Here is a 57,671-nt window from a genome sequence, read left to right on the forward strand (position 1 = left end):
TCGAAGTCGGTTGGCAATCACTTATAACATATTAATTCATCTTTTTTGCTGTTTTTTAGAGTTATAGCCCTTTCGGCAGACCCATATCTATGCGCTGGAGTTATTTTATATGTTCTTTTCTTTGTTTTTGCAGGAAAATGCTGTTTCAAGGCTGTGGATTCTGTGTAAAAGGTAGAATAAGGAAAAGGAAAAACCCGGAAATGATTACGGCAATAATCATCCCGGGCTCGTATAAGTTACAATTAGTTGTTAGAGGCTGAAATATGCGGGGTATGCTTCAAGGGTGGTTAAGGCTCAATCGTAAGCGACAGCTTGGTAGGCTGTTGTGCTCATTACCCGTTTGGCGCCAACATAGCGGTTGGCCCAGTAGGACTGGCTCATCGAACTGATGGTAACACCGCGTGAACTGGAGGACTGTGCGAATTTCCCGTTTCCGACATAAATTCCGACATGGGAGACTCCATTACCCAGGGTATTGAAGAACACGAGATCGCCGGAACGCAGTTTGCTCTTGGATACAGCTGTTCCCACTTTGTACTGTGCTTTGGAGGTACGCGGCAGAGTAAGCCCGACATTCTTGAACACATATTTGGTAAATCCGGAACAATCGAAGCCGTTGGTGGTCGTGCCCCCGGTTTTATATGACGTTCCAATGGTTTTGGAAATCACAGTATCCATCTTGGAATCTGCGAAGGCACTGCCTGCTCCGAGTGTGAATACCATTACAAGACCCAGTGCTGCTGCGGTGCATTTTTTCTTGAAGTTCTGAAAATTGTGACTAATCAAAAGATGTACTCCTTCCAGGGCCTGCGAGGTTAGCTTAAGGATTCGGTAGAAGGTTCCCCTATGACCCCTCTAAAGCGAGATCAATTCACCCAAAATATGGTTCCCCCACTTCCCGGTGCAGGGAATTCGGCGTGTTATGCACCAGAACAGTGACTTATCGGCATCGATTAAATTGCAATAGTTACGGAAGATTTTGCTTGAAAGATTACAAGTTTGTTACTACTAGTACAGCCATCATTGTATCAGAGGATTTATTCTTTTGCAAATGCTTTTGTCCCTCACCCCAAGTAAAAAAGAGTCCTGCTCCCTGATGAGGGGCCGTGACTCTTTTTAGTATGCCATCTTGGCAGCTAATTATTGTGGAAATGATTTACTGGACCAGAGGTGGTACTGGGCAGCTATTCCCCACATATTGAACAGTGTGGAGGGCAGCGGAGCTGCCTGGCGGAGCATAAGGGCCGGCAGCCCCGGATACAGCAGCGCAGAAGCACCGCAGAGGAGGAGCACAGCCAGACTGCCCGCTCCCAGAATGACGGATATCCCGATGGAAGGCAGCAGCACCTTAAGGCAGGTCAGCAGCGAGGAGAACATGCCGGTACCGGCGGTATAGCCGAATTGCATATAGAGCAGAAGCTTGCGGACAAGGAAGAGATAGAGCAGCCAGCCCAGCACATAAGGCACGAGCTTCAGCAGGAGCTGGACATCGAGAACGCCGCTGAGCAGATGACGGTACATACGCGGCAGCAGCCAATAGAGCGGGAGGAGGGTCAGCATCCATTCGGCGAGGCTGAACACCAGCACGGGCAGCCCATATTTTCTCATTCCGGGAAAAAAGAACAGTCCCCGCGCGCCGTCGCGCTCCTGATGAAGCTCATGCAGCAGCCCCGCACGGATAAAGGGGGTCAGCAGCAGCCGGAGCACTGTCAGTGCCAGCAGCAGCCACAGCCAGTGCTGGACGGCCGGATCGGTGCGCAGGGCGGTCTGCCCCTCGATATAGTACAGCAGCCTGCCTATACCGCTGCCCCCGGCATTCGCATCCGGGTAGCGCAGCAGGACAGGGACCACCGCGCTTTTAACGAATTTGTACAGGAAATATCCCCAGAACAGCCGGTAGATAAACAGCAGAATCAATATATAGAACTGCTCTTTCATGCTGATCCAACCGCGGGCAATTGAACTTTTCACCATTCCTTCACCTCACCAGACAAGAGTTCCGAGCAGGGTTTCAAGCAGTGTTGTCGTGCTAAGCGTCCAGCGGGAGAGTGTGCGCGGCTCAAGCTCCGCCATTCTGAAATTATTAAGATGTCTGCTCTCCAGCAGAATGGAATGCCCCGGATCGATCTCTGCAGAGACCAGCGGCGCTTTATACGCTAACTCAAAGGAGGTAGCCTGACCCTCGCCATTCCAGTATTGCTGCACGGTGTATCCGTCCGAGAAGGTGAACTTAACGGGGACATCGGGATACAGACTGCCCTTGTTGCTTACATCGACCACCGCGTTATACCGGAGCCCTCCGCCGTCGCTGTTGTCCCGCTGGACCGAAAGCCTGATATCGTCAACTGCGAAGTCGGGTGCGCCTCCGCTATAGACATACCGCTCAAAATAAGTCTGCCAGGATTGCTTGGTCACTTTCTCCACAACCCTCTGGAAGTCGGCGGTGGTCGGATGCTGGAAGCGGTATTTGCGGACATAGGCGGCGAGGATGGCGTCCATATTCTTGGTCCCGGCTATGCGCTCGATATCCTTCAGCACCAGCTTGCCCCGGATGTACACATTGCGGGTGTAAGCATCATCGCCGGTGTATTTCCAGGTCTCCAGCTTCAGCGGCTGTGAGGAGGAGACCAGGCTGGACTGCAGCGGGAGGCTTGCGGCAACGCCGTATTCCTGTTCCATCAGCCGGTCTTCGGCATAAGAGGTGAAGCTCTCATCAAGCCAGGCCTCTTCGAATTCATTACTGGCCACCAGGCCGTAGAAGTACTGGTGCCCGATCTCGTGGATGATCGTGCGCTCAAGAGAAGTGCCCGGTGAGGTGCCCGTGGCGCCGAAGGCGGTAATCAGTGTGGGATATTCCATTCCTCCGGCCCCATTGCCTGACTCCGGCGGGACAACAATGGATAAGGTGGAATACGGATAAGGCCCGTACCATTTGCTGAATGCCGTCAGGGCAGCCTCGGCCGCCTGGAAATAGCGTTCCTGAAGATGCTTGTGCAGCGGGTCCAGATAGAGCTTGATCTTCACCCCGGGCACCTGCGGCGCGGAGAAGGCCTTCTCGGCAACCACGAAATCCGGGGATGCAGCCCAGGCGAAGTCGTGGACATCATCTGCATAGAACTGATAGATCTTGCGGCCCTTGACAACCTTGGCGTCCCTCACCGGAAACCCGGTTGCGGCAACCTTATACTCGGGCGGGACTGTAATCGATACATTGTAAATCCCGAAATCACTGTAGAATTCGGAGGTGCCGTGATATTGATGCAGGTTCCAGCCTTCTTCCTTGAGTCCCCGTCTGCCGGCAGGCTCATAGACGCTAATCTTCGGAAACCACTGGCCGGCCATCACGAAGTCGTCAGCGGTTCCCATCCGGGCAAAAATTTTCGGCAGCTTGACCTCGAATTTAAGCCTTACAGTGATGCTCTCCCCGCCGTTCACCGGCTGCGGCAGATGGACCTTGAGCAGGGTTCTGTCATTGATATTGCCGTCGTCCGGCTGCACATATTGGGTGCGCTGCATCAGCGAGACGCCTTCGGAGGTCCGTAAATCTGTCAGGGTGATGCTGCCGTATCCGCCTGCAGGCATGGAGTCTCCGCGAAGCGTACCTCCGGATTCCTTCATGAAGGTGGTGCCGGCGGATGCGAAGGCATTGGGATACAGATGAAAGTAGAGCTCCTGGACCGGCTTTGCGCCCGGATGGGTCCAGGTCAGCGTCTCTGAGGCGACCAGGCTCTCCGTATCGGGCAGGAGCTGGACATCCATGTGATATTCGACCACGCGCTGGCTTAAAGCCTCTGTATCCGATGTGTAGGTCATCTCCGGAAGATTGGACTGCACGGGCTGCTGCCGGGGGATAATGGCGGGGGACTTGGCCTCTTTTGGCACAGAGGCAGTCCATACGGCAGGGCTATGCCCTGACAGAAACCATATTCCGCCTCCAAGCAAGGTGAGGACAGCCAGGGCTGCGAAGATGAGGGTATACCTTAATGAATGTGGCTTCATACTATGATTCCTCCCGTGACAAGCATCTACGGGATGTATATGTTTGCAATCGCCGCATTATTAGCTAAAATTAAATAATTAGTGAATGGAAAGGATGTGCACATGTGGATAACGTACAACCGGAAGGCAAAAAACAGATTGCCTTAAATATTGTGAACGCCAGAGCCAAGCATAAAGGCTTCGGTGCAGGCTCTATTGATCTGAACAATGTATCGCCTGTCATTATTGATCAGGGTATCGCCGTTATCGATATCGGTGCCATGCATGCCAAGAGCAAAGTGGAGAAGGGCATCAAATTCTCCATGAACCGTGAGGATGTTCCGGCAGGAAGACAGGTATGGGTCGTATGGGTAGCCGTTGACCGCACCCCGGAGGGACAGTTCTACGGCGGAATTACCGCCTGTGAGATGTGGATTGATACAGAAGCACGCCGCGGCTGGAAGATTCTCGCGGATCATGTCAATAAGCTGGATGCGGCCTTGAAGCGGAAGCTGATTCTGGAGGGACTTGGAAGTACGGAGCGGGCTGCGCTGAAATCGCTGCTGATGTCCCATAATGAAGAGTGGTGGGCCGCCTCGCCCGAGGAGCTGAAGGCCGCGCTGTCGGAGTAGATGTTGAACAAAAATTAAGGCTTGGCCCCGCTGGGGCCAAGCCTTATCTGATGTCTGAGCAGGGATGAATGAATAATATTACTGCGGGGCTGATCTGCCGGGAACGTTCAGCTTGCGCTTGAGCTGGCTGACTCTCGCTTGGCTGATGCCGAGTACCTCGGCAAGCTCCTTCTGGTTGGCATAAGGATGATCTTCAATTGCTTTCATAAGACGCAGACTCATTTCCTCAGTCTTGCTTCTCCGTCCCGCGCGGGCAGGCTCGGGATGCTGTGCTGCTGGACTTGGGGAGGCATGGATGGGTTCAGATCCGCGTTCGGGGTCACTAAGCTCCTTCAGACAGGTATTGCAAATGAACTGATCCTTATAGTAGGTCACATGATCAAGACTTCTGCAAAAAGTGCATTCTGTGGAAGTGTACTTTCGGAGGACGATAATATCCTCATCCAGTATAAAAAATTCGATAGGATCCCCAATGTCAATATTACGTGTCATGCGGATCTCTACGGGAACCACAATTCTTCCGAGACTGTCTAAGCTTCGGATCATGCCTGTATCTTTCATCCCATGTCCCTCATTTACATCTTTATATTTTTTGTAGATATCTATGATTATAGCAGTAATTGTAAGTTTAGAGAACGGGGTAAGCGTATTCAAATAGGGGGATTTATTGTCATTTTATAGGAAGTTTTATCATTTTATGGCGGTTGAGGATGCAGAGGTCAGAATGACACGAAAAACCTCTCCGCCTGGGAAGTCCCAAGGGAGAGGCTGATTAGGGTTCTCTTATTAATACCCAAATTACCGCAGCCGAAACAGCGGTAGGAGCCTTCAGGCCAGCCTGTGGGACTGTGCCTGCGGATCTATAACCGAGACATAAGGATTGCCCCGTAGATAGAAGCGCCAAGGGCGTCCGGCGTACTCTCCCGCATAGGGAATATTAATGCGCGGGGCCTGGACAATATCCAGGGACCCGGGGTCTTCCCCTTGCTCGATGCTCAGCGGGCCTTCCGGCAGATCGAACCTGGAATGGTTCAGGCTCTTGTCAATCCGCAGCGCCCGGCACAGCTTGCCCGGCCCGCCGGAGAGGTCTGACGGCTTCCTGACGGCAACTCCCCTGTAGGCCGCCATAAGCTCGGCGTCCCTCTCTGTAAGAGGCTCCACCGCCCGGATCAGGACGGCATGCGGCTCGCCCTCTGCGGCAGTTACGACATTCAGGCAATGGTACATGCCGTAAATGAGGTATACATACACTGCGCCTCCGGCGCTGAACATGACCTCCGTACGGGCGGTCCGGCGGTTGCCATAGGCATGGCTGCCTTGATCCTCGGCACCGCCGTAGCTCTCTGTCTCCACAATGCGGCAGCGGAGCTCCCCGTCTTCCGTGCGGCGGACCAGATGCTGGCCAAGAAGGCGCGGCGCGGCTTCAACTGCCGGGAGCTTGTAGAGCTCGGGCAGCAACAGCGGCGCTTCCGGCTCAAGGCCGGCGGAGTGATTCGGCTTCATGAATGGATGACACACCTTCCAGCGGCGGAGTAAGGCTTGCATAGCCTCTGCCGGTCTCCCCATCGTAACGCAGGCAGCGGGAAGCGGCAATCCCCGGTTAGTTCATCCACCAGCGCTTGATATTATTCCACAGCGAATGTTCTTCCTTAACCGGATCGGCAGGTTCGGCAGGACCGGATGGATGGCTGCCGGGGGAAGCACCGGGTTCACCGGAGTTATGCTGGTCGCAATATTCAGTAGGCTCCGTGCCGCTGATGAAGGTCTCCAGCTTTTTCTCCGGACAGTCTGCTGTAGCCAGCTTGCCGGACAGCGGATCGACATATACGCTGACTACGCCATCGGGAATGGGAAAAATCTTCGGCGGCACATTCTCCAGCGCTTGTTCCGTGAATCCGGCGAAGATCGGTGCTGCCCGCCTGCCGTCGGCGGTCGCAATATCGCGGCCTTTGTCGTATCCGACCCATACGGCGGTTGAGAGCTCAGGCGTGAAGCCGACCATCCACCCGTCGGTATCTGTAGTCCCGGTCTTGCCGGCAACCGGACGCTTAATCATCGAGGCTACACGGTTCCCGGTTCCTCCGCTCTCGAAGACCCCCTCCATCAGCCTTGTCAGCACATAGGCCGCTGCCGGTTCAACCACTTGCCGGCCCTGAGGCTGCGGAGCTTCATATAGAAGGTGCCCGCCGGCATCCGTGATCTTCAGGACCGCAGTGACCGGCTGCTTCACTCCGCCATTCGCAATTACTGCGAAGGCTGAAGCCATCTCCAGCGGGCTGACAGGCGAGGTTCCGAGCGCCAGAGAAGGAACGCTCTGCAGCGGGCTGTCAATGCCCATGGCGACCGCCATGGCGGCGACCTTATCTGCCCCGATCTTCATAATGGTGTTAACGGCATAGATATTGTCGGACGCAGCAATGGCCTGCCGCATGTTGATCTCTCCCAGATACTTGTCACCGAAATTACGGGGCTGGTACGTCTTGCGGTTATTGTCATAATGGAACAGTGTCGGCTGGCTGTTGAAGATGGACAAGCCGGTCATTTCTTTGGTAGACAGCGCCGCCAAATACATAATCGGCTTGAAGGAAGAGCCGGGCTGGCGTGTTTTTACCAGGGCGTGGTTGAAGGCGCTGGCACGGTAATTGGTACCCCCGACCATAGCCTTCACATAGCCGGTGCGGGGATCAACGGACACCAGAGCCGTCTCCAGCTCGCTGCTGTGGTCCATGCCTTGATCGACTGCCGCTTCCGCAGCCTGCTGCATATCCGGGTCAAGTGTCGTGTAGACATTCAGGCCGCCCCGGTCCAGCTCTTCACTGCTGATATGAAGGCTGTCTATTACAAGACTGCGCACATAATCGCGGAAAAAAGGTGCAGCCACAGTGGTATCCTTTTGACCTTGCGGGTTCAGCTTCAGCTTCTCCTTAGCGGCTTCCTGTGCCTGCGACTCCTTAATATCCCCCATATCGACCATGGCGGCCAGGATGATGCCCTGACGCTTCAAGGCGCTGTCCAGATGATTATAAGGAGAATAATAGGTGGGTCCCTTAGGCACTCCGGCCAGCAGGGCACTCTCCGCCAGATCCAGATCCGCGGCCGCTTTGCCGAAATACATCCGGGCCGCAGCCTCGATTCCATAAGCCCCGTGCCCATAGTAGATTTCATTTAAATACATGTTCAGAATCTCATCCTTGGTGTATTTCATCTCCAGCTGCAGGGTGTAGAGCGCTTCCTTGGCCTTGCGGGTCCAGGTCTTCTCATGGGTCAGGTACAGATTGCGCGCAAGCTGCTGGGTTAAGGTGCTGGCCCCTTGCGTACGTCTGCCCGCCTCCACATTGGCGAGTACCGCTCTCCCCATGCCTTTCAGATCAAAGCCGATATGATTATAGAATTTCCGGTCCTCCACAGCCAGCGTAGCCTTAATGAGCAGCGGGGAGATTTGGTTAAGCTCCACAGGCTCGCGGCTGCGTCCGTCTGTAGTGAAGGTAGTCATCACATTGCCCCTGGCGTCAAGCAGCCTGGAGCGGACATCATCCCCGAGCGGGGGGAGTGGTTTCTGATATAGATATCCAAGCAGAGCTCCGGCTGCCAGCAGGAACAGTAGGGCGGAGGCAACCAGCAGCCGAAAGAACAGGCGAAGACGGCGTTTGCGGACTTTGGGTGTGGCAGAATCGCGAGTCATAGTATCAGGCTCCTTCGAAGTCAAGCAGAGACGCAGGACGGCACCTTAAGGGCTGCCGCTGCTTGTACTCCTCATTATGGGAAAGGAAGGGAGCAGATATTCACCATCCGGAGAGAAAGCAGAGCCTTAAAATGGTACCGTCTTTTAAAAGGATGGCCAAGCCGTTTCCACTTGTGAACCGTTATGGTAAAATTTTAGATACTTATGAATGCATGTAGAAATTATCATGCCCGGGAGGACTGCCGCCATGGCTTTTCGCGTATCTGCTGTACAATATCATCTGCACACCATCTCCTCCTTCGAGGAGTTTGCCGCCGAGTGTGAGCACTATATCAGGACGGCCGGAGAGTACGGCACTGAGTTTATCCTTTTCCCCGAGTTCCTTACGACACAGCTGATGTCTATCGGAGGCGAAGACGGGGAAGCGCTCGGCATAGAGGATCTGCCGCAGTTCACAGACCGTTACCGGGAGATGTTCTCCAGGTACGCCAGGAAGTATGCGGTGCATATTATCGGCGGAACCCATGTGCTGCGGCGCAGCGGCAAGCTGTATAATGTAGCCCATCTTTTTTATCCGGACGGAAGGATTGCTGAGCAGGCCAAGCTGCATATTACCCCTGCTGAGGTAGAGGGCTGGAACATGGGGGCGGGTGAGGAGCTTCAGGTATTCCAGACAGACCACGGAACCATTGCCATGCTGACCTGCTATGATATCGAATTTCCGGAGATTGTGCGCATGGCCCGGGCCAAGGGTGCGGATGTCATCTTCTGCCCCTCCTGCACGGATGACCGCCACGGCTTCCACCGGGTACGATATACGAGCCACGCCCGGGCCATCGAGAATCAGGTCTACGTGGTGCTGACCGGCACCGTAGGCTCGCTGCCTACCGTTGATCTGATGCGGGCCAACTTCGGCCAGGCCGCGGTAATTACGCCCAATGACATTCCGTTCCCTCCGCAGGGGCTGCTGGCCGAAGGGGAAATCAACAATGATATGATCATCACCGCCGATCTGGATCTGGAGCTGCTCTACCGCGTCCGGGAACACGGGTCTGTAACGACTTGGCGTGACCGCCGCACCGATCTGTACACCGACTGGACGTAAGGGGGAGATTAGCGGATGTATTATAAGAAGTTCTATGCACTGGACGGCAAGACGCCGGTGCCTGCGGTGATCCGCTCCTATACGGAAGCTGATTTCACAGAGCTGATCACCATCCAGTCCGAGGCGTTCCCGCCGCCTTATCCTGCGGAGCTGTGGTGGAACCGGGAGCAGCTGCGGAATCACGTGACGCTTTTTCCGCAAGGGGCCCTATGTGTAGAGGTGGGCGGGGAGCTGGCGGGGTCCGTTACCGGGTTCCTGATCAATTTCGACCCGGAGGCGCCGGCGCTTCATCATACGTGGTCAGAGGTTACGGCAGACGGATATCTCACATCGCATCAGCCGGACGGGAATACGCTGTATATCGCCGATTTGTGTGTCCGTCCCGGCTACCGCAAGCTGGGTCTGGGCAAAGAGCTGGTCCAGTCGCTATATCATGTGGTCGTGCAGCAGAGACTGGAGCGGCTGCTGGGAGCGGGCCGGATGCCGGGCTATCACCGGGTGGCCGCCCAGATGACAGCGGAAGAGTATCTGGCCGGGGTGGTGGCCGGAAGCTGGTCTGATCCGGTGATTACGTTTCTGCTGCGGTGCGGCCGGTATCCGGTTGGTGTGGTCGCGGGTTATCTGGAGGACGAGGAATCAGGGAATTACGCAGCGCTGATGGAATGGCGGAATCCTTTTTTAACATAAATGAATACAGCCCATCACTTGGAGGAGAGTCCCTTGACTATGGAATATAGAAGAATTACAGATATCACAGACCCTTTGTTCAGAGAGGTGCATCAGCTGCTGTCGGATGTATTTCCGCCCGAGGAAGTGCTGGAATACAGCTTGTGGAAGGAGCCGCTGGCTGACCCGGGCATACGTGTGTTCGCTGCGGTGCATGAAGGGGCTGTTGTAGGCACTACGGAATACCGTTATTATGCCGACTGGAATGTGGCGATGACCGATTTCACCATTATTGGCCGGGAAGGGCTGGGCATTGGCCGTTTTCTGGCGCGGCAGCGCTTGAAGGACCTGGAGAAGCTGGCGGCTGAGAATCATACGGAGCTGCTGGGGATGTTCGCCGAGATCTATGATCCGTATCGTGTAGAGTATGATTTTGGCGGAATTAAGCCGATGGATCCGTACGTCCGCCGTGAAGTTCTGTCGCATTTGGGCTATAAAAGAATTGATATCCCCTATGTCCACCCTTCCTGGCAGGGGGATGGCGAGGCTGTGTCCGGTCTGGATCTCTGCTTCATGCCCGGAGATGAGGAGCTGGAGAGCATCGCGGCGCCGCTCGTGGCTGATTTCCTGACCCGTTATTACGCCGTGCTTGCGGACAAGCCGGAAGCCTGGATGTCGATGATCCGCCAGCTTCGCGGCAGGGAGCATGTGGCGTTATTGCCGCTGTAAGGGCCACGGGAGAGGAAAAATCGGTTGAATTGCCCTCCTGATCTGGATATAGTGTACAATGGGAAAGCGAATATGACCTCTATGATTACAAGTACGAATAAGCGGGGAACGTGTGATGACTGAAGGACCGCAAGGCAAATACGGCGTTTGCGTAACGCTGGAGAGTGTACAGGGTACAGAGCGCAGTGTGGTGCAGGCTGCAGGAGAGGCTATTGCCAAGGGGCAGTCGCTGTACATCATGTATGAAGAGCAGCAGACCGGACCCGAAGGCACAGCCGCCGTGGTACGCAACACGCTGAAGATTTCAGAGGGCAGAATCAAGCTGATCCGCCATGGCGCCGTCCAGTCGGAGCAGTCTTTTGAGCCGGGACAGCCGCTGCCTGGATTCTATCGCTCGCCTTATACACAGTTCAATCTCACCACAGACACGAAGAAGCTGGACATCAAGCGCGAAGGAAGATCGCTTGCCGTTTCATGGGAATATGATCTCTACGTATACGGGGAAATATCAGGACAGTTCGCTATAAGTTTGAATATACAGGAGGAACCACAATCATGACTCAATCTTTAAATCCGCTCCAGCTTGCCCATGAACGGGTGAAGGAGGCCGTTGCCGATGCGGTTGTAGCCGCCGGTCTGGTGTCCCGCGAAGAGCTGCCGGCCATTGTGCTGGAAGTGCCGAAGGACAAGGTCCATGGAGATATGGCTACGAATGCTGCGATGCAGCTGACCAAGATCGCTAAGCGTAACCCCCGGCAGATCGCCGAGGCCATTATCGAGCACCTGGATACCGGCCGCGCTTCTATTGAGAAGGCGGAGATTGCCGGACCGGGCTTCATCAACTTCACTTTGTCCAAAAGCTATCTCTATCCCGTTATTGCACTTGTGGCGGAACAGGGTGACGATTATGGCCGTGTGGATATAGGCCAGGGCAAGCATGTAGAGATGGAATTTGTCAGTGCGAATCCTACCGGCAGCCTTCATCTGGGACATGCCCGCGGAGCTGCCGTCGGTGATGCACTATGCAACGTGCTGGATTATGCCGGGTACAAGGTGACCCGGGAGTACTACATTAACGATGCCGGGAACCAGGTCGCCAATCTGTGCCAATCCATCGAGACCCGTTACCTGCAGGAGCTGGGCCAACCGGCTGAGATGCCGGAGGACGGTTATCATGGAGAGGATATCAAAGGCTTCGCCAAGGAGCTGGTAGCGGAGAAGGGCGATTCCCTGCTCGCCATGACACCGGGGGACCGGGCAGCATTCTTCCGTACCTACGGGCTTGCCAAGGAACTCGACAAAATCAAACGCGATCTCAGCCGGTTCCGGGTGAACTTCGATATCTGGTTCAGCGAAACCTCCCTCTACGAGAACGGGGAAGTGCTGCGTTCGCTGGATGAGCTCCGCGAGCGCGGCGAAGTCTATGAGAAGGAAGGCGCCACCTGGCTTGCGACCACCAAATACGGGGATGATAAAGACCGCGTGCTGATTAAGAATGACGGCACGTACACGTACCTCACGCCTGACATCGCCTATCACAGCGACAAATACGGACGCGGCTACGACACGATGATCAACATCTGGGGAGCCGACCACCACGGCTACATTCCACGGATGAAGGCGGCCATGGCTGCGCTCGGCAATGACCCCGAGAAGCTGGTAGTACTGATCGCCCAGATGGTCAGCCTGTTCCAGGACGGCGAGAAGGTCAAGATGTCCAAGCGTACCGGCAAAGCCGTGACGATGGAAGACCTGATGGAGGAGGTCGGGGTCGACGCGATCCGTTACTTCTTCACGATGCGCAGCATGGATTCGCATCTGGACTTTGACATGGATCTGGCGATTTCGACATCCAATGAGAACCCTGTGTTCTATGTACAATACGCGCATGCGCGGATTTGCAGCATATTCCGCCAAGCGGAGGAGCAGGGGATTGTGCTGCCGGACGCGGACCAGATTGATTACAGCAAGCTGACTGCCGCACATGAATATGATCTGCTCCGCAAAATCGGTGAGCTGCCTGCGGAGATCACCATTGCCGCCGAGGGCTATGCGCCGCACCGCCTGGTTCGCTATGTATACGACCTGGCTTCGCTGTTCCACAGCTACTACAAGGCAGAGCGCGTAATCACTGAGGACTCCGCTCAGACGGTAGCCCGCCTGGCCCTGCTGGGCGCTGCACGGACAACGATTGCCAACGTCCTGCGGCTGGTCGGTGTTACCGCACCGGACCGGATGTAACTCTATTGGCAAAACGCCGCCCCTGTTATATGGGGGCGGCGTTTTTGGCAATTTCTCGCTTGGAACGGCAGGGGAGCGGGCCTTGCCGTCCTAAGATACATTATTCCATTTGTGGTGAAGGAGCCGGTAACGGACGCCGCCATTCGATATACGACCGCCGCTCCTTATGCCTTCGCCGCAGCAGCGGCCTTGCCCGCGCCGCTGCTGCTGCCTGTCTTGCCGCCCGCGCCGCCGCCGCTGGCACTGCCCGCGCTGCCGCTGGCGCGCCGGACCCGGATGCCTGCGCGCAGCAGGCGCACCGCATCAGCCGCGCCGCCGCCCAGGGAGGCGCGGCGCTGGCCCTTGCGCAGCCGCACCGGCGAAGAGGTGCGGCGCAAGAGCAGCTTCAGCTCGCGGGGCGACAGCCCCGGCCGCAGCGCGAGCAGCAGGGCCGCGGCACCGGTGACATGCGAGGTCGCCATGGAGGTGCCGCTCATTTCCTTGTACCCCTCCCGCAGCCAGCAGGAGGGGATGCTCTCGCCCGGACCGTACACATCAATGTACGGTCCGCGGTTGCTGAAGACTGCGATGCGCTGTCTTCTGTCAAGGGCGCCTACGGCAATCGTCTCCGGATAGCGCGCGGGGTAATCCCCGCCGCGCTTGCCGTCGTTGCCGGAGGAAGCGATGATGGCGATCCCGGCCCGGTAGGCCTTGATCACTACATCATGCAGAGCCTTGCTCCGGTTTCTCATCCCGAAGCTCATATTAATGATATCGATTTTGTTCTGCACGCACCAATCGATGCCAAGGACAATATCCGACACATAGGCGGAGCCGTTATGGTCGAAGGCCTTGACCGGATAGAGCAGCGCCCGGGGGGCTACGCCCATCATGTTGCGCGCCCCTCCGGCTGCCGCCAGGGTGCCGGAAATATGCGTGCCGTGGCCGTTGTCATCCAGCGGCATCATGCCGCGGTTCAGCAGGTTAACCCCGGAAGCCAGGGAATGCCTGAGATCGGGATGGCGGAAATCGACGCCCGTATCAATGACGCCGATCTTCACATGAACGCCGGTCGATCTGGACCAGGCCTGCGGAGCGCGGATGGCCTTGATCCCCCAGGGCATCAGGGCGGAACCGCTTTGGTCCGCCAAGGCCGAGTGAACCTGGATCCGGTGGTCTTCTTCTATTCTTAGGGAATCCGCGTAACGGTCCATCAGCCGCTCTGCTCCTGCAGCGGGCACGAAGAAAGCCCGGATAAGCGTCGAGACCTGAACCTGCCGCAGGCCAGGCTTTTTACTCTTCAGAGATTTCCACTGCGACAATGCGCCGGCATACATGCGGGGATCGTTGAAGGTCACAATGTGCCGTGGTGCACTTTTGGAGGCAGCCTTCATTTCTTCAAGCAGCATCTGCCAAAATCCGTAATAATCCATAAGTTACGCCGTCCCTCCTCGGTGCCGTGCTGCCATATTGTATGAAAGGGGGGAGGCGTCCGAATGGGAACTTGCCCTTTTTTAACGAAATAGGCTGCCCATCGTGTCAAAAGCCAAGAGTTTACATAAAATAAACAGAGGGAACCGCAAGGCTCCCTGCAACATCCCGTAAGGAGCCGATCCTTGGCGTGGATACAGTCATGCGCGGAGGGATTTCCCCCTCCGCCTTTTTGGAAAAATAAGAATTTATATGCTTCACATGATAAATGATCCTTCGATTTCTCGCTGAAACGGTACCGTCCTTACAAAGGACGGCACAGCCGTTTCCACTTGCAGGCAGAGGTATCACATTCTACCCCCCATGCGCTTTACATAGATCGCCCTGCCCAGGCGGACAAGCCTTCTTCCAGCAGAAGGGGCGCAGATTCGGTTTCCCGGATCTTGCTGCAATAGACTTGCAATTTACCCGCAAATAGGTTTTACTTAGGTTTGTTAATGGATATGATGAACGAAGCATGATTTAATGTGAACAATGCGTGAGAGGAAGTGTCCTTTAGTGAGTACGCCACTCAATTTAAAGCTGGACCCTGAGAAAGTAAAAGAAATGCCGATGGTAGACTTGGCCTTCCTGGTGCTTAAGGCAGCCAATACACCGTACTACTACCGTGATCTGATGGTTGAGGTTGCCAAGCTGCGCGGGTTGACCGATCAAGAGAGCCAAGACACGATCGCCCAGTTATATACCGAGATTAATATTGACGGCCGTTTTGCCTGTGTCGGCACTAACCTGTGGGGCCTGAAGCGCTGGTATCCGCTGGAACGCTCCGATGACCCTGTCGGCAACACCAAGCGCGTGCGGATTATCAACGATGAAGACGACGATCTGGAAGATGACGACTTTACTGATGAAGAAGAGAATTATGCTGCCGAAGAAGAGGATTTCGATGCGATTGACGAAGATCGCGACGACCTCTATTCCGACGACGACAGCGAAGAGGAAGTTGACGAAGATGTGGTCATTGATGAAGACGACATTGACGAAGACGAATCGGATGATGAAGATTCCGAAGACGGCGAAGACGACGCCGATGAGGAAGAGGAAGATTAATTTTAGAACAGTCCATCCTGCGGGATAATTCGTCCCTTGACAGGGGCAGGACGCTCAGAGTAAACTATTGCATGGGCTTATAATGAAAGTTAATATTGTTTTCTCAAATAAAAAGTGCCCCGGGTCTACGGGTGTCACTTTTTTGTTTTTTTACAAGATAAGAAGGAATAGGCTTCGCTTCATTTGTATGCCAAGAAGCTGCGGTTTTCCGCGATTTTCAGGCCGTTGGCCTGGAATTTTGGCGGGTGGAGGCAACTTTAGGGTTCCCCGGTTGGATGATGGAAAAAAGGGATACGATAAGCTACAAGCGTCCCCTGAATTTCTGGACTTTATTTAGGAGGGTTTTACAGTGACAAAGTATATTTTCGTAACGGGTGGCGTTGTGTCTTCCCTTGGCAAAGGCATTACCGCTGCTTCGCTGGGCAGACTGCTCAAGAACAGAGGTCTCAAGGTAACGATCCAGAAATTCGATCCTTACATTAACGTGGACCCGGGAACAATGAGTCCTTATCAGCACGGAGAGGTATTCGTAACCGATGACGGCGCGGAGACCGACCTCGATCTTGGGCATTACGAGCGGTTCATTGACATTAACCTGTCGAAGAACAGCAACGTAACCACAGGCAAAATCTATTCCTCGGTCATCAGCAAAGAACGCCGCGGGGAATACTTAGGGGGAACCGTGCAGGTTATCCCGCATATTACGAACGAAATCAAGGAACGCGTCTTCCGTGCGGGCCGTGAGACGGGCTCCGACGTAGTTATTACCGAAATCGGCGGCACCGTGGGCGACATCGAGAGCCTGCCGTTCATGGAAGCCATCCGTCAGATCAAGAGCGATATCGGCCGGGAGAATGTCATGTACATTCACGTAACCCTGATTCCTTATATCAAAGCAGCCGGGGAAGTCAAAACAAAGCCGACCCAGCACAGTGTCAAGGAGCTGCGGAGCATTGGGATTCAGCCTAATGTGATCGTATGCCGTACGGAATACCCGCTCACCGACGATATGAAGGCCAAGCTGGCTTTATTCTGTGACATCGATGCGAACGCCGTTGTGGAATGCCGCGATGCCTCGACGCTGTATGAGGTGCCGCTGAACCTGCGCGACGAAGGACTGGATGAGATTGTAGTCAACCACTTGAAGCTGACTACGCCTGCACCGGATATGCGGGAATGGGAGAGCATGCTGGAGCGGATTCAGCAGCTGGAGCGTACCGTTGAGATTGCCATCGTCGGCAAGTATGTGGCGCTTCACGATGCTTACCTGAGTGTGGTGGAATCCCTGTCCCATGCCGGATTTGCCTCCAATGCCGAAGTGAAGCTACGGTGGGTGGATGCAGAGCTGGTGACGGATGAGAACGTGGATGAGCTGCTGGGCGGCATCGGCGGTATTCTTGTTCCGGGCGGCTTCGGCGACCGGGGAATCGAAGGCAAGATCTCGGCCATCCGCTATGCGCGCGAGCAGTCCATTCCGTTCTTCGGCATTTGCCTGGGGATGCAGGTGTCCGTCATCGAGTACGGCCGTTCCATGCTGGGACTGGCAGGAGCGAACAGCTCCGAGATCGATCCTGCGACCCCGCACCCGCTGATTGACCTTCTGCCAGAGCAGAAGGATATCGAAGATATGGGCGGCACAATGCGCCTCGGACTGTATCCTTGCAAGCTTTTGCCGGATTCACTGGCCATGTCCTGTTACGATGATGAGCTGGTCTATGAGCGCCACCGTCACCGGTATGAGTTCAACAATGCTTACCGTGATGAGATGGAGAAGGCAGGTCTGGTCATTTCCGGAACCTCCCCTGACGGACGTCTGGTGGAGATTGTCGAACTGCCGGGTCACCCATGGTTCCTGTCCGTGCAATTCCATCCGGAATTCACCTCCCGTCCGAACCGTCCGCAGCCGCTGTTCCGTGAATTTGTCAAAGCCTCGCTTACACATTCCGAGCAAATGTAACCATAGAATGACTAGGCCAGACAGGCCTGTGGGAGCTCCCGTTACGGGGGCTTCTTTTTTGAAAATATAAGAATTTATATGTTGCACACGATAAATTATCCTTCTATTTCTCGCTGAAACGCTACCGTCCTTAAAAGGACGGCGAAGCCGTTTCCACTTGAAGATGAGAAGCTTTGCACAATAACTCCCGGATTGCAAGGGGAATGTACTCCCGCTTTTGAACTGGAAACCCCCCTTTATATGGCATAGATTTACGCATTTTAGCCAATTAGCAGGATTTTGGCTGCAAAGCACGAATAATAGGTTTCGTATAGACTAAGTTGAAGCGGGGCCGTTAGCTGTTGAGAGGGCGCGGTATGGACAATCTGCCTTAAACTCTGGGAGGGTATCGTATGGAAAAGAAGAAAGTGTTAATCGTCGACGATCAGAATGGAATCCGGATTCTTCTCATGGAAGTATTCAATAGTGAAGGTTATGCCACCTTTCAGGCAGCTAACGGGAAATTGGCGCTGGACATTGTAAGGAACGAATCACCGGATATGGTTCTGCTGGATATGAAAATTCCGGGGATGGACGGACTCGAGATTCTCAAGCACCTGAAGGAGCTTAATCCGGCAATCAAGGTCATTATGATGACCGCCTACGGAGAGCTCGACATGATTAAGGAAGCAACCAAGCTGGGAGCGCTGATGCATTTTACCAAGCCGTTCGATATCGATGAGATGCGTGTTGCCGTCAATATGCACCTGCACAACAAATCAGTAGACCAGTGCAGCTAGTTTAGACAATTATAGTTTGGGGACATCCTGTTATGGATAGGCTAAAATGAGGAAATGATCCGCCGGCAAAGGGTTGGCTGAATATCGTCCCACCGGGACATTTTTTTGTGTATCCTATTTAGTATTTAACACAGGATGTGCTATAATAGGCCTGTATGTGATGTCGGCTTATATAAGCAACCCAATATTTTAGGAGGATTGAAACCATGCCATTAGTATCTATGACAGACATGTTGACCAAAGCACTTGAAGGAAAATATGCAGTTGGCCAGTTCAACATCAATAACCTGGAGTGGACGCAAGCGATTCTCGGTGCAGCAGAAGAAGAGAAGTCACCGGTAATCCTGGGCGTATCCGAAGGCGCAGCTCGTCACATGGGCGGCTTCTACACTGTAGTTAAGATGGTTGAAGGTCTTATTCATGACATGAAAATCACCGTTCCTGTAGCCATCCACCTGGACCATGGTTCCAGCTTTGACAAATGTAAAGAAGCAATCGATGCCGGATTCACTTCCGTTATGATCGACGGCTCCCACCACCCGATCGACGAGAACATTGAAATGACTAAAAAAGTCGTTGACTATGCTCACGCCAAAGGTGTATCTGTAGAAGCAGAAGTTGGTACTGTAGGCGGACAGGAAGATGACGTTATCGGCGGCATCCAATACGCTGACCTGAACGAGTGCGTACGCATCGTCAAAGAAACAGGCATCGACACCCTGGCTCCTGCACTGGGTTCCGTACACGGTCCTTACCTGGGCGAACCAAACCTTGGATTCAAGGAAATGGAAGAAATCCGTGACGCCGTTAACCTTCCGCTTGTACTTCACGGCGGCACTGGTATTCCGGTACATGACATTCAGAAATCCATCTCCCTGGGTACTTCCAAGATCAACGTTAACACTGAGAACCAGATCGCGTTCGCTAAGGTTGTCCGCGAAGTTCTTGCTGCCAAACCGGATGCTTATGACCCGCGTACATTCATCGCACCGGGCCGCGAAGCCATCAAACAGACTGTTATCGGCAAAATCCGCGAATTCGGCTCCAGCAACAAAGCCTAATTATTACCCTGCCGCATAACGTTTTTCCGCACAAGCTATTTCGTTTTCCTCAGAAACGGGTGCCGTCCTTCGGGTAAGGACGGCGCAGCCGTTTCTTCTTCTAATCACCAATCACAAGCAGTCCTTATGTCACCTTAAGCCACAACTGGTATTGCCACAACAAGCTGCAATACACGTAGGGGGAACCAGATAAATTTATGGAAAAATTAATGATTGGCGGCGGACGTCCGCTAGAGGGCGTTGTAACCATCAGCGGAGCTAAGAATAGCGCTATTGCGCTAATTCCTGCGGCAATTTTGGCGGAGTCTGAAGTTGTACTGGATAATTTGCCTGCGCTTAGTGATGTGGCCGTTTATTCTGAAATTCTGGAGGAGCTTGGCGCGAGCGTGTCGTGGACAGGCAGCCAAATGAGAATTGATCCCTCCCGTATCGTATCCATTCCTATGCCTAACGGACCGGTGAAGAAACTCCGGGCTTCTTATTATATGATGGGCGCACTTCTGGGCCGGTTTAAGGAAGCGACCATTGGATTACCCGGCGGCTGTAATTTTGAGCCCCGCCCGATTGACCAGCATATCAAAGGCTTTGAAGCGCTTGGTGCGACCGTTACCAATGACCATGGCTCGATTCACCTGTATGCCAAAGAACTGCGCGGTGCCAAGATCTACCTGGATGTATCCAGCGTCGGTGCCACCATTAACATTATGCTCGCGGCCTCCCGGGCCAAAGGCTCTACAATTATTGAAAATGCGGCTAAAGAGCCTGAGATTATAGATGTTGCTACCCTGCTCAACTCCATGGGCGCTGTTATTAAGGGCGCCGGTACCGAAACGATCCGGATTGAAGGCGTAACCGAAATGCACGGCTGCCGCCATTCGATCATTCCTGACCGTATTCAGGCTGGAACATACATGATTGCCGCTGCGGCTACGCGGGGCAATGTGCTGATTGATAACGTGATTCCCAAGCACCTGGAGGCACTCACCGCCAAGCTGCTGGAAATGGGAGTGGACATAGAAGAATTGGATGAGAGTATCCGGGTGATCGGCAAGGCCAAGTATCAGCACGCGGATGTCAAGGCACTGATCTACCCGGGTTTCGCTACAGATTTGCAATCTCCCATGACCAGCATGCTTACCCAGGCTGAGGGGGTCAGCGTTCTGAGCGACTTCGTGTACAGTAACCGCTTCAAGCATGTTCCTGAATTAGTCCGGATGGGCGCCAAGATTCGCGTGGAGGGACGTTCCGCAATTATCGAAGGCGGCCCGCTGAATGCCGCCAAGGTGAAGGCTGCCGATCTCCGGGCAGGTGCAGCGCTGGTTATCGCCGGTCTTACGGTTGAAGAAGGCATCACTGAAGTAACAGGTGTAGAGTATATTGACCGTGGTTATGACAACCTCGTAAGCAATCTGCGCAATTTGGGAGCCGATGTCTGGCGCGAGAACGAATAATGAGGATACCCGGATCGGCAAGGCAGAAATTGGCCGCTAAGTGCATATCTCCTTCCAATTCGGGTAATCCTATCCTAATAAGCATTTTCATAGACTCATAGTTTAGAACTCATCATACACAAATTGAATAGGTGGTTATAGCACATGGATCTTCAAATTTCCGATCTGGAAGAAATGAAGCTTACCGATCTGTATAAGCTGGCTAAGAAATACCAGATCCCGTATTACGGAACGCTTAAGAAGCGGGAATTAATCTTCGCTATTCTTAGAGCACAGGCAGAGCAGAGCGGTCTGATGTTTATGGAAGGCGTGCTTGAGATTCTGCCGGAAGGCTATGGCTTCCTGCGGCCGATTAACTATTTGCCGAGTGCAGAGGATATTTATATCTCAGCTTCGCAGATCCGCAAGTTCGACCTTAGAAGCGGTGATCTGGTCTCCGGGAAATGCCGGACACCCAAAGAGAATGAACGCTATTTTGGACTCTTGCAGGTCAATGCCGTTAACGGCGAGAACCCGGCAACTGCAGCTGAACGGTTACATTTTCCGGCACTTACGCCGCTTTATCCGCAAGATAAGCTGCCGCTTGAAACATCCCCAACCCATTTGTCCACCCGTATCATGGATTTGCTTGCTCCTGTAGGCCTGGGGCAGCGCGGTTTGATCGTAGCACCTCCCAAAGCAGGCAAGACGCTCCTCCTCAAAGAAATTGCCAACAGTATCTCTACGAATAATCCTGAGATTGCATTATTTGTTCTGCTAATCGATGAACGTCCCGAGGAAGTAACAGATATGCAGCGTTCGGTCAAAGGTGAGGTAGTGGCTTCGACATTTGACGAGCTGCCGGAGAATCATATCAAAGTGGCAGAGCTTGTACTGCAGCGCGCGCTGCGCCTGGTAGAGCACAAGAAGGATGTCGTTATTCTGCTGGACAGTATTACCCGTCTGGCCCGTGCCTACAATCTCGTAGTTCCGCCGTCCGGCCGGACACTAAGCGGGGGGATCGATCCTGCCGCGTTCCACCGGCCTAAGCGCTTCTTCGGTTCTGCACGTAACGTGGAGGAGGGCGGCAGTTTAACTATTCTTGCCACCGCCTTGATTGATACCGGGTCACGGATGGACGATATTATTTATGAGGAATTCAAGGGTACAGGGAATATGGAGCTCCATCTGGACCGCAAGCTGGCAGAACGCCGGATCTTCCCGGCGATCGATATCCGCCGTTCGGGAACACGCCGCGAAGAAGTGCTGCTTAGCAAGGAAGAGCTGGATACCATCTGGTCAATCCGTAAAAATATGAATGAATCCTACGACTTCGTAGAAGGGTTCCTGAAGAAGCTGCGTGACAGCAAGACGAATGCCGAGTTCCTGGCCTCCTTCGATGTTGCCGGGGGCAAAGATTCCTCGTCAGCAAGCAGTACAGCCAGCAAAGGCGGCACCTCGAACAGCGGCTCGTCTGCGCGCCGTACCACGCGGCCCAAGGCACCTTCTGTGCCGACAACCTGAGAATAGATAATAAGAGGAGAATAACATGTATTTGGTATATGCCGACGAACAAGGAAACGTATATGATCATCCCGAGCTGTATGGCCTGGCCCGCAGTGGCGATATGATCGTTGAGATACTGGAGGAAGAGCTGGTTCCGCTGCCTGAGGGGGCCACGCTGGTCGGGCTTCCGAGCACGCGGGCGATTGGGATGAACCCGGAGACCGGTGAGATGCTGCCCCTGCCGGCAGGTTCGCAGGCTGTCGGAGCCTTGCTGCCGCAGGGGTACACCCGTCTGTGCCTTCCCGGTTACGTCAAGACAGACAAGACCTACAAGCTTCCGCTCTTTGGATATTCCGCTGTAGTATGGAAGGACGGCGGTTTCTATGTGGCGGCTGATCTGACAGATGATCCGGAGCAGTGGAACCCGCTTAACTGCGACCGGGACGATGTGAAGACGGGGGTGGGCGAGCTGATTGCCAAGTACCCGGAGAACCGTCTGTATAATCACTTGTCCAACTGCGCGCTGGAATATGAATGCCTGACCTCGTCCAATACCTTCCTTGGCCGCTGGGAAGGCGCTGTTCCGGTCTCGTACTCCTGTAACGCCGGTTGCTTCGGCTGTATCTCTGAACAGCCGGATGACAGCGGATTTGTATCGCCGCAGACACGGATGAACTTCCGCCCTACGGCGAATGAGGTCTCACAAGTAATGCTGGAGCACCTGAAGACGCCGGAATCCATTGTCAGCTTCGGACAGGGCTGTGAAGGCGAGCCTTCTACGCAGGCGAAGCTGATTATTGAATCTATCCGTGAAGTCCGGTCCATTACCGATATGGGCTATATCAATATCAATACCAATGCGGGCTTAAGCGATCATATCCGCGGCATTGTCGATGCCGGTCTTGATTTGATGCGGGTTAGCACCATCAGCGCGCTGGATGACCATTATAACGCCTATTACAAGCCTCGCGGGTATACGCTGGCTAACGTAGAGAAGTCGCTGAAGTACGCTGCCTCACAAGGCGTATATACCTCCATTAACTATTTGATTTTCCCGGGGGTTACAGACCGTGAGGAAGAGATTGAAGCGATGGTGGAGTTCGTCAGACGTACAGATCTTAAGCTAATTCAGATGCGTAATCTCAATATTGACCCGGAGAGCTATCTGGAGCTCATTCCTCCGGCCCGGGGCGAGATCCTGGGCATGAAGACGATGCTTGAGATTTTCCGTGAGGAGCTTCCGGAGGTTGTCATCGGCTCCTTCACGCATGTTCCGCCTGCTGAGCTGGCCCGTGCCAAGCAGCGCAGAGTGAAGCTGTAGGCCCTCGCTTTTAAGAGCGGCTGGCCTATTGCAGAACTCTGGTTTTACGTGCTAGAATGTAGCTTGCGTAATCATATAACTCTAGGCCCGCATGAGGCTTAGGGCGTGAGAGGTGAGATTTATATGCAAACAGCCATTCAACCCAAGTACAATGTAACGAAGGTAACCTGCGCTTGCGGCAACACTTTTGAAGCAGGCTCGACCGTACAGGAGCTTCGCGTCGAAATTTGCTCCAGCTGTCACCCGTTCTTCACCGGTAAGCAGAAGTTCCTGGATGCCGGCGGCCGTGTGGACAGATTCAAGAAGAAATACGGTATCTGATATGTACAGTTGATTTTTGCCTGTGCGTAAGCTATACTTATCTTCGCCGTGCTAGACGGGGAGGTAGCGGTGCCCTGTAACTCGCAATCCGCTGTAGCGAGGTTGAATTCCTGTTAGAGGTGCTGTCGATGTGAGGCCTTGGTTCCTATGGGCTGTGTTGACGGTTGGGTCCTCCGCAATGAGTGCTTGTGAACCTGGTCAGGTCCGGAAGGAAGCAGCCATAAGCGAGTTTGCTCTTGTGCCGGAGGGTGGCCTAGCCCGAGCAGTTTTGTAGGGTTACCGCTTGGATCGCAGCCATCAATAACAGGTGCACGGTTTATAATATGGATGATGATAGCGTCTTTGCCACCAAGCGAAGATGCTTTTTGTTTTTTTAGATATTTCAGATCATAAGATCATATTTCCCGCTATGACCTGTTAGAGGGACGGTGAAGCCGCTTCTGCTTGGTCAAAGACTGGGAATATAGTATAATAAATTAGCGACAAATGCCGGAAAGCGGCAGCCTGAGAGAGGGTAATGCATAGTGGAACATATCGCGCTGTACCGTGCCTGGCGGCCGCAGTCGTTTCAAGATATGGTGGGGCAGCAGCATATTATCCAGACGCTGCAGAATGCGATCCGTGAACAGCGGGTCTCGCATGCCTATCTGTTCAGCGGACCGCGGGGGACCGGTAAGACGAGTGCGGCCAAGGTATTGGCCAAAGCAGTCAATTGCGAACGGGGCCCGGGCCCTGAGCCCTGCAATGAGTGTCCGTCCTGTCTGCGGATTACAGCAGGCAACATCATGGATGTCCAGGAGATCGATGCGGCATCCAACCGGGGCGTTGAAGAGATTCGCGATCTGCGGGATAAGGTGAAATATGCACCTACCGAAGTACGCCGTAAAGTGTATATTATTGATGAAGTGCATATGCTGACAACAGAGGCATTCAATGCCCTGCTGAAGACGCTTGAAGAGCCTCCGCAGCATGTCATGTTTATTCTGGCAACCACCGAGCCGCACAAGCTGCCGGCTACGATCATCTCGCGTTGTCAGCGGTTTGACTTCCGCCGGGTCTCCCTGGAGGAACAGACGGGCCGCCTGACTGAGATTTGCCGGAAGGAAGGTATTACAGCAGATGATGATGCCCTCCAGTACATTGCCCGCCTGTCTGACGGGGGAATGCGGGATGCGCTTAGCATTCTGGATCAGATCTCATCCTTTACAGACGGAAATGTGACCTATCAGCAGGTGCTGGGAATGACCGGGGGAATTCCCTCCGAGCAGTTCGCGCGTCTGGCGAACGCCATTCTTGACAGTGACATGGGGCAACTGCTGGAGCTTGTTGAGCAGATGATGCATGAGGGCAAGAGTGCAGATAAATGCCTGGAGAATCTTCTGTATTATTTCCGTGATTTACTGATGATCAAGATGGTGCCCGGAGCGGATCAGCTAACGGACCGCGTGCTGAACCCGGCCGATTTCCGCGACATGGCAGCAGCCTTTACCCGCGACCGGTTATTCCTGATTGTGGAGACACTGAGCCGCTATCTGGGAGAGATGAAGTATGCTACACATCCGCAGACTATCTTCGAGGTAGCGCTGATGAAGCTGTGCAGCGGTCCGCATGACGCTGCTGCTCCGGCTGTAGGCGATCCGCCGGTGAATGCACCTGCAGCAGCGAATGCTTCTCCGCAGGTACAGTCCGGTGAGCTGGATCAGCTCAGACGGCAGATTGCCGCGCTGGAGAAGAAGCTGGAGCAGGCTATTCAAGCCGGCGGTGTTGCCGGGGGCGGCGGGCGTGAACAGACGCCACAGCGGCAGGCCCCTCCAAGTGCTCCGCGCGTATCTTCGGCCTCTAAGCTTCCACCGCAGCTCGATAAGTTTATTGCAGGTAAGGACAGTCCTGATTTTAGCGCGGTCTATAAGCAGTGGAGTCTTGTCCTCCAGGGTGTGAAGGAAGAGAAAGTCACGGTACACGCGTGGTTTGTGGATGGTGAGCCGGTGGCCGTGATGGAAGATGCCGTGCTGGTTGCCTTCAAGAATACCATTCACCGGGATACCACAGAGAAGCCCGCGAACCGGCAGGTCATTGAGAACGTAATGAATGCCAAGCTGGGTAAGCCGTATCGGCTGGTAACTATGATGATGCGTGACTGGAATGAAGCAGCGACGAAATCTGCGGCTTCGGCCGGAACAGAGGAGCTGCGTCTGGAACATGAGCACGAGAGCGGCGAAGGCAAGTCCGAACCATGGATTGATGAGGCGATCCAGCTCTTTGGAGAAGACCTTGTTGTCATAAAAGAATAAAGATTCAGCTATCAGCGCGAAGATGCGCATCCCAAAGGAGAGATGATGTATGAATAATATGAACCAGATGATGAAGCAGGTTAAAAAAATGCAGGAACAGATGCTCAAAGCCCAGGAAGAGCTGGGCAGCAAGACAATTGAAGGTTCTTCCGGCGGCGGCGTGGTTACCGTTCAGGTGAACGGACACAAGAAATTGCTGTCCATTCAGATCAAACCGGAGGTTGTTGATCCGGAGGATATCGAAATGCTGCAGGATCTGGTAATCACTGCTGTTAATGATGCTCTTACCCAGGCAGAAGAGTTGGCGAACAACGATATGGGTAAATTCACAGGCGGAATGAAGATTCCTGGCTTGTTCTAGGCTTACTCCACTCCCGGCCAAAGGAGAACCAATACTTTGTATTATCCAGAACCGCTAGCCAAGCTGATAGAAGCTTTTACACGTTTGCCCGGGATTGGTCCGAAGACGGCTGCCCGGCTGGCCTTTCATGTGCTGAATATGAAGGAGGATGAGGTGATTGATTTCGCCAAAGCCCTGGTCAGCGTCAAGCGTAATCTTCATTACTGCTCGGTCTGCTGCAACATCACGGATACCGACCCGTGCCGGATCTGCCAGGACAAAACCCGCGATGCTTCGGTAATCTGTGTGGTTCAGGACTCGAAGGATCTCGTGGCAATCGAGCGAACCAAGGAATTTGACGGTTATTATCATGTGCTCCAGGGTGCAATCTCGCCTATGGAGGGCATAGGGCCGGATGATATAAGTCTGAAGGAGCTGCTGACCAGACTTAGCGATGAGCGGGTGAAGGAGCTGATCATGGCCACCAATCCGAACATTGAGGGGGAAGCCACCGCCATGTATATCTCCCGTCTTGTCCGTCCATTCGAGATCAAGATCACCAGGATAGCCCATGGTTTGCCTGTAGGCGGCGATCTTGAGTATGCGGATGAGGTAACCCTATCGAAGGCGCTGGAAGGCCGTCGTGAGCTGTTCTGAGTGTTGTGCTGTTGTATGATATTATAGGGAGCCCTCGGGCTCCTTTTTTTATTCCCGAAGGGCCGTTGATATTCTGCCAAAAGTTCTGCTGAGCTCCATCTCCCGGTTCTAAGTTTGTCCCTATTTCGATATGTATGAGATTAACGGGTGCGAATCACCGGTTACATCTGCAGTTATTCATATATCTATAGGAGGGATTGCAATGGGATGGTGGAATACCAAATGGCTGAGCGGGAAGGCCGAGCGGGAGAAGGAAGTGCAGACAGAAGAGGAGTGGGGTACGGTGTACCAGGAGGTGCGTAAAGCGCAGTCTGAATGGGAGAGGGCCTATCTGATGTTTGACGAGGCTATGGGCCAGGATCAGATCGACTATGCGATCTATATCCTTGAGGCGGCTGAACGTAAATATCAGATCCACCTTAAGGATGCCAAGCGGCTGGGGCTCAACCGGAGCCAGCTGCAAGTATGAACAGACAGAGTCAGCGAGGAGGAGTACGATGCTAAGAACTGTTGCTATGGGCGTGCTGATTGTATCGGCAGCGCTGCTGGTCTTAACGGTGTTCAGAAAAAGACTGGGCTGGGCATGGCTCAGCATATTTGGAACCCATCTTATACTGGCCGCGCTCGGCATTTATATCCTTAATTTCTCAGGGATTTTAACAGGTCTGCACATTCCGCTTAACCCTACAACCATAGGTGCTGTAACCATCCTTGGGCTGCCTGGAGTGGTGATGTTGTTGGGTTTGAAATTAACTTTGTTTTAGTGGTTGACGAGGGCTCCTGATTCGTGATACATTAAGTCTCGCCCCTTTGGACAGGAGATCCCCGGATCACTTGCTGAAAGCTAAAGCGAAAAAAGAAATTAAAAAAACGCTTGACTGAAACAAGGGCGCTGTGATATATTATAAAGGTCGCTGCTGAGACAAACATCAACGACAAAAGATGAGACATTGATCTTTGAAAACTGAACAACGAGTGAGTGGGAAATCACTTCGGTGAGATCCAAAATCAGAGGATGTAACAATTCTCGTCAGATGTTTCAAAATGAGCAATCGCTCTTTCTAAATACCAATTTGGAGAGTTTGATCCTGGCTCAGGACGAACGCTGGCGGCGTGCCTAATACATGCAAGTCGAGCGGAGTTTGAAAGGAAGCTTGCTTCCTTTCAAACTTAGCGGCGGACGGGTGAGTAACACGTAGGCAACCTGCCCTCAAGCCTGGGATAACTACCGGAAACGGTAGCTAATACCGGATAATTTCTTTCTTCTCCTGAGGAGAGAATGAAAGGCGGAGCAATCTGCCGCTTGGGGATGGGCCTGCGGCGCATTAGCTAGTTGGTGGGGTAACGGCCCACCAAGGCGACGATGCGTAGCCGACCTGAGAGGGTGAACGGCCACACTGGGACTGAGACACGGCCCAGACTCCTACGGGAGGCAGCAGTAGGGAATCTTCCGCAATGGGCGCAAGCCTGACGGAGCAACGCCGCGTGAGTGATGAAGGTTTTCGGATCGTAAAGCTCTGTTGCCAGGGAAGAACGTCCGGTAGAGTAACTGCTATCGGAGTGACGGTACCTGAGAAGAAAGCCCCGGCTAACTACGTGCCAGCAGCCGCGGTAATACGTAGGGGGCAAGCGTTGTCCGGAATTATTGGGCGTAAAGCGCGCGCAGGCGGTTATTTAAGTCTGGTGTTTAAACCTTGGGCTCAACCTGAGGTCGCACTGGAAACTGGGTGACTTGAGTACAGAAGAGGAAAGTGGAATTCCACGTGTAGCGGTGAAATGCGTAGATATGTGGAGGAACACCAGTGGCGAAGGCGACTTTCTGGGCTGTAACTGACGCTGAGGCGCGAAAGCGTGGGGAGCAAACAGGATTAGATACCCTGGTAGTCCACGCCGTAAACGATGAGTGCTAGGTGTTAGGGGTTTCGATACCCTTGGTGCCGAAGTTAACACAGTAAGCACTCCGCCTGGGGAGTACGGTCGCAAGACTGAAACTCAAAGGAATTGACGGGGACCCGCACAAGCAGTGGAGTATGTGGTTTAATTCGAAGCAACGCGAAGAACCTTACCAGGTCTTGACATCCAACTAACGAAGCAGAGATGCATCAGGTGCCCTTCGGGGAAAGTTGAGACAGGTGGTGCATGGTTGTCGTCAGCTCGTGTCGTGAGATGTTGGGTTAAGTCCCGCAACGAGCGCAACCCTTGACTTTAGTTGCCAGCAGGTTGAGCTGGGCACTCTAGAGTGACTGCCGGTGACAAACCGGAGGAAGGTGGGGATGACGTCAAATCATCATGCCCCTTATGACCTGGGCTACACACGTACTACAATGGCCGGTACAACGGGAAGCGAAGCCGCGAGGTGGAGCCAATCCCAGCAAAGCCGGTCTCAGTTCGGATTGCAGGCTGCAACTCGCCTGCATGAAGTCGGAATTGCTAGTAATCGCGGATCAGCATGCCGCGGTGAATACGTTCCCGGGTCTTGTACACACCGCCCGTCACACCACGAGAGTTTACAACACCCGAAGTCGGTGGGGTAACCCGCAAGGGAGCCAGCCGCCGAAGGTGGGGTAGATGATTGGGGTGAAGTCGTAACAAGGTAGCCGTATCGGAAGGTGCGGCTGGATCACCTCCTTTCTATGGAGAATCGTTTCCTGCAACGGAAACATTCAAATCGGAAGCGTAAGCTTCCACAATAGAACCTTCGGGTTCGAACACTCACTCGTGTTCAGTTTTGAAAGAGCAAGTCTCTTTCGTATGCGTTTGGTGGCGATAGCGGAGGGGTTCCACACGTACCCATCCCGAACACGACCGTTAAGCCCTCCAGCGCCGATGGTACTTGGACCGAAGGGTCCTGGGAGAGTAGGACGCCGCCAAGCGAACAATCAATTTATTGATTGCTTCACAACTGTAAGTTTTGTTATATGGGCTTTTAGCTCAGTTGGTTAGAGCGCACCTCTGATAAGGGTGAGGTCGGTGGTTCGAGTCCACCAAGGCCCACCATATAACACTTATGAATTAAATACCTATTTGGGGCCATAGCTCAGCTGGGAGAGCGCCTGCCTTGCAAGCAGGAGGTCAGCGGTTCGATCCCGCTTGGCTCCACCAAAACTTCTTTACAAAAGTATATGCAAGAATTTGATCCTTGAAAACTGGATACCGAAACGAATTTGCGTTTTAGAACATCTTTTAGCTGGAACTTGTGTAAGCAAGTTGAAATAGTTATTAGTTGCTACAGCGATTTTCCTAACGGAAAACGCATGGTTAAGCTACTAAGAGCACACGGAGGATGCCTAGGCGCCAGGAGCCGACGAAGGACGTGGCGAACAACGAAACTGCCTCGGGGAGCTGTAAGCAAGCTTTGATCCGGGGGTGTCCGAATGGGGAAACCCAGCTGTGGTAATTCGCAGTTACTCGTATCTGAATACATAGGATACGCAGAGGCAGACCAGGGGAACTGAAACATCTAAGTACCCTGAGGAAGAGAAAACAATAGTGATTCCGTCAGTAGCGGCGAGCGAACGCGGAACAGCCTAAACCAAGGGGCTTGCCTCTTGGGGTTGTGGGACGTCTCACATGGAGTTACAAAGGAATCGAGTAGGCGAAGAGGTCTGGAAAGGCCCGCGATAGAGGTAAAAGCCCTGTAGCCCAAACTGTGTTCCCTCCGAGACGGATCCCGAGTAGTGCGGGGCACGTGAAACCCCGTATGAATCCAGCAGGACCATCTGCTAAGGCTAAATACTACCTGGCGACCGATAGTGAAACAGTACCGTGAGGGAAAGGTGAAAAGCACCCCGGAAGGGGAGTGAAATAGAACCTGAAACCGTGTGCTTACAAAAAGTCAGAGCCCGTTTTAGGGGTGATGGCGTGCCTTTTGTAGAATGAACCGGCGAGTTACGTTTAACATGCAAGGTTAAGGTGAGAAGCCGGAGCCGCAGCGAAAGCGAGTCTGAATAGGGCGACTGAGTATGTGGACGTAGACCCGAAACCGTGTGATCTACCCCTGTCCAGGGTGAAGGTGCGGTAACACGCACTGGAGGCCCGAACCCACGCATGTTGAAAAATGCGGGGATGAGGTGGGGGTAGCGGAGAAATTCCAATCGAACTCGGAGATAGCTGGTTCTCCCCGAAATAGCTTTAGGGCTAGCCTCGGTGAATGGAGTGGTGGAGGTAGAGCACTGATTGGGTGCGGGGCCCGCAAGGGTTACCAAGCTCAGTCAAACTCCGAATGCCATTTACTTCTTGCCGGGAGTCAGACAGTGAGTGCTAAGATCCATTGTCAAAAGGGAAACAGCCCAGACCATCAGCTAAGGTCCCCAAGTGTGTGTTAAGTGGGAAAGGATGTGGAGTTGCACAGACAACCAGGATGTTGGCTTAGAAGCAGCCACCATTGAAAGAGTGCGTAATAGCTCACTGGTCGAGTGACTCTGCGCCGAAAATGTAACGGGGCTAAACACACCACCGAAGCTATGGCTAGATGCTTTGCATCTGGGGTAGGGGAGCGTTGTATGTGGGTTGAAGGTGTACCGTAAGGAGCGCTGGACAGCATACAAGTGAGAATGCCGGTATGAGTAACGAAAAGATCAGTGAGAATCTGATCCGCCGAAAGCCCAAGGTTTCCTGAGGAAGGCTCGTCCGCTCAGGGTAAGTCGGGACCTAAGGCGAGGCCGACAGGCGTAGTCGAAGGACAACAGTTTGAAATTACTGTACCACCGTAATCCGCTATGAGCGATGGGGTGACGCAGGAGGGTAGTGACGCGGACTGATGGATGTCCGTCTAAGCAGTGAGGCTGGTGTGCAGGCAAATCCGCACATCGTAAGGCTGGGCTGTGATGGGGAGCGAAAATTACAGTAGCGAAGGTCATGATCTCACACTGCCAAGAAAAGCCTCTAGCCAGGAGAAGGTGCCCGTACCGCAAACCGACACAGGTAGGCGAGAAGAGAATTCTAAGGCGCGCGGAAGAACTCTCGTTAAGGAACTCGGCAAAATGACCCCGTAACTTCGGGAGAAGGGGTGCCTCGGTAGGGTGAATAGCCCGAGGGGGCCGCAGTGAAAAGGCCCAAGCGACTGTTTAGCAAAAACACAGGTCTGTGCGAAGCCGCAAGGCGAAGTATACGGGCTGACGCCTGCCCGGTGCTGGAAGGTTAAGGGGAGCGGTTAGGGGTTAAACCCGAAGCTGTGAACCGAAGCCCCAGTAAACGGCGGCCGTAACTATAACGGTCCTAAGGTAGCGAAATTCCTTGTCAGGTAAATTCTGACCCGCACGAATGGCGTAACGACTTGGGCGCTGTCTCAACGAGAGATCCGGTGAAATTTTAATACCTGTGAAGATGCAGGTTACCCGCGACAAGACGGAAAGACCCCATGGAGCTTTACTGCAGCTTGATATTGAATTTGGGTACGATCTGTACAGGATAGGTGGGAGCCGGTGAGGCAGGAGCGCAAGCTTCTGCGGAGGCGCCGTTGGGATACCACCCTGATCGTATCTAGGTTCTAACCTGGTGCCCTTATCGGGTACGGGGACCGTGTCAGGCGGGCAGTTTGACTGGGGCGGTCGCCTCCTAAAGAGTAACGGAGGCGTTCAAAGGTTCCCTCAGAATGGTTGGAAATCATTCGCAGAGTGCAAAGGCATAAGGGAGCTTGACTGCGAGACCTACAAGTCGAGCAGGGACGAAAGTCGGACTTAGTGATCCGGTGGTACCGCATGGAAGGGCCATCGCTCAACGGATAAAAGCTACCCTGGGGATAACAGGCTTATCTCCCCCAAGAGTCCACATCGACGGGGAGGTTTGGCACCTCGATGTCGGCTCATCGCATCCTGGGGCTGAAGTAGGTCCCAAGGGTTGGGCTGTTCGCCCATTAAAGCGGTACGCGAGCTGGGTTCAGAACGTCGTGAGACAGTTCGGTCCCTATCTGTCGTGGGCGCAGGAAATTTGAGAGGAGCTGTCCTTAGTACGAGAGGACCGGGATGGACGTACCGCTGGTGCATCAGTTGTTCCGCCAGGAGCATGGCTGAGTAGCTACGTACGGACGGGATAAGCGCTGAAAGCATCTAAGCGTGAAGCCCCCCTCAAGATGAGATTTCCCAGTATGTAAGACCCCTTGAAGACGACGAGGTAGATAGGTTGGAGGTGGAAGTGCAGCAATGCATGGAGCTGACCAATACTAATCGGTCGAGGGCTTATCCAATAATTCTAACGCGCAGATTCGTTTCGGATTCAGTTTTCAGGAATCAATTTCCTGTGCGGATTTACATGGCTACCATTAATTTGGAGAGATACCCAAGTGGCTATAAGGGGACCCTCTGCTAAGGGGTTAGACTGCGTAAGCGGTGCGAGGGTTCGAATCCCTCTCTCTCCGCCATTTTAAATCCAATATTTGTAGTGTGGCGGCGTAGCTCAGCTGGCTAGAGCGTACGGTTCATACCCGTGAGGTCGGGGGTTCGATCCCCTCTGCCGCTACCATACATACCCGGAGGCTTAGCTCAGCTGGGAGAGCATCTGCCTTACAAGCAGAGGGTCGGGGGTTCGAACCCCTCAGCCTCCACCATTTTCATGTTTTAGTATTGTATTACCTTACACCGTGCCGGTGTAGCTCAACTGGTAGAGCAACTGACTTGTAATCAGTAGGTTGGGGGTTCAAGTCCTCTCGCCGGCACCATTTTTACAACAAAAGTGTGGAACCGTGGTGTAGTTGGCCTAACATGCCTGCCTGTCACGCAGGAGATCGCGGGTTCGAATCCCGTCGGTTCCGCCATTTTTTTGTTTTTCGGCTTGTTTCATGGCTCGGTAGCTCAGTCGGTAGAGCAAAGGACTGAAAATCCTTGTGTCGGGGGTTCGATTCCCTCCCGCGCCACCATCATGGAGGCTTAGCGAAGTGGCCAAACGCATCAGACTGTAAATCTGCTCACGTACGTGTTCGGTGGTTCGAATCCATCAGCCTCCATCCCTTTTTATGAGCCATTAGCTCAGTTGGTAGAGCACCTGACTTTTAATCAGGGTGTCGAAGGTTCGAGTCCTTCATGGCTCATCTTAAGTAATCGGTCATCACCTTAGGGTGGTGGCCTTTTTTGTGTTATGATACAGGATCAAAGGTTGCTCATAAGTGCAATTCCGCATTTTACAGCAAAATATGATAAAATAAGCGAAAAAAGCAAAAGTGGTGGAGAATGGTGATGATGGATAGTGAGGGTTTGCGTCAAAAATTGGAGCAGCTCACCGGAAAGAGAACCGGAATCAAGCAGCTGGGCAGGCAGCATTCCGCTTCACTTTTTGGCATAGGTACGGGTAAGGATCAAGATCAGGAACTGCCGGTCATTCATGAGGGTTATCTCTGGGTTCCCCTATATGAGAATGATGGCCGTGTCACAGCAGTGTGGGTAGAGACAGAAGGTCTGTCCCCGCTGGAGCTGGAGCTGGTGAATTATGCCGGACGCAATTTTGCGGTAGCGCTGAAGGCAACCGGGTTCAAAGAAGAAGGGGAGATGGAAGCGAGGCAGCTAAGCGGTTGGCTGAACGCCCAACTGGAGCAGGAGAAGGACGAGGAGATTCCCGATGATATCTCGCTGAAGGGCCGGCTGTTCGGGGATATGGTTCCATTCATGCTGGTAAGTGAGAATGTGCATAACCCGCAAATGACATATCGTTCATTAATGAAGCTGCTGCGGAGTTATTTCGAGAATGATGTACTGCTGGTACCCCTGCAGGATAAGGAATGGTTAATTTTAGCCCGCAAGGAACTGCTCACAGGCGGAGATGATAAGGAAGATGAGGAAGAGAGTACCGAGGATCTGCTGTCACAGACTTCTATGGGGCTGCATGAACTGATTGCCAGCGAGTGGGTTGGCGTCTTTCATCTTGCGGTCGCTCCGGCGATTGTTCCGGTCAAAGGTCTGACAGGAGCAGTCGCCCTGCTGCGGGAGACGATTATTCTCGGGCGGATCTTCCAGGTCGGGGATTATATTCATCTGCCATGGGAGCTGCACATGGAGCGGCTGATTAACAGTATTCCCGATGACCGGCGGAGACAGCTGCTGGGCCAGATCGGTGATTACACGGCGGTACTGGCCGATAAGGAAATGCTGCTGACGCTGGAGACTTTTTTTGAAATGGACTGCAATGTCAGTGAAACCGCCAAGAAGCTGTACATTCACCGGAACACCCTGCTCTACAGGCTGGACAAAATCAAACAGGAGACCGGTGCCGATGTGCGCAGCTTTGGGGATGCCGCTATTGTGAAGCTTGCGATGTTATTGTATAAAGTGACGAAAAGAAAATAAGTTTTTTGTGAACCTTGCAAATAGCCATCAGGCCGGCTCTGGGGTAAGATAGGTGTACAAGAAAGCGTTTGATTTTGTAACCAATAATAGACTCGAGGGGGAAATACAATGGCAGGCGTACGTTTAGAGCATATTTTCAAAAAATACCCGGGTTCCGATAAAGCAACAGTAATCGATATCAATCTTGATATTAAAGATAAGGAATTCCTCGTACTCGTTGGTCCTTCCGGTTGCGGTAAATCCACAACCCTGCGTATGATCGCTGGTCTGGAAGAAATCTCTGAAGGTAAAATGTACATTGGTGACCGTGTAGTGAATGACGTTGCTCCTAAAGACCGTGATATCGCGATGGTATTCCAATCCTACGCCTTGTACCCGCACATGAGTGTATATCAGAACATGGCTTTCGGTCTGAAGCTGCGTAAAGTGAAGAAAGAAGAAATCGACAAGAAAGTGCGCGAAGCTGCAAAAATCCTGGATATCGAACACTTGCTGGAACGTAAACCTAAGGCCCTGTCCGGTGGTCAACGTCAACGTGTCGCTCTGGGCCGCGCTATTGTCCGTGATCCACAAGTCTTCTTGATGGATGAGCCTCTCTCCAACTTGGATGCTAAACTTCGTGGTCAGATGCGTGCTGAAATCACTAAGCTCGTTAAACGCCTCGAAACCACTTGTATCTACGTAACGCATGACCAGACAGAAGCAATGACAATGGGTGACCGTATCGTAGTTATGTACGATGGTATCATCCAGCAGGCGGCTTCCCCTGAAGAACTGTACAATGAGCCTACGAACCTGTTCGTAGCCGGATTTATCGGTTCCCCTACAATGAACTTTATCAATGGTACTCTTTCCGAAGTGAACGGCGCTGTCCGTTTCCGTGCAGAGAACCTTGATGTTGAAGTTCCAGGCGGCAAAGCTACAATCCTGCGCAACAAAGGCTTCATCGGTAAAGATGTAATCATGGGCGTTCGTCCGGAAGATATCCATGAAGAGCCAGTGTTCCTGGAAGCTTCCCCTAACACAATCTTCACTTCGATGGTTGATGTTACTGAGAACCTTGGTCATGAAATGCTCCTCTACTTGAGCGGTCTTGGCAATAACACTGTAATTGCGCGTGTAGATGGACGTTCCACTACCCGTGAAGGCAGCAAGCCTAGATTGGCCATTGACATGAACAAAGTCCACATCTTCGACAAAGAATCCGAACTTAACGTTCTGCTGGGATAAGATCTCTGCAGGGTGAACATAGTTTATAATGAAGAAAGCCGCCTGGTTAGGCGGCTTTTTCTTGTAATGATCATGGTGGAATGGAACGATAACAGCTGGGGTTAAGATTGCATTCACTGGCATAATCCATTAAGATAGCAGGAGAATTACCTGTAGCTGGAATGGATAAAGATGTAACCGGTATGCGGGGAAGCGGCATGAGCCGCGGGTGACGAAAGGACGGACATATATGGCTAAGAAGGTAAAAGTATCGGAATTGGTGCAGCATTTTCAATTAGAGGTAGTATCCGGACATGAAGGGCTGAAGAGACCGATCACAGTGGATGATTTGAACCGTCCCGGGCTGGAAATGGCCGGTTATTTCGAATATTATCCGGAAGAACGTGTGCAGCTGCTGGGCAAAACAGAGCTGGCGTTCTTCTCTATGCTCTCGGAGGAAGAGCGGAAAAGCCGGGTCCGCGGAATCTGTAACGACAATACGCCGTGTATTGTAATTACTCGTGGGCTGGATGTTCCCCAGGAGTTTGTGGATATCAGCAACGAGAAGGGACTTCCGGTGCTGCGCAGCTCGATGGCGACTACGATTTTCTCCAGCAGATTGACCAGCTTCCTCGAAGGCAGACTGGCACCGACAGCAACGATTCATGGCGTTCTCTGTGATGTGTATGGGGTAGGGATGCTGATTACAGGCACCAGCGGTATTGGTAAAAGTGAGACTGCGCTGGAGCTGGTAAAACGCGGTCACCGCCTGATTGCCGATGATGCCGTTGAAATCCGCCAGACCTCGGATAATCAGCTTCATGGTACCGCACCTGAGCTGATTCGCCACCTGCTGGAGATCCGCGGGGTAGGGATTATTAATGTGATGACCCTCTTTGGGGCAGGCGCTATCCGTAACCATAAGCGGATTACACTCGTAGTCAGACTGGAAGCCTGGCAGCAGGACAAGCAATATGACCGTCTGGGACTTGATGAGGAGACCACACGGATTATCGATACCGATGTACCGCTGGTTACCATTCCTGTCCGTCCGGGACGTAACCTGGCTGTTATTATCGAGGTGGCGGCGATGAATTACCGGCTCAAGCAAATGGGCTTCAATGCCGCTCTGCAGTTTACGAATAAACTTACAGCGACCATCTCAGAAGATATGGATGATCTGGATTAGGAGTGTGAGAGCATGTTTGTGTCATTGGCGATTAACCCTGTAGTCTTCTCTATTGGATCGCTCCCTGTCCACTGGTATGGCCTGATCCTAGGTCTTGGCGCGCTTGTCGGGCTATTCCTATGTATTCAAGAAGGCAAACGCTTCAACATTCCCCAGGAATTCTTCATGGATATGCTTCTGCTGGGCCTGCCTTCGGCCATTATTGGGGCGCGGATATATTTCGTAGCCTTCAAGTGGGATGACTATAAGGATAACCTGCTAGATGTCTTCAAGGTCTGGAATGGCGGTATAGCGATTTATGGCGCTCTGATCGGCGCGATTATCTGCGGGATTATTTATTTCCGTTATAAAGGCTATCCGTTCTGGCGTATCGTAGATATCTGTGCTCCCGGGCTGCTTGCCGGTCAGATGATCGGACGTTGGGGAAATTTCATTAACCAGGAAGCCTACGGCGGTGTGGTAGAGGAATCGTTCCTGCGGGACAAGCTGCATTTGCCGGACTTTATCGTCAATCAAATGTACATAGGGGATGCTTTTCACCATCCGACCTTCCTGTACGAATCACTCTGGAGTCTGCTGGGCATTCTGCTCCTCATGGTGCTGCGCCGCCAGAAGTTCGTACGAGCCGGAGAAATCTTCATGTCCTACTTCATCTGGTACTCGATCGGCCGCTTCTTCATTGAAGCTCTCCGTACGGACAGCCTGGCCTTTAATGGCAGCAGCGGTCTGGAAGCCTTCATTAACGGGCTATGGAGTCCGATGAAGTGGATGGGCTTCGAGCAAGGGTATCTCGATCCGGCTTACGGAAATATCCGTATCTCTCAGCTGTTGGCGCTACTCATCATTGTTGCTGCCATTGCCTTAATGATTGTACGGCGGGTAAGCGGACAGCCGAAGGCTCATTATCTGGACCCAATTATCAGCACCAAGCCGGCAGCGGCGGACGCTGTGGTTCCCGAGAGTGCTGTTCATACGCCTCAGAAGCCTTCTCAGCCTGTTCAGCAGGTGGAAGATCCCTCTGAAGAGAAGGAAACAAAGGAGTAATACTATCAATGATAGAATGCGTGTTATTTGATCTGGATGGAACGATTGTGAATACGAATGAATTGATCATCAGTTCGTTCATGCATGCGCTGAAGGAGAATAATCTGCCGTCCCTAACCCGGGAGCAGATCATTCCCTTTATGGGCACTACACTCCAGCAACAGATGAGCGCGTTCTCCGGCCTGGAGGATATAAGTGTGCTTGAGCGGTCTTACCGTTCGTACAACAATGCGCATCACGATGAGCTGGTCCGTTCTTTTCCGGGTGTGAACGAGACGATGGAGGAGCTGCTGCGCCGGGGAATCAGGCTTGGGATTGTGACAACGAAGATCCGGCCTACCACGCTCAAGGCACTGGAGATGTTCGATCTGCTGAAATATATGGAGACGATTGTTACGGTGAATGATGTGACTCATCCGAAGCCGCATCCGGAGCCGGTGCTTACGGCAGTTGCCAATTTGGGTGTTGATCCGGCCAAGACGCTAATGGTAGGCGACAGCGCTGTCGATATTCAGTCTGCGAAGGCAGCAGGGGTGCGTGTAGCGGCTGTAGCCTGGTCACTGAAGGGTGAGGATGTGCTGCGGACCTATGAGCCGGATTACATCCTCCATGAGATGAAGGACTTGTACTCTATTGTGGAGCAGGAGACTGTGCAGCCGTGAGAAAGATAACCCGTTACCCGGTGGAGGGGCATAATTCGCTGTGGCATATTTACCGCACGGTCAGCCCGTGGAAGGGTGTGCGCAATTTTATTTTCATCCAGATTGCCCGCTATTGCCCGATTCTGCCGCTCAAGAACTGGATCTACCGGCGGGTGCTCGGGATGAAGGTAGGCAAGCATACGGCGTTTGGACTTATGGCGATGGTGGATGTGTTTTTTCCGGAGAAGATCTCTATTGGGGAGAACACGGTTATCGGCTATAACACCACGATTCTGGCCCATGAGTACCTCATCAAAGAGTACCGGCTGGGTGAAGTTATTATCGGCGAGAATGTAATGATTGGGGCGAACACGACCATTCTGCCCGGGGTTACGATTGGGGATGGGGCTATGGTTGCGGCGGGATCAGTGGTTCACAAGGATGTGGCTGCCGGTTCGTTCGTCGGGGGGAATCCGCTGCGTGAGCTGCGCCGTACTTCAGCGGAGTCAGCAGAGCCTCATGAAGAAGCATAGTGTATGGTCAAGGACTTGCCCTGCAGTATCATAATGCGTGTGTCTGCGCAGGAGCTGCGGGGTTTGTTGCGTAAAACTGCTTAAACAGGAGGAATGATAATGGCTCAAAAGGAAAGAATTCCACAGCTTGATATTTTTCGGGCAATCGCTATTTTTGCTGTGATCGCGATTCATGCTACTTCACGCACGCTGGCGGAGACACTGGGAACTTCGATGTTCCCCCCGTTTCTGTTCATTAACAAGTTCAGCCAGTTTGCGGTGCCTTCCTTTATATTCTTAAGCGGGTTCGTCCTGTTCTACAATTATATTGACCGTCCGCTGGGCGGCAAGGTGCTGGCCAAATTCTACAGCCGCAGGCTGATCTATATTATTGTGCCTTATCTTGTGTTTACGGTGCTGTATTTTGGACTGAAAATGACGGCCGGGCATACCTGGGGGCTGCCTCTTCAGGAACTGGGAGGAAAGTTCTTCAAGTATCTGTGGACAGGGACGGCGTATACGCATCTGTACTACATCATCATCATTATCCAGTTCTATCTGCTGTTCCCGCTTATCCTCTGGTGTCTGCAAAAAGTCCGGCATCTGGCGGCCTGGGCACCGGTGATCGGGCTTGCGCTTCAGTGGGGCTTCGTGCTGCTTAACAAATATATGGTGAACCACGGATATTGGAAGCTTTCCAAGGGTAGTCTGGCAATTACGTATTTCTCGTATTTCCTGCTCGGTGCGGCGATTGCCATCTACTACAGCTCTTTGAAAAAGTGGCTGGTTCCTTCCCGCGAAGGCTGGCGCTCCGGTAAGGGGACAAGCTGGGTGGTCCTGTGGCTCTTATGGGCCGCCGCCGGGGCTTACCATGTATTATTGTGGTATAGCAACTATACGAAAAAAACAATAATCAACAGTCTATGGTATGAAGGGTTCTCGAACCTGCATGCCTTGCTCTCTTGTCTGGTGCTGTTTCAGCTATCCTTCCTGCTGTACGGGGCAGGACGCAGCCTGCTGACGAGACTGCTGCTCTCGGCCGGGGCGTGCTCCTTCGGTATCTATCTGCTTCATCCGCTGCTGCTGTTCATGTACCGGAAGCTGCCGTTCCACGGTGGATCGCTGGCCTATACGGCAGCAATAGCGGGCGGCTGGCTGGTGGCTCTCCTCGGCTCCTGGCTGGTGGTTGCACTTGCCTTCCGTTATGTGAAGCCGGCCTGGATGGTGTTCGGCTCTGCACCGCAGAAGCCGGCGGCGGCACCAGCGCCAAAAGCAACAGTGTAAAAAGTGAAGATTGAAAGCGCCGGCTGGCCGCAGATGCGGCTGGCCGGCGCTTTACTGTTAGGCGGCTATGGAGGGTATGGGTTAGCCGGGCTGTTCCCCGGCCTGATCGCGCTGGAAGTCGGCGATTGCCTGATACTGATCCTCCAGGCTGCGGTATACGGAGATGAAGATAGGCAGAAGCTGCTTGTAGGCCTTGGCGTGGTCAGTGACCGGCTCATGCCGGTGAGTGGACCCGATCATGCTGTAGACAGCATCGAAGGAATCAATCCGCCGGATGGCGTATAATCCCAGGACGACTGCGCCGAGGCATGAGCTCTCGAAGCTCTCAGGGACGACCACCTCCTGATCGAATATATCCGCCATCATCTGCCGCCATAGTGCCGAGCGGGCGAAGCCGCCGGTAGCCAGGATTCGAACGGGCTCGCCGATACATTCCTCCATAGCAAGCAATACGGTGTACATATTGAAGATGACACCTTCCAGCACCGCACGGATCATATGCTCCTTGCGGTGATTCATGCTTAGCCCGAAGAAGGAGCCGCGGGCATCGGGATTCCACAGCGGCGCACGTTCTCCGGTCAGATACGGATGGAAGAGCAGTCCGCCGCTGCCGGGCGGAACCTGCTCGGCGATCCGGGTTAATACTTCGTAGGGATCAATACCCAGACGCTTCGCGGTCTCTACTTCAGAAGCGGCGAACTCATCACGGACCCAGCGGAAGAGCATTCCCCCGTTATTCACGGGACCGCCGATCACCCAGTGCTTGTCTGTCAGGGCATAGCAGAAGATCCGTCCTTTGGGATCGGTCAGCGGATGGTCTACTACAGTACGGATGGCACCGCTTGTGCCTATCGTTGCAGCGATCACCCCCGGCTCTATGGCCCCAACGCCCAGGTTGGACAGGACGCCGTCACTGGCACCTACTACAAACGGGGTGTCAGTGCGCAGACCCAGCTTCCCGGTAAGCTCCGGTAGCAGTCCCTGGAGGATATGTGTGGTCGGGACCGGACGGGATAGCCGCTGCGGGGTAACACCAGCAATCCGGAGCGCCTCCTCGTCCCAGTCGAGCTTGTCCAGATTGAACATGCCGGTGGCCGAGGCGATGGAATGGTCGATTACATATTCGCCGAACAGCCGGAAGAAGATATATTCTTTGATGGAGATGAACTTGTAGGTCTGGCGGAACAGCTCGGGCTGCTCTTCGCCCAGCCACATCAGCTTGGTAATCGGAGACATGGGGTGGATAGGCGTTCCTGTCCGCAGATACAGCTCATGTCCGTTCAGGTCATCCTTCAACCGCCGGGCACAGCGGCTGCTCCGGTTATCGGCCCAGGTGATGCAGGCGGTCAGCGGCTTGCCCGAAGGATCTACAGCGATGATGCTATGCATAGCGGAGCTGAAGGAGACCAGCAGAATGGCCTCAGGTGCGGCAAGGCTCTCCTGCATGACCGATGCTATCGTATGAATTACAGCTTCCAGAATCTGTTCCGGGTCCTGTTCTGCGACAGAGGGGGAGGGCTGATGCAGCGGATAGCCCTGATTGCTCTGAGCGACAATTGTTCCATTCTCCTCAAAGAGGACAGCTTTCGTGCTGGTGGTTCCAATATCAACGCCAATCATATAGGATGTACTCAAGCCGTCAGTCCTTCTTTCTGCTTCTGAATTAGATACCGGGAATACTTCATGGAGGAAATAAAGTACAATCATATTAACCTATTATATTCGCCGCTTATCCCGGTGGCAAAGGAACTCTGGAATTCAAGCGAATTGTTGACGCAAAAGGATAGTCCGTGATACGATATTGCCACTACTTTACTTTGCTACCACTTTACCATGATAAAGTGATTTATGATATCTTTAACATATCCGATGAGGTGAACAATGAAGATGGCCAAACCAAAGGGATTTGAAAAGCCTGCCGGCGTAAGGGATTATCTCCCGCGTGCGGTAACGAAGCTGCGCAAGATTGAGAAGGATGTACTTCACTGTATGAGCCGCTGGGGATACCGGCAGATGATTACGCCTACTCTTGAATATTACGATACAGTTGGTGTAGCCAGCTCTACGTCCGATCAGAAGCTGTATAAATTGCTTAACAACCGCGGGCAGGCTCTGGTGCTGCGTTCGGAGATGACGGCACCTGTAGCGCGGGTGGTCTCCTCTCTATTGAAGGATGAGCCGCTGCCGCTGCGCCTGTCCTACCATGCCAACGTCTTCCGGGCGATTGAAGAAGAGGCAGGCCGGGAGGCGGAATTCTTCCAGACCGGTGTAGAGCTTGTCGGAGATGATTCGCCGGAGGCTGACGCGGAGGTCGTTGCGCTGGCGATTGCTTCACTCCAGGCGGCCGGTGTGAAGTCTTTCAAAATTGCCATCGGACATGTCGGCTTCCTCGACGGTCTCTTCCAGGAGGCGGTCTCCGGCCTGCCGCAGGCTCAGGAGGAGCTGAAGAGCTATCTGCTCAGCCGCGATTATGTTGCCTTCCGCGAGACGCTGCGGCGTCTTGAGCTATCGGATGCCCAGAAGCAGGAGCTGTACGGACTGCTGCGGCTGCGCGGCGGGAAGGAGATCTGCGGACAGGCGCTGGAGCTGAGCGACCACCCGCTGGCGCGTGCTTCCATCGAGCACCTGTGCAAGGTATGGGAGGTGCTGGTAGCCTATGGTGTATCGCAGCATGTGCTGATTGATCTGACAATGATCGGTGATTTCTCTTACTATACAGGCATGACCTTCGAGGGGTACGCTTCCGAGCTGGGCTTCCCGGTATGCAGCGGCGGCCGGTATGACAACCTGCTGCAGCAATTCGGGCGTCCGATTCCCTCCACGGGCTTCTCCCTGAAGACCAACCGTATTCTGGATGGTGTATCCGGGCTGCCTGAAGAAGAGGAGCTGCCGATTCTGGTCCAGTATGATGCACTGCGGCGGCAGGAGGGTCTTGCCGAAGCGGCGAGGCTGCGTTCAGAAGGGCATGCTGTGGTCACACGGCTGGCGGCTGGCCCGGAGGAGCTGAAGACCGTGAAGCGGCTGGATGCGGAGACCGTCCAGGCTGAGGGCGGGCTGTACGGGGAGATCTATACGTTCGTGTCGTTTGTCAGCGAGCATGGGTGAGCGGAGCAAGATTACGAAATGGTGGAAACATGATGTCATAGAGAAGCAGATGTTAAACAAGCGGAAATACGAAACGGGGGCGGGTATTGATGGCACAGATTCTTAAGGTAGCCATGCCGAAAGGCCGGATTTATAATAAAGCGGCAGAGCTGTTCCGCCAGGCGGGACTGCCGATTCCTCCGGACGGAGAAGAGTCGCGCAAGCTGGTGATTTCATTGCCGGAGGCCGGAATGGAGTTCATCCTGGCGAAGCCGGTGGATGTGCCCACTTATGTAGAATATGGAGTGGCGGATATCGGGATTGTCGGCAAAGATGTACTGCTGGAGGAGAGCCGCGATGTGTACGAGCTGCTTGATCTCGGGATCGCCCGCTGCCGGATGTCGATTATCGGGCTTCCGAACTGGCAGCCGGGTATTCAGCAGCGGGTAGCTACCAAATACCCGAACGTGGCCTCGCGCTATTTCCGGGAGCAGGGCCAGCAGGTGGAGGTTGTGAAGCTGAACGGCTCGATCGAGCTGGCACCGCTGATCGGGCTGGCTGACCGTATTGTGGATATGGTGGAGACCGGCCAGACGCTGAAGGATAACGGGCTGGTGGAGATGACGAGCATCTTCGAGATCACCAGCCGCCTGGTGGCGAACCGGGTGAGCTACCGGATGAAGAATGCGGAGATTCAGCAGCTGTGCGACCGGCTGCAGGCTGTTATTGCAGAACCGGGATTGCAGGTAAACTAATATAAGCAAAACTATAGAGCTCAAGGGGGAAGCGGCGGTGAAGATCCAGTCCAGTAAGGAATTTAAGCTGCAGCGTGAGGTGGAATACGGCACGCCGGAGCAGAACAAGGCCGTACGTGAAATCGTGGCCGGTATCAAGCAGGAAGGCGACGCGGCGCTGCTCCGGTATACGGAGCGCTTCGATGGCGCTGTACTGACGCCGGAGCAGCTGCGCGTAACGCCGGAGGAGCTTGAGGCCGCCTATGGCCGGGTAGAGGAGTCTTTCGTGACGGCGATCCGCGCGGCAGCCGAGAACATCCGTGCGTTCCATGCGCGGCAGAAGCGCAATTCCTGGATGGATCTGCAGCCGGACGGCACGATCCTCGGCCAGATCATCCGCCCGCTGAAGCGCGTGGGCGTCTATGTTCCCGGCGGCAAGGCGGCCTACCCGTCCTCGGTGCTGATGAACGTGATTCCGGCACAGATCGCCGGGGTGCCGGAGATTGTGATGGTGACGCCGCCTTCGACAGGAGGCTCCGAAGGCATCGATCCTTATATTCTCGTGGCCGCCGCTGAGGCGGGCGTACACGAGATCTACCGCGTGGGCGGCGCGCAGGCGATCGCCGCCCTCGCCTTCGGCACGGAATCCATCGTGCCGGTCGATAAGATCTGCGGGCCAGGGAACATCTACGTGGCCCTGGCCAAGCGCGAGGTCTACGGCGCTGTCGACATCGACAGCATCGCCGGACCGAGCGAGATCGTCGTGCTCGCCGACGATACCGCCGAGGCCGCCTACATCGCGGCCGACCTGCTCTCGCAGGCCGAGCACGACGAGATGGCGTCGGCAATCCTCGTGACGCCGTCGCAGCGTCTCGCGGAGGCGGTGGCTGCCGAGGTGGAGCGGCAGCTGCAGGCGTTGCCGCGCGAGGCCATCGCGCGGGCCTCGGTCGAGAACTACGGCGCGATTATCGTCGTAGACTCGCTGGCGGAGGGCATCTCCGTGGTGAACCGGCTGGCGCCGGAGCATCTGGAGATTGTGACCGCAGACCCGATGGCGCTGACCGGCGCGATTGAGAACGCCGGAGCGATCTTCCTCGGGCCGTACAGCTCGGAGCCGGTTGGCGACTACTTCGCCGGACCGAACCATATTATACCGACAAATGGCACAGCGCGGTTCTCCTCGCCTGTAGATGTGGACGACTTCATCAAGAAGTCCAGCCTGATCTATTACAGCAAGGAAGCCCTGCTGCGGGACGGGGCGGCGATTATGGAGCTTGCCCGGCGCGAGGGGCTGGAAGGCCATGCCCGCGCCATCGAAATCCGGCTTACGAACGAAGCGAAAGGTGGAGACACGAATGGAGAACAATAACAACGAACTGGCGCTGCGTAAGGCCGGACTTAGCCGAACAACCAATGAAACAGACATCAAGCTAACCTTTGCCGTGGACGGCAGCGGGGTCTCCGAACTGGAGACCGATGTGCCGTTCCTGAATCATATGCTGGATCTGTTCACGAAGCATGGACAGTTTGACCTCGCTGTGCAGGCGCGGGGCGATATCGATATTGATGATCACCATACCGTGGAGGATATCGGGATCTGTCTCGGACAGGCCTTGCGGGAAGCGCTTGGCGACAAAAAGGGCATCAAGCGTTACGCCAGTGTCTTCGTCCCTATGGATGAGGCGCTCGCCCAGGTCGTGATCGATATCAGCAACCGCCCGCACTTCGAATACCGGGCGGAGTATCCCTCCGGGCAGGTGGGCAGCTTCTCGACAGAGCTGGTTCACGAATTCCTGTGGAAGTTCGCACTGGAGGCAAGAATTACACTGCATGTCATCGTTCATTACGGCTCCAATACCCACCACATGATTGAAGCGGTCTTCAAGGCGCTGGGACGGGCACTGGATGAAGCAACTCTGGTAGATCCCCGCGTGAAGGGCGTACCTTCGACGAAGGGAGTGCTGTAGCATGGCCGTTGCAATCGTCGATTACGGCATGGGCAACCTGCACAGTGTCAGTAAGGCCGTAGAGCGGCTGGGGTATACAAGTCTTGTAACCTCGGATGCCGCCGAGATTCTGGCGGCAGACAGTGTCATTCTGCCGGGTGTCGGTGCGTTTGGCGATGCGATGGAGCACCTGCGGGAGAGCAGACTGGACGGTGTAGTCCGGGCCGCAGCCGCAGCGGGACAGCCGCTGCTCGGCATCTGCCTCGGGATGCAGCTGCTGTTCAGCAGCAGCGAGGAGCATGGCGAGCATCAGGGGCTGGAGCTTCTGCCGGGATCGGTGGTCCGTTTTGCTCCGCGTGACGGCTACAAGGTGCCGCATATGGGCTGGAACAAGCTGAGCTTCCGCCAGCCGGAGAGCCCGCTGCTGGCCGGTCTGACAGAAAGTCATGTCTACTTCGTACATTCCTATCATGCGCTCCCCGCAGCCGACAGCGATCTGCTGGCCGTCACAGACTACGGACATCCGGTAACGGCTATAGTGGGGCGCGATAATGTATACGGCATGCAGTTCCACCCGGAGAAGAGCGGGGAGCTTGGCATGAAGCTGCTGGGTAATTTCCTGCAGCTCCGGGGACAGCAGGCTTCGCCTGCCTGAATCATCAAATTGCAATGAAAGCGGGGAGTATTCATGTCTTCTTTTATCCTATATCCGGCGATTGATATCCGGGACGGCAAGTGTGTCCGGCTGCAGCAGGGCGATTATGCCCAAGAGACCATCTACAACGACAGTCCGGTAGAGGTGGCTAAATCCTGGGAAGAGCAGGGCGGCCAGTATATCCATCTGGTGGATCTGGACGGAGCCAAGGCAGGCTGTCCCGTGAATGATGCTATCATTGGGGCCATTGCCAGGCAGGCGAATGTTCCTGTACAGGTCGGCGGCGGTCTCCGTACACTTGCCGATGTCGAGAAGCTGCTGAACCTTGGCGTCAGCCGGGTAATTATCGGAACAGCGGCCATCAATGATCAGGCTTTTACAGAGACGGTTCTTGCCAAATACGGCGACAAAGTAGCCATCGGCATCGATGCGCGCAATGGCTATGTGGCTACACACGGCTGGCTGAACACCTCGGAGGTCCGCGCGGAGGACCTGGCCAGGGAGCTGGCAGCCAAAGGGGCCGAGACTTTCATCTATACCGATATCTCACGCGACGGAATGATGCAGGGGCCGAACGTGGAAGGCATTCTGTCTATGGCCAAGGCAAGCGGGCGAAGCGTAATCGCCTCCGGCGGTGTGACCAGCCTTAATGATCTGCTGCGCCTGAACGTACATAGCGGCAGCGGGATCGGCGGGGCAATTGTCGGCAAGGCGCTGTATACCGGCAATATTAATCTGGCTGAAGCGCTGCAGACCTTGGGCCAGTCCTCCGGATTGCGGTAAGCCTATACTAAGGAGGGGTCTTGGAATGTTGGCGAAACGGATTATTCCCTGTCTGGATGTGAAGGACGGGCGTGTGGTAAAAGGTGTGAATTTTGTGAATCTGCGCGATGCCGGAGATCCGGTGGAGCTTGCGGCGCTGTATGACCGCGAGGGGGCAGATGAGCTGGTATTCCTGGATATTTCCGCTTCTGTGGAAGGCAGGGCCACGATGATTGAAGTGGTGCGGCAGACGGCGGGTGAGATTGCCATTCCCTTCACGGTGGGCGGGGGCATCTCGACCCCGGAGGATATGAAGCGGATTCTGCGTGCCGGAGCGGACAAGATCGGCATTAACACGGCCGCTGTCAATAATCCCCGGCTGATTCTGGAAGGAGCCCGTCACTTCGGCTCCCAGTGCATCGTAGTGGCGATGGATGCCAAATATAACGAGGCTTGGGGCGAATGGGAAGTATACACGCACGGTGGACGTACGCCTACGGGTATCCGGGCGTTGAACTGGGCCAAGGAAGCCGAGAAGCTGGGAGCCGGTGAGATTCTGCTAACGAGCATGGACGCAGACGGCACCAAGGACGGCTTCGACCTGAAGCTGACGGCGGCAGTCAGCGATCTGCTGAGCATTCCGGTGATTGCTTCCGGCGGGGCCGGAAGCATTGGGCATTTCTATGATGTATTTACGGAAGGCCGGGCAGATGCCGGACTTGCGGCAACCATTTTTCACTATAAAGAGATTGCTATTCATGATCTGAAGGCTGATCTGAAGCAAAGAGGAGTAGAGATCCGATGAGCGAGGACAATAAGAATATAGCACAGAGCCAGCAGGAGGCAGTGTCCGGCATCCGCTGGAATGAATCCGGCCTGCTGCCTGCCGTCATTCAGGATGCGCGCACCCTGGAGGTATTAATGTTCGCTTATATGAACCCCGAGTCGCTGCAGCGCTCACTTGCGAGCGGTCAGACCTGGTTCTGGAGCCGTTCACGCAGCGAGCTGTGGCATAAAGGGGGGACGTCCGGCAATACGCAGGCAATCACCTCGATCCATTACGATTGTGACAGCGATACGCTGCTGGTGAAGGTCGTGCCAGAGGGTCCGGCCTGCCATACCGGGGAGAACAGCTGCTTCTTCCGCGAGATTCCGCTCGATTCACCGGCAACCGTAACGGATACTGCCGGGGCTGCCGTGAAGGCTGCGGAAGCAGAGGACGGCCGGTTTGCGGTACTCGGTGAGCTGGAGCGTGTCATTGCTGAGCGTGAGGTGAACCGTCCTGAGGGGGCCTATACGACCTATCTGTTCGACAAGGGCGTGGATAAGATCCTGAAGAAGGTCGGTGAGGAAGCCTCCGAGACGATCATCGCCGCCAAAAACAAGGATAATGCCGAGCTGCGTCTGGAGGTCAGCGATCTGATCTATCACCTGCTGGTGCTGCTTCAGGAGCGCAAGCTTCCGCTGGACGAGATTCTGGAAGAGCTGAGCGCCCGCCATGAACGGCCGCGGCGGGACTAGGAGGAACTTTCAGCATGCGCATCGATTATCATACCCATCATGAACGCTGCGGCCATGCCGTCGGGAAGCTGGAGGAGTATGTGCAGCGGGGCATCGCTCTCGGTCTTGATCAGCTCGGGCTGTCGGATCATCTGCCGCTTATCCATGTCGATCCGGAACACTATTATCCCGAGATGGCTATGCCTCTTGCAGAGCTCCCGCGATATGTGGAGGAATGCCTTACGCTGAAGGAGCGCTACCGCGGCAAGATTGAGCTGCGGGTCGGGCTGGAGGCGGATTATATTGAGGGATATGAGGAACAGATCCGCGAGCTTTTGGCACCGTATCCGTGGGATTATCTGATTGGTTCGGTACATTTCCTGGGAGAATGGGATATAACCGACCACCGGCAGACCCATGGCTGGGAAGGCCAGGATGTAATGGCGGTATACCGGCGCTATTATGATGCTGTACAGAAGTCGGCGTTATCGGGATTATATGATATTATAGGACATATGGACGTCATCAAAAGGTTCGGCTACGGACCGCGGACGCCGGAGGAGCTGGCGGAGGCTAAGAAGCTTGAGCTGGATACGCTGAAGGTCATTGCCCGCAGCGGAATCGCCATGGAGCTGAATGCTTCCGGGCTGACCAAGCCGTGCGCCGAGATGTTCCCGGCAGAGCATGTGATCATTCAGGCACTGGAGCTGGGCATTCCGCTCACTGTCGGCTCTGATGCACATGATCCCATGAAGCTGGGAGACGGCTTAACGGAGGCCCGGGAGATGCTCTGGCGCACCGGCTTCCGCGAACTGGCCGTCTTTGAAGGACGCCGCCGCACATTCGTTCCGTTCAACGTATAAATTTATAATCCCAGGAGGGTACTATGCATCATCAATTACGGATTTTTTCCGGTTCGTCGAATCCGAAGCTTGCCGCTGATATTGCGGAGCGCCTTGGTGCGCCGCTTGGCCAGATTAAGCTGACCCGTTTCAAAAGCGGCGAGATTTATGTGCATTATGAAGAGAGCATCCGGAACTGCGACGTATTTTTGGTGCAATCCCTGGCTCATCCGATTAACGAGCTGTTTGTAGAGCTGCTGGTCATGATCGATGCCGCCAAGCGCGCATCGGCCAGAACGGTCAACATTATCGTTCCCTATTACGGGTACGCCCGGCAGGAGCGCAAATCTGCACCGCGTGAGCCGATCTCAGCTAAAATGGTAGCGGATGTGCTGACCACCGCCGGCGCAACGCGCGTAATTACCATTGATCTGCATGCCGCAGCCATACAGGGATTCTTCAATATTCCGGTCGACCATCTGACGGCGCTTGATCTGATCAGCGGTTATCTGAAGGTGAAGGGCCTTACCGATCTGGTCGTGGTCTCCCCGGATGCGGGACGCGCGTCCATGGCGGAGAAGCTGGCCAGCCGGCTGGATTCGCCGTTCGCGATCATGATTAAGAAGCGTCCGGCTCATAATGAATCAGTGATTACCCATGTCATTGGAGATGTAGAGGGCAGGACGCCGATCATTATAGAAGATCTTATTGATACCGGAACCACCATTGTCAATGTGGTGGAGGGCCTGAAGGAGCGGGGCGCGCGGAACAGCATCGTCTGTGCTACACACGGACTGTTCTCCGGAGATGCGCTTGAGCGGATGGACCATCCCAATATCGAAGAGATTGTCATTACCGATTCCATTGCCCTGCCGGATGAGCATTCCAGCAGATTCGCAGTGCTCTCGGTAGCTCCCATGCTGGCTGAGGCCACACGCATTATCATCGAGGGCGGTTCCATTGATAAGCTGTTCAGAGACGCAGGGATTTAACGCCTGCGTCTTTTTTTTGGGAATGAGATGTGAGCAGGCCCTGAGGCTGCATTTTTCCAAAATATAAGAAATTATATGTTTCACACGATAACCTATCCTTCTATTTCCCGCTGAAACGGGTGCCGTCCCTGAAAGGACGGCAAAGCCGTTTCCACTTGAGCGTTTCCCTCCCGCTGGCTCTCTCTGGAGATTGAGAATCTCGTTGCCACATGTGGTATACTGTGTGAAGAAGACAGCCGGGACCATAAATGGAAACGAACAGGTAAGGCTGGGGAAGCTGACAAAAGGGAGGTGCCTTGCTTCCATGATAGAGAGAACTTCAGAGAATGTCGCGGAGAACAGTAATGTCATTCCGGTCACTCTGGATGCCAATTTTTTCTTTGAAAGAGCCGTTCGGTCGCTGGACCGCTTTCAATATGATAAGGCATTAAGAAATTTTCGCAAAGCTGTTGAATATGAGCCGGATAATCCGGTGAATCATTGCAATATGGCGGGTATATTATCTGAGATGGGCAACTATACTGCTTCTAACGAGATACTCGTCCATGTTCTGGAGAAGATCGACCCCGCTATGACGGAATGCCATTTCTACATGGCTAATAATTTCGCCAATATGGAAAGCTTTGAAGAGGCGGAGCGTTCGCTGGTCACTTATCTGGAGGAGGACGCCAGCGGCGAGTTCATGGCGGAATCCGAAGAACTGATGGAGCTGCTGCAATATGAGCTGGACCGTCCCGCTCCGCTGGTGCGTATCCGCAGCCGTGAGGGTGTGGTTGAGCATGACCGGGCGCGGAGTCTGCTGGAGGAGGGCAAGTTCCCTCAGGCTGTAGAACTGCTGGAGGAGATTACTGCCAGCACCCCGGATTTTTTGGCTGCGCATAATAATCTGGCACTCGCCCATTTCTATATGGGCCGGTTCGCCAAGGCGAAGGAATGTCTGAATGAGGTGCTGAAGCAGGACCCGGGCAATCTGCACGCTCTGTGCAATATGGCAATCTTCCTGCAGTATGCAGGGGACAAGGAGCAGCTTGAGACCCTGCTGGGTATGCTTGAGGCAACCGTTCCGTTCCATCAGGAGCATGTGTTCAAAATGGCTACCACCATGGGTATCCTGGGCAGGCATACCGCCGCTTACAGCCATTTCCGCCGTCTGCTGAAGGACGAGGAGGTCGCCGGAGACGCCGGGCTGTATCATTACTGTGCGGCGGCGGCAAGCAACAGCGGAAGATACGGAGACGCTCTGCGCTGCTGGAGACAGGCAGCCAAGCTGGACCCTGACTCCGCTGTCCCGGCGTTCTTCCTGTCCCTGCTCCAGCAGGTCCAGGCAGAAGGACGCCCTATGCCTGCTATCAGCTACAACTACCAGCTGCCCTTCCAGGAGCAGCTGAAGCAGTGGAAAGGGAATACAGGCAGGTTCACTGAAGAAGTGCGGAATAATCCGCTGCTGCGCGCCTCGTTCTTCTGGGCGCTGCGTTATGGCGATTCCGCCACGAAGCTTCAGGTGACCGAGGCTCTGCGCTGGATTGAGGATGAAGAGATGGCCGAGGTGCTGCGCGGAGTTCTGGAGCAGGAGCCGCTTCAGGAGGACCGCCTGCAGGAAGCCGCATTATTCAGCCTGCAGCGGCTGATCGGGGAGAACCTGAATGAAGCCGGCGGCTCGTCCGGTGAAGAGCAGGAGCCTGCGGCAGCTCCCGGCCTTAAGGGGATGCTGCCGGGAACCGGCGGCTTATCGCCGTCCACTACCCGTATTTGAAGCTTTGCTGTTGTAAGACACATCTACTTGTAAGGAGGCCAACGTAATGTACAAAACGATTGTAATCGGAACAGGCCCGGCCGGGCTGACTGCCGCGATTTATCTGGCGCGCGCGAACCTGAGCCCGCTGGTGATTGAAGGCTTACAGCCGGGGGGACAGCTGACAACGACGACAGAAGTGGAGAACTTTCCAGGCTTCCCTGAAGGGATTCTGGGTCCCGACCTGATGGATAATATGCGCAAGCAGGCGGAACGCTTCGGCGCTGAATTCAAGAATGGCTGGGTGGAGTCTGTGGACTTCTCACAGCGTCCGTTCAAGGTAACCGTGGACGGGATGGGTGTACTGGAAGCAGAGTCGGTCATTATTTCAACCGGGGCCTCTGCCAGATATCTGGGCATCCCGGGCGAGCAGGAGAATGTGGGACGCGGGGTCAGCACCTGCGCGACCTGTGACGGATTCTTTTTCCGCAATAAAAAGATTGTCGTGGTCGGCGGCGGGGACTCCGCGATGGAGGAAGCCAGCTTCCTGACCCGCTTCGCTTCGAGTGTAACGCTGGTTCACCGCCGTCCCGAGCTGCGGGCCTCGAAGATCATGCAGGACCGGGCACGTGACAACAGCAAGGTAACCTGGGCCTTGAACCGCACACCGGTGGAAGTAACGGTAGGAGAGACCGGAGTGAAGGGCCTTACGGTGCTTAATAATGAGACAGGTCTGACAGAGCTGGTAGAGGCAGATGGCGTGTTCGTAGCGATTGGACACACGCCCAACACGGCCTTCTTGGGCGGACAGATCAACACGGATGCCAATGGCTATATCGTGGTGAACCCGGGTACCACCGAGACCAATATTCCGGGTGTATTCGCTTGCGGCGATGTACAGGATAGCCGTTACCGTCAAGCGATATCGGCAGCAGGAACCGGCTGTATGGCCGCCATGGATGCCGAGAAGTTCTTGGAAGGCACGATGGTGCACGACTGGAGCGAATCCCTGGACAAGTAAGCCTTCTATGCATTACGGGTTTACAAGAATTACCCGAACCGGTAAAATGTATTTAATTAGATAAGATACCCACTAGGGGAGCCTGAATAGGCTGAGACGGGAAAATTGAATTCCCGGACCCTTGAACCTGATCTGGATCATACCAGCGTAGGAAAGTGGAGTCGGACCTTTTTTGAATACAGTCTTTTTGGCTGTTCCTTTAATCAAGCCGCTCCAGGTGGAGCGGCTTTTTGACTTGCAAGCATTCATATGCCTTGGGCATACATGAATCTTCAGCTCAGTCTGCTGCGTGAAATCTTATCTGAAAAGCTCATTAGAGCCATAGGAGGAGATTAGAATGCCAGAATTAATGAAGAACGGCGCGGTGGATCTTTCCGGATTCCCCGCAAGCCGTAAAGTGTATGTGGAGGGCTCACGCCCGGATATCCGGGTTCCGATGCGGGAGATCAGCCTCAGTAGAACCGAGGGTGTTGCCGGGGAGGAGGAGAATGATCCGCTTCGTGTCTATGACACAAGCGGCATTTATACGGATGCCGCCGAAGAGACGGACATTCGGAGAGGGCTGCCGCCACTCCGTGCATGCTGGATCGCGGAGCGTGGCGATTCAGAGGTATACACCGGAAGAGCCGTCCGGCCGGAGGATAACGGAATACGCAGAGAAGGGACTGTTGCCGAAGCTTGTCCCGAACTGCAGCGGCAGCCCCGGCGGGCCTATGCTGGCGGTATTGTGACCCAACTGCATTATGCAAGGCAGGGGATCATTACACCGGAAATGGAGTACATTGCAATCCGCGAGAATACCCGGCCGGAGTTCGTCAGGGATGAGGTGGCCGCAGGCCGCGCGATTATTCCGGCTAATATGAATCACCCGGAGAGCGAGCCGATGATTATCGGCCGTAACTTCCTGGTGAAGATCAATGCCAATATCGGAAATTCTGCGGTCTCTTCTTCCATTGAAGAGGAGGTGGAGAAGATGCGGTGGGCGACCCGCTGGGGGGCTGATACCATCATGGATCTCTCCACCGGCTCCAAGATTCATACCACCCGGGAGTGGATTATCCGCAATTCTCCTGTACCGGTCGGCACAGTGCCCTTATACCAGGCGCTGGAGAAGGTGAACGGCATCGCCGAGGATTTGACCTGGGAGCTCTACCGTGACACGCTGATTGAGCAGGCGGAGCAGGGGGTGGATTACTTCACCATTCATGCCGGGGTGCTGCGGCGCTATATTCCGCTGACTGCCGGGAGATTGACCGGCATCGTATCACGGGGCGGATCGATTATGGCCGCCTGGTGTCTGGCCCATCAGCAGGAGAACTTCCTGTACACACACTTCGAAGACATATGCGAGATTATGAAGACGTATGATGTGTCCTTCTCACTGGGGGATGGCCTGCGTCCCGGCTCTATTGCAGATGCCAATGACGAAGCCCAATTCGCTGAACTGGAGACGCTGGGGGAGCTGACGGCACGGGCCTGGAAGCACGATGTTCAGGTCATGGTCGAAGGTCCGGGGCATGTGCCGCTGCACAAGATTAAGGAGAATATGGACAAGCAGCTTGAGATTTGCCGGGAAGCTCCATTCTATACCCTCGGCCCGCTGACTACAGATATTGCACCCGGTTATGATCACATCACTTCGGCCATCGGGGCGGCGATGATCGGCGGGCTTGGGACGGCGATGCTGTGTTATGTTACACCTAAGGAGCATTTAGGCCTGCCTGACAAGAATGATGTGCGCGAAGGAGTCATTAGCTACAAAATTGCTGCGCATGCCGCAGACCTCGCCAAAGGTCATCCGGGTGCGCAGGACCGGGACAATGCGCTGTCCAAGGCGCGGTTCGAGTTCCGCTGGCGCGACCAGTTCAATCTCTCCCTGGACCCGGAAAGGGCGCTGGCGTATCATGATGAGACCCTCCCTGCGGAGGGGGCGAAGCAGGCGCATTTCTGCTCGATGTGCGGCCCTAAATTCTGCAGCATGCGGATTTCGCATGATATCCGTAATTCCCACAGATGGGACAAATCACTGTAACTAAGCTGTATGAATCCAGCAGAATCTTAATATTCTCAGGCTATCCCCCAAGCTGAAAGGCGTAGGGGGATAGTCTTTTTATACTTAGTGATTACAATCACAATTCGCCTCTGCACCCTATGCTAAGCTGTTACTTGAGAAGAATTCTCATTAGTGAGGTGTACATGAGGATGAGCAAAGTGTTGAAGCTGGATGAATCGGTCTTTGAGCTGGTAACCAGGCACCCGGAAGTGGTTGAGATCATGGTGGAGTTGGGTTTCCGCGATATTGCGAAGCCTGGAATGCTGCAGACTGCAGGACGATTCATGACCCTGTCCAAAGGAATGAAGTTAAAGAAAATAGAGCTGGAAACCGTTCGGCTGGCCTTTCAGCAGCAGGGTTTCGAGATTATAGAATAGAAGGGGAGATTACGATGAGCGAACTGATTAATAACCGCGAGGTCGATATTCCGGAACAGACGCGCCGCCAGGCGATGCTGAGAGAGATCATCAAGGAGCTGCATGCGGGCAAAAGTGTGGAGGAGGTTAAGGCGCGTTTTGAAGAGGCAGTAGGCGATGTTACGGTGGAAGAAATCTCCGCCATGGAACATTCCCTGATGACCGAGGAAGGCATTCCGGTAGAGGAAGTACAGCGCCTCTGCTCTGTGCATACAGCGATTTTCAAAGGCTCGATTGAACAGATTCACCGTTCTGCAAGGCCCGAGGAGCAGCCCGGTCATCCCGTGCATACGTTCAAGCTGGAGAACCGCGAGATCGAGCGTCTGGTCAACTTCCGGCTGGAGCTGCATGCGGATAAGTTCAAGAAGAACGCCAGTGATGAGATTATTTTCAAGCTGCTGGAGGATCTCAGTCTGCTACTCGATCTCGACAAGCATTACAGCCGCAAGGAGAATCTCCTGTTCCCTTACCTCGAGAAGTACGGCATTTACGGCCCTACGAAGGTTATGTGGGGGGTCGATGACGGAATCCGCAATATGATCAAGGAAGCCAAGAAGGCGCTTAGT

Annotated in this window: 49 protein-coding genes, 10 tRNA genes, 3 rRNA genes, 1 other RNA gene and 2 riboswitches (1 of these 65 running past the window's edge); of the genes, 55 read left to right on the forward strand and 8 right to left on the reverse strand. The window is 54.2% G+C overall.

Annotated elements, in window-relative coordinates; all coding sequences use genetic code 11:
• Window positions 1-294: 294 nt before the first annotated feature.
• The 3 genes from MHH28_RS23230 to MHH28_RS23240 form a co-directional block, all read right to left on the reverse strand.
• Window positions 295-723, reverse strand: a complete 429-nt coding sequence (locus MHH28_RS23230) for a C40 family peptidase (RefSeq protein ID WP_405117221.1) — start codon at window positions 721-723, stop codon at window positions 295-297.
• A gap of 66 nt (window positions 724-789) precedes the next feature.
• A riboswitch (cyclic di-AMP (ydaO/yuaA leader) is annotated at window positions 790-928 on the reverse strand.
• Window positions 929-1,140: 212 nt separating this feature from the next.
• Window positions 1,141-1,974 carry a hypothetical protein gene (locus MHH28_RS23235; protein ID WP_405105947.1) on the reverse strand — a complete coding sequence of 278 codons (834 nt, stop codon included), beginning with the start codon at window positions 1,972-1,974 and terminating at the stop codon, window positions 1,141-1,143.
• A gap of 9 nt (window positions 1,975-1,983) precedes the next feature.
• Window positions 1,984-3,999, reverse strand: a complete 2,016-nt coding sequence (locus tag MHH28_RS23240; protein ID WP_405105949.1) for a M1 family metallopeptidase — start codon at window positions 3,997-3,999, stop codon at window positions 1,984-1,986.
• A gap of 104 nt (window positions 4,000-4,103) precedes the next feature.
• Here MHH28_RS23240 and MHH28_RS23245 point away from each other — a divergent pair, with 104 nt between their 5' ends.
• Window positions 4,104-4,610 carry a YwhD family protein gene (locus MHH28_RS23245; RefSeq protein WP_405105951.1) on the forward strand — a complete coding sequence of 169 codons (507 nt, stop codon included), beginning with the start codon at window positions 4,104-4,106 and terminating at the stop codon, window positions 4,608-4,610.
• A 78-nt stretch (window positions 4,611-4,688) separates the two neighbouring features.
• On the opposite strand, the gene MHH28_RS23250 is transcribed toward MHH28_RS23245, so the two are convergent.
• From MHH28_RS23250 to MHH28_RS23260, 3 genes are all read right to left on the reverse strand, one after another.
• A complete protein-coding gene (locus MHH28_RS23250) occupies window positions 4,689-5,171 on the reverse strand; it encodes an AbrB/MazE/SpoVT family DNA-binding domain-containing protein (protein ID WP_405105953.1) in 483 nt (160 codons plus the stop codon).
• 267 nt (window positions 5,172-5,438) lie between these two features.
• A complete protein-coding gene (locus tag MHH28_RS23255) occupies window positions 5,439-6,176 on the reverse strand; it encodes a DNA-3-methyladenine glycosylase (protein WP_405105955.1) in 738 nt (245 codons plus the stop codon).
• Window positions 6,177-6,210: 34 nt separating this feature from the next.
• Window positions 6,211-8,292 carry a transglycosylase domain-containing protein gene (locus tag MHH28_RS23260; protein WP_405105957.1) on the reverse strand — a complete coding sequence of 694 codons (2,082 nt, stop codon included), beginning with the start codon at window positions 8,290-8,292 and terminating at the stop codon, window positions 6,211-6,213.
• Window positions 8,293-8,539: 247 nt separating this feature from the next.
• On the opposite strand from MHH28_RS23260, the gene MHH28_RS23265 reads away from it, so the two are divergent.
• The 5 genes from MHH28_RS23265 to argS all read left to right on the forward strand — a co-directional run bounded on the left by MHH28_RS23265 (window position 8,540) and on the right by argS (window position 13,033).
• Window positions 8,540-9,397, forward strand: a complete 858-nt coding sequence (locus tag MHH28_RS23265) for a carbon-nitrogen hydrolase family protein (RefSeq protein WP_405105959.1) — start codon at window positions 8,540-8,542, stop codon at window positions 9,395-9,397.
• A 15-nt stretch (window positions 9,398-9,412) separates the two neighbouring features.
• The gene (locus tag MHH28_RS23270; protein ID WP_405105961.1) at window positions 9,413-10,084 is read left to right on the forward strand and encodes a GNAT family N-acetyltransferase; all 672 of its coding nucleotides are present in this window, start codon (window positions 9,413-9,415) and stop codon (window positions 10,082-10,084) included.
• Window positions 10,085-10,123: 39 nt separating this feature from the next.
• Window positions 10,124-10,792, forward strand: a complete 669-nt coding sequence (locus MHH28_RS23275; protein WP_405105963.1) for a GNAT family N-acetyltransferase — start codon at window positions 10,124-10,126, stop codon at window positions 10,790-10,792.
• A 115-nt stretch (window positions 10,793-10,907) separates the two neighbouring features.
• Window positions 10,908-11,351, forward strand: a complete 444-nt coding sequence (locus MHH28_RS23280; protein ID WP_405105965.1) for a DUF1934 domain-containing protein — start codon at window positions 10,908-10,910, stop codon at window positions 11,349-11,351.
• Entirely contained in the window at window positions 11,348-13,033 is a 1,686-nt protein-coding gene (argS, locus tag MHH28_RS23285) for an arginine--tRNA ligase (RefSeq protein ID WP_405105967.1), read from the forward strand. The genes MHH28_RS23280 and argS overlap by 4 nt, the downstream gene beginning before the upstream one ends.
• Before the next feature lie 164 nt (window positions 13,034-13,197).
• On the opposite strand, the gene MHH28_RS23290 is transcribed toward argS, so the two are convergent.
• Window positions 13,198-14,445, reverse strand: coding sequence for a S8 family peptidase (locus tag MHH28_RS23290; RefSeq protein ID WP_405105969.1), 1,248 nt, complete (start codon window positions 14,443-14,445; stop codon window positions 13,198-13,200).
• A 556-nt stretch (window positions 14,446-15,001) separates the two neighbouring features.
• Here MHH28_RS23290 and rpoE point away from each other — a divergent pair.
• The 34 genes from rpoE to MHH28_RS23460 all read left to right on the forward strand — a co-directional run bounded on the left by rpoE (window position 15,002) and on the right by MHH28_RS23460 (window position 41,368).
• Window positions 15,002-15,553: a DNA-directed RNA polymerase subunit delta gene (gene rpoE, locus MHH28_RS23295; RefSeq protein WP_405105971.1), complete on the forward strand. Its 552-nt coding sequence runs from the start codon at window positions 15,002-15,004 to the stop codon at window positions 15,551-15,553.
• Window positions 15,554-15,902: 349 nt separating this feature from the next.
• Window positions 15,903-17,510 (forward strand): CTP synthase, encoded by a 1,608-nt coding sequence (locus tag MHH28_RS23300; protein WP_405105973.1) that lies wholly within the window; start codon window positions 15,903-15,905, stop codon window positions 17,508-17,510.
• A gap of 392 nt (window positions 17,511-17,902) precedes the next feature.
• Window positions 17,903-18,289, forward strand: coding sequence for a response regulator (locus MHH28_RS23305; RefSeq protein ID WP_036698896.1), 387 nt, complete (start codon window positions 17,903-17,905; stop codon window positions 18,287-18,289).
• 206 nt (window positions 18,290-18,495) lie between these two features.
• A complete protein-coding gene (gene fba / locus MHH28_RS23310; protein WP_405105975.1) occupies window positions 18,496-19,350 on the forward strand; it encodes a class II fructose-1,6-bisphosphate aldolase in 855 nt (284 codons plus the stop codon).
• Window positions 19,351-19,547: 197 nt separating this feature from the next.
• A complete protein-coding gene (locus MHH28_RS23315; RefSeq protein ID WP_405105977.1) occupies window positions 19,548-20,801 on the forward strand; it encodes a UDP-N-acetylglucosamine 1-carboxyvinyltransferase in 1,254 nt (417 codons plus the stop codon).
• A gap of 144 nt (window positions 20,802-20,945) precedes the next feature.
• Window positions 20,946-22,304 (forward strand): transcription termination factor Rho, encoded by a 1,359-nt coding sequence (gene rho, locus MHH28_RS23320; RefSeq protein WP_405105979.1) that lies wholly within the window; start codon window positions 20,946-20,948, stop codon window positions 22,302-22,304.
• A gap of 25 nt (window positions 22,305-22,329) precedes the next feature.
• Window positions 22,330-23,607: a radical SAM protein gene (locus tag MHH28_RS23325; RefSeq protein WP_405105981.1), complete on the forward strand. Its 1,278-nt coding sequence runs from the start codon at window positions 22,330-22,332 to the stop codon at window positions 23,605-23,607.
• 123 nt (window positions 23,608-23,730) lie between these two features.
• A complete protein-coding gene (gene rpmE, locus MHH28_RS23330; RefSeq protein ID WP_405105983.1) occupies window positions 23,731-23,928 on the forward strand; it encodes a 50S ribosomal protein L31 in 198 nt (65 codons plus the stop codon).
• A 46-nt stretch (window positions 23,929-23,974) separates the two neighbouring features.
• An RNA gene (gene ffs / locus MHH28_RS23335) (signal recognition particle sRNA large type) lies at window positions 23,975-24,243 on the forward strand.
• A gap of 209 nt (window positions 24,244-24,452) precedes the next feature.
• Window positions 24,453-26,219, forward strand: a complete 1,767-nt coding sequence (gene dnaX / locus MHH28_RS23340; RefSeq protein ID WP_405105985.1) for a DNA polymerase III subunit gamma/tau — start codon at window positions 24,453-24,455, stop codon at window positions 26,217-26,219.
• A 49-nt stretch (window positions 26,220-26,268) separates the two neighbouring features.
• On the forward strand, window positions 26,269-26,580 hold the full coding sequence (locus MHH28_RS23345) for a YbaB/EbfC family nucleoid-associated protein (protein ID WP_036698884.1): 312 nt from the start codon (window positions 26,269-26,271) through the stop codon (window positions 26,578-26,580).
• A gap of 36 nt (window positions 26,581-26,616) precedes the next feature.
• Entirely contained in the window at window positions 26,617-27,216 is a 600-nt protein-coding gene (gene recR, locus MHH28_RS23350) for a recombination mediator RecR (protein WP_405105987.1), read from the forward strand.
• Between the two features lie 202 nt (window positions 27,217-27,418).
• Window positions 27,419-27,685, forward strand: coding sequence for a DUF2508 family protein (locus tag MHH28_RS23355; protein ID WP_405105989.1), 267 nt, complete (start codon window positions 27,419-27,421; stop codon window positions 27,683-27,685).
• A gap of 28 nt (window positions 27,686-27,713) precedes the next feature.
• A complete protein-coding gene (locus MHH28_RS23360; RefSeq protein ID WP_405105991.1) occupies window positions 27,714-27,980 on the forward strand; it encodes a pro-sigmaK processing inhibitor BofA family protein in 267 nt (88 codons plus the stop codon).
• Between the two features lie 306 nt (window positions 27,981-28,286).
• Window positions 28,287-29,847, forward strand: a 16S ribosomal RNA gene (locus MHH28_RS23365).
• Window positions 29,848-29,972: 125 nt separating this feature from the next.
• Window positions 29,973-30,089: ribosomal RNA gene (rrf, locus tag MHH28_RS23370) — 5S ribosomal RNA — on the forward strand.
• 47 nt (window positions 30,090-30,136) lie between these two features.
• Window positions 30,137-30,213: transfer RNA gene (locus MHH28_RS23375), tRNA-Ile, on the forward strand.
• A gap of 29 nt (window positions 30,214-30,242) precedes the next feature.
• Window positions 30,243-30,318 (forward strand) — tRNA-Ala (locus MHH28_RS23380).
• 154 nt (window positions 30,319-30,472) lie between these two features.
• Window positions 30,473-33,400, forward strand: a 23S ribosomal RNA gene (locus MHH28_RS23385).
• The 16S, 23S and 5S rRNA genes sit together here with 10 tRNA genes alongside, the layout of an rRNA operon.
• Before the next feature lie 82 nt (window positions 33,401-33,482).
• Window positions 33,483-33,574 (forward strand) — tRNA-Ser (locus tag MHH28_RS23390).
• A gap of 24 nt (window positions 33,575-33,598) precedes the next feature.
• A tRNA-Met gene (locus tag MHH28_RS23395) sits at window positions 33,599-33,675 on the forward strand.
• 9 nt (window positions 33,676-33,684) lie between these two features.
• Window positions 33,685-33,760, forward strand: a tRNA-Val gene (locus tag MHH28_RS23400).
• A 35-nt stretch (window positions 33,761-33,795) separates the two neighbouring features.
• Window positions 33,796-33,871 (forward strand) — tRNA-Thr (locus MHH28_RS23405).
• Between the two features lie 18 nt (window positions 33,872-33,889).
• Window positions 33,890-33,967 (forward strand) — tRNA-Asp (locus MHH28_RS23410).
• Between the two features lie 26 nt (window positions 33,968-33,993).
• Window positions 33,994-34,069, forward strand: a tRNA-Phe gene (locus MHH28_RS23415).
• 4 nt (window positions 34,070-34,073) lie between these two features.
• Window positions 34,074-34,156 (forward strand) — tRNA-Tyr (locus MHH28_RS23420).
• A gap of 11 nt (window positions 34,157-34,167) precedes the next feature.
• Window positions 34,168-34,240, forward strand: a tRNA-Lys gene (locus tag MHH28_RS23425).
• A gap of 163 nt (window positions 34,241-34,403) precedes the next feature.
• Window positions 34,404-35,489, forward strand: a complete 1,086-nt coding sequence (locus MHH28_RS23430) for a PucR family transcriptional regulator (protein WP_405105993.1) — start codon at window positions 34,404-34,406, stop codon at window positions 35,487-35,489.
• Between the two features lie 108 nt (window positions 35,490-35,597).
• Window positions 35,598-36,719 (forward strand): ABC transporter ATP-binding protein, encoded by a 1,122-nt coding sequence (locus MHH28_RS23435; RefSeq protein ID WP_036726231.1) that lies wholly within the window; start codon window positions 35,598-35,600, stop codon window positions 36,717-36,719.
• A gap of 229 nt (window positions 36,720-36,948) precedes the next feature.
• Window positions 36,949-37,887, forward strand: coding sequence for an HPr(Ser) kinase/phosphatase (gene hprK, locus MHH28_RS23440; protein WP_405105996.1), 939 nt, complete (start codon window positions 36,949-36,951; stop codon window positions 37,885-37,887).
• 12 nt (window positions 37,888-37,899) lie between these two features.
• Window positions 37,900-38,931 carry a prolipoprotein diacylglyceryl transferase gene (lgt, locus tag MHH28_RS23445; RefSeq protein WP_405105998.1) on the forward strand — a complete coding sequence of 344 codons (1,032 nt, stop codon included), beginning with the start codon at window positions 37,900-37,902 and terminating at the stop codon, window positions 38,929-38,931.
• An 8-nt stretch (window positions 38,932-38,939) separates the two neighbouring features.
• Window positions 38,940-39,593 (forward strand): pyrophosphatase PpaX, encoded by a 654-nt coding sequence (gene ppaX, locus MHH28_RS23450; RefSeq protein WP_405106000.1) that lies wholly within the window; start codon window positions 38,940-38,942, stop codon window positions 39,591-39,593.
• Entirely contained in the window at window positions 39,590-40,105 is a 516-nt protein-coding gene (locus MHH28_RS23455; protein WP_405106002.1) for an acyltransferase, read from the forward strand. Before ppaX ends, MHH28_RS23455 begins: the two co-directional genes overlap by 4 nt.
• 99 nt (window positions 40,106-40,204) lie before the next feature.
• Entirely contained in the window at window positions 40,205-41,368 is a 1,164-nt protein-coding gene (locus tag MHH28_RS23460; protein ID WP_405106004.1) for an acyltransferase, read from the forward strand.
• An 81-nt stretch (window positions 41,369-41,449) separates the two neighbouring features.
• Here MHH28_RS23460 and gntK read toward each other — a convergent pair whose 3' ends face one another.
• Window positions 41,450-42,988 (reverse strand): gluconokinase, encoded by a 1,539-nt coding sequence (gene gntK / locus MHH28_RS23465; protein WP_405117223.1) that lies wholly within the window; start codon window positions 42,986-42,988, stop codon window positions 41,450-41,452.
• Window positions 42,989-43,255: 267 nt separating this feature from the next.
• Here gntK and MHH28_RS23470 point away from each other — a divergent pair, with 267 nt between their 5' ends.
• From MHH28_RS23470 to MHH28_RS23540, 15 genes are all read left to right on the forward strand, one after another.
• Window positions 43,256-44,473: an ATP phosphoribosyltransferase regulatory subunit gene (locus MHH28_RS23470; RefSeq protein WP_405106005.1), complete on the forward strand. Its 1,218-nt coding sequence runs from the start codon at window positions 43,256-43,258 to the stop codon at window positions 44,471-44,473.
• Window positions 44,474-44,562: 89 nt separating this feature from the next.
• Window positions 44,563-45,207, forward strand: a complete 645-nt coding sequence (hisG, locus tag MHH28_RS23475; RefSeq protein ID WP_405106007.1) for an ATP phosphoribosyltransferase — start codon at window positions 44,563-44,565, stop codon at window positions 45,205-45,207.
• Window positions 45,208-45,244: 37 nt separating this feature from the next.
• Window positions 45,245-46,555 carry a histidinol dehydrogenase gene (hisD, locus tag MHH28_RS23480; protein WP_405106009.1) on the forward strand — a complete coding sequence of 437 codons (1,311 nt, stop codon included), beginning with the start codon at window positions 45,245-45,247 and terminating at the stop codon, window positions 46,553-46,555.
• Window positions 46,542-47,153, forward strand: a complete 612-nt coding sequence (gene hisB / locus MHH28_RS23485) for an imidazoleglycerol-phosphate dehydratase HisB (RefSeq protein ID WP_405106011.1) — start codon at window positions 46,542-46,544, stop codon at window positions 47,151-47,153. The genes hisD and hisB overlap by 14 nt, the downstream gene beginning before the upstream one ends.
• 1 nt (window position 47,154) lies before the next feature.
• Window positions 47,155-47,787, forward strand: a complete 633-nt coding sequence (gene hisH, locus MHH28_RS23490; RefSeq protein ID WP_405106013.1) for an imidazole glycerol phosphate synthase subunit HisH — start codon at window positions 47,155-47,157, stop codon at window positions 47,785-47,787.
• Window positions 47,788-47,820: 33 nt separating this feature from the next.
• The gene (hisA, locus tag MHH28_RS23495; RefSeq protein ID WP_405106015.1) at window positions 47,821-48,570 is read left to right on the forward strand and encodes a 1-(5-phosphoribosyl)-5-[(5-phosphoribosylamino)methylideneamino]imidazole-4-carboxamide isomerase; all 750 of its coding nucleotides are present in this window, start codon (window positions 47,821-47,823) and stop codon (window positions 48,568-48,570) included.
• Window positions 48,571-48,595: 25 nt separating this feature from the next.
• Window positions 48,596-49,354 carry an imidazole glycerol phosphate synthase subunit HisF gene (hisF, locus tag MHH28_RS23500; RefSeq protein ID WP_405106017.1) on the forward strand — a complete coding sequence of 253 codons (759 nt, stop codon included), beginning with the start codon at window positions 48,596-48,598 and terminating at the stop codon, window positions 49,352-49,354.
• Complete coding sequence (hisIE, locus tag MHH28_RS23505; RefSeq protein WP_405106019.1) at window positions 49,351-50,070, forward strand: bifunctional phosphoribosyl-AMP cyclohydrolase/phosphoribosyl-ATP diphosphatase HisIE; 720 nt, start codon at window positions 49,351-49,353, stop codon at window positions 50,068-50,070. Before hisF ends, hisIE begins: the two co-directional genes overlap by 4 nt.
• A 14-nt stretch (window positions 50,071-50,084) precedes the next feature.
• A complete protein-coding gene (gene hisJ / locus MHH28_RS23510) occupies window positions 50,085-50,912 on the forward strand; it encodes a histidinol-phosphatase HisJ (RefSeq protein ID WP_405106021.1) in 828 nt (275 codons plus the stop codon).
• A gap of 23 nt (window positions 50,913-50,935) precedes the next feature.
• Window positions 50,936-51,883 (forward strand): ribose-phosphate diphosphokinase, encoded by a 948-nt coding sequence (locus MHH28_RS23515; protein WP_405106023.1) that lies wholly within the window; start codon window positions 50,936-50,938, stop codon window positions 51,881-51,883.
• A gap of 304 nt (window positions 51,884-52,187) precedes the next feature.
• The gene (locus tag MHH28_RS23520; RefSeq protein ID WP_405106025.1) at window positions 52,188-53,636 is read left to right on the forward strand and encodes a tetratricopeptide repeat protein; all 1,449 of its coding nucleotides are present in this window, start codon (window positions 52,188-52,190) and stop codon (window positions 53,634-53,636) included.
• A gap of 46 nt (window positions 53,637-53,682) precedes the next feature.
• Window positions 53,683-54,636: a thioredoxin-disulfide reductase gene (trxB, locus tag MHH28_RS23525; protein ID WP_405106027.1), complete on the forward strand. Its 954-nt coding sequence runs from the start codon at window positions 53,683-53,685 to the stop codon at window positions 54,634-54,636.
• 64 nt (window positions 54,637-54,700) lie between these two features.
• A riboswitch (TPP riboswitch) is annotated at window positions 54,701-54,807 on the forward strand.
• Between the two features lie 166 nt (window positions 54,808-54,973).
• On the forward strand, window positions 54,974-56,668 hold the full coding sequence (thiC, locus tag MHH28_RS23530; RefSeq protein ID WP_405106029.1) for a phosphomethylpyrimidine synthase ThiC: 1,695 nt from the start codon (window positions 54,974-54,976) through the stop codon (window positions 56,666-56,668).
• Window positions 56,669-56,838: 170 nt separating this feature from the next.
• Window positions 56,839-57,066 (forward strand): DUF1858 domain-containing protein, encoded by a 228-nt coding sequence (locus tag MHH28_RS23535; RefSeq protein ID WP_405106031.1) that lies wholly within the window; start codon window positions 56,839-56,841, stop codon window positions 57,064-57,066.
• A 14-nt stretch (window positions 57,067-57,080) separates the two neighbouring features.
• Window positions 57,081-57,671, forward strand: the 5' end (the start) of a protein-coding gene (locus tag MHH28_RS23540) for a DUF438 domain-containing protein (protein ID WP_405106033.1). The gene runs 672 nt beyond the window's last position; the window shows 591 of its 1,263 coding nt (coding positions 1-591); it begins with the start codon at window positions 57,081-57,083; the stop codon falls past the right edge of the window.

This window comes from Paenibacillus sp. FSL K6-1217 (genome assembly GCF_045040735.1).
GTDB lineage: Bacteria > Bacillota > Bacilli > Paenibacillales > Paenibacillaceae > Paenibacillus_AQ.

Coding starts and splice junctions, on each gene's coding strand:
- MHH28_RS23325 (WP_405105981.1), top strand. CDS start 22,330: ATGTATTTGGTATATGCCGACGAACAAGGAAACGTATATGATCATCCC.
- hisJ (WP_405106021.1), top strand. CDS start 50,085: ATGCGCATCGATTATCATACCCATCATGAACGCTGCGGCCATGCCGTC.
- hisA (WP_405106015.1), top strand. CDS start 47,821: ATGTCTTCTTTTATCCTATATCCGGCGATTGATATCCGGGACGGCAAG.
- hisG (WP_405106007.1), top strand. CDS start 44,563: ATGGCACAGATTCTTAAGGTAGCCATGCCGAAAGGCCGGATTTATAAT.
- hisF (WP_405106017.1), top strand. CDS start 48,596: ATGTTGGCGAAACGGATTATTCCCTGTCTGGATGTGAAGGACGGGCGT.
- hprK (WP_405105996.1), top strand. CDS start 36,949: ATGGCTAAGAAGGTAAAAGTATCGGAATTGGTGCAGCATTTTCAATTA.
- MHH28_RS23265 (WP_405105959.1), top strand. CDS start 8,540: ATGGCTTTTCGCGTATCTGCTGTACAATATCATCTGCACACCATCTCC.
- MHH28_RS23535 (WP_405106031.1), top strand. CDS start 56,839: ATGAGCAAAGTGTTGAAGCTGGATGAATCGGTCTTTGAGCTGGTAACC.
- argS (WP_405105967.1), top strand. CDS start 11,348: ATGACTCAATCTTTAAATCCGCTCCAGCTTGCCCATGAACGGGTGAAG.
- MHH28_RS23355 (WP_405105989.1), top strand. CDS start 27,419: ATGGGATGGTGGAATACCAAATGGCTGAGCGGGAAGGCCGAGCGGGAG.
- MHH28_RS23250 (WP_405105953.1), bottom strand. CDS start 5,171: ATGAAAGATACAGGCATGATCCGAAGCTTAGACAGTCTCGGAAGAATT.
- MHH28_RS23290 (WP_405105969.1), bottom strand. CDS start 14,445: ATGGATTATTACGGATTTTGGCAGATGCTGCTTGAAGAAATGAAGGCT.
- MHH28_RS23435 (WP_036726231.1), top strand. CDS start 35,598: ATGGCAGGCGTACGTTTAGAGCATATTTTCAAAAAATACCCGGGTTCC.
- MHH28_RS23230 (WP_405117221.1), bottom strand. CDS start 723: ATGGTATTCACACTCGGAGCAGGCAGTGCCTTCGCAGATTCCAAGATG.
- MHH28_RS23280 (WP_405105965.1), top strand. CDS start 10,908: ATGACTGAAGGACCGCAAGGCAAATACGGCGTTTGCGTAACGCTGGAG.
- MHH28_RS23260 (WP_405105957.1), bottom strand. CDS start 8,292: ATGACTCGCGATTCTGCCACACCCAAAGTCCGCAAACGCCGTCTTCGC.
- MHH28_RS23305 (WP_036698896.1), top strand. CDS start 17,903: ATGGAAAAGAAGAAAGTGTTAATCGTCGACGATCAGAATGGAATCCGG.
- MHH28_RS23470 (WP_405106005.1), top strand. CDS start 43,256: ATGGCCAAACCAAAGGGATTTGAAAAGCCTGCCGGCGTAAGGGATTAT.
- MHH28_RS23515 (WP_405106023.1), top strand. CDS start 50,936: ATGCATCATCAATTACGGATTTTTTCCGGTTCGTCGAATCCGAAGCTT.
- gntK (WP_405117223.1), bottom strand. CDS start 42,988: ATGATTGGCGTTGATATTGGAACCACCAGCACGAAAGCTGTCCTCTTT.
- MHH28_RS23520 (WP_405106025.1), top strand. CDS start 52,188: ATGATAGAGAGAACTTCAGAGAATGTCGCGGAGAACAGTAATGTCATT.
- trxB (WP_405106027.1), top strand. CDS start 53,683: ATGTACAAAACGATTGTAATCGGAACAGGCCCGGCCGGGCTGACTGCC.
- hisH (WP_405106013.1), top strand. CDS start 47,155: ATGGCCGTTGCAATCGTCGATTACGGCATGGGCAACCTGCACAGTGTC.
- MHH28_RS23235 (WP_405105947.1), bottom strand. CDS start 1,974: ATGGTGAAAAGTTCAATTGCCCGCGGTTGGATCAGCATGAAAGAGCAG.
- MHH28_RS23345 (WP_036698884.1), top strand. CDS start 26,269: ATGAATAATATGAACCAGATGATGAAGCAGGTTAAAAAAATGCAGGAA.
- MHH28_RS23275 (WP_405105963.1), top strand. CDS start 10,124: ATGGAATATAGAAGAATTACAGATATCACAGACCCTTTGTTCAGAGAG.
- MHH28_RS23270 (WP_405105961.1), top strand. CDS start 9,413: ATGTATTATAAGAAGTTCTATGCACTGGACGGCAAGACGCCGGTGCCT.
- lgt (WP_405105998.1), top strand. CDS start 37,900: ATGTTTGTGTCATTGGCGATTAACCCTGTAGTCTTCTCTATTGGATCG.
- ppaX (WP_405106000.1), top strand. CDS start 38,940: ATGATAGAATGCGTGTTATTTGATCTGGATGGAACGATTGTGAATACG.
- fba (WP_405105975.1), top strand. CDS start 18,496: ATGCCATTAGTATCTATGACAGACATGTTGACCAAAGCACTTGAAGGA.
- hisIE (WP_405106019.1), top strand. CDS start 49,351: ATGAGCGAGGACAATAAGAATATAGCACAGAGCCAGCAGGAGGCAGTG.
- MHH28_RS23255 (WP_405105955.1), bottom strand. CDS start 6,176: ATGGGGAGACCGGCAGAGGCTATGCAAGCCTTACTCCGCCGCTGGAAG.
- thiC (WP_405106029.1), top strand. CDS start 54,974: ATGCCAGAATTAATGAAGAACGGCGCGGTGGATCTTTCCGGATTCCCC.
- rpmE (WP_405105983.1), top strand. CDS start 23,731: ATGCAAACAGCCATTCAACCCAAGTACAATGTAACGAAGGTAACCTGC.
- hisB (WP_405106011.1), top strand. CDS start 46,542: ATGGAGAACAATAACAACGAACTGGCGCTGCGTAAGGCCGGACTTAGC.
- rho (WP_405105979.1), top strand. CDS start 20,946: ATGGATCTTCAAATTTCCGATCTGGAAGAAATGAAGCTTACCGATCTG.
- MHH28_RS23460 (WP_405106004.1), top strand. CDS start 40,205: ATGGCTCAAAAGGAAAGAATTCCACAGCTTGATATTTTTCGGGCAATC.
- MHH28_RS23315 (WP_405105977.1), top strand. CDS start 19,548: ATGGAAAAATTAATGATTGGCGGCGGACGTCCGCTAGAGGGCGTTGTA.
- MHH28_RS23360 (WP_405105991.1), top strand. CDS start 27,714: ATGCTAAGAACTGTTGCTATGGGCGTGCTGATTGTATCGGCAGCGCTG.
- MHH28_RS23240 (WP_405105949.1), bottom strand. CDS start 3,999: ATGAAGCCACATTCATTAAGGTATACCCTCATCTTCGCAGCCCTGGCT.